This is a genomic window from Streptomyces albofaciens JCM 4342, assembly GCF_008634025.1.
Lineage (GTDB): Bacteria > Actinomycetota > Actinomycetes > Streptomycetales > Streptomycetaceae > Streptomyces > Streptomyces albofaciens.
In genome coordinates, this window is the sequence record NZ_PDCM01000002.1 from 2,505,001 (window position 1) to 2,562,671 (window position 57,671).

The window sequence follows — 57,671 nt, forward strand, 5'->3', positions numbered from 1 at the left end:
TGGTCGCGGTTGGCCATCCGGGACAGCGCCGCCATCGGCTCGCCCTGGGAGCCCGTGCAGACCAGCACGACCTCGTCGTCCGGCAGGTCGTCGAGGGTCTTGACGTCCACGACGAGCCCGGCCGGGACCCTCAGGTAGCCGAGGTCGCGGGCGATGCCCATGTTGCGGACCATCGAGCGGCCGACGAAGGCGACCCGGCGGCCGTACTCGTGGGCCGCGTCCAGGATCTGCTGGATGCGGTGCACGTGGCTGGCGAAGCTGGCCACGATGATGCGCTTCTGCGCGCTCGCGAAGACCGTGCGCAGCACACCGGAGATGTCGCGCTCGGGCGGGACGAACCCGGGGACCTCGGCGTTCGTGGAGTCGGACAGCAGGAGGTCGATGCCCTCCTCGCCCAGCTTCGCGAACGTCGGCAGGTCGGTCAGGCGGCGGTCCAGCGGGAGCTGGTCCATCTTGAAGTCGCCGGTGTGCACGACCATGCCCGCGGGGGTGCGGATCGCGACCGCGAGGGCGTCCGGGATGGAGTGGTTGACCGCGACGAATTCGCAGTCGAACGGGCCGAGGGCCTCCCGGTCGCCTTCCTTGACCTCCAGCGTGTACGGCCGGATGCGGTGCTCCTGGAGCTTCGCCTCGATGAGGGCGAGGGTCAGCTTGGAGCCGATCAGCGGGATGTCCGGCTTCTCGCGGAGCAGGTAGGGGACGCCGCCGATGTGGTCCTCGTGGCCGTGCGTGAGCACGATGCCGTCGATGTCGTCGAGGCGGTCCCGGATGGACGAGAAGTCCGGCAGGATCAGGTCGATTCCGGGCTGCTCCTCCTCCGGGAAAAGCACTCCGCAGTCGACGATCAGCAACCGGCCGCCGTACTCGAAGACCGTCATGTTGCGGCCGATCTCGCCCAGGCCGCCGAGGGGGGTGACGCGCAGGCCGCCCTTGGGAAGCTTCGGCGGCGCGCCGAGCTCAGGATGCGGATGACTCAAAAGACTCTCCTCACCACACGCGCCACGTCGCCCTGGGGCACACGTGGCGCGCATGACATTCGTGCACTTGCGGTTTGGCGGTTGTTTTCCGTGTTCAGTTGTGAAGTCTGTGGCTACAGATGTACCCCGCCGGCGGCGAGATCGCGCTTGAGCTGCTCCGTCTCCTCCGTGGACAGCTCCACGAGCGGCAGGCGCAGCGGACCGGCGGGCAGGCCCTGGAGTCCGAGCGCGGCCTTGGTCGTGATGACGCCCTGGGTGCGGAACATGCCGGTGAAGACCGGCAGCAGCTTCTGGTGGATCTCCGTGGCCTTGGTGACGTCACCGTGCAGGTGAGCGTCGAGGAGCGCGCGCAGCTCCGGGGTGACGACATGGCCCACGACCGAGACGAAGCCGACGGCGCCCACGGACAGCAGCGGGAGGTTGAGCATGTCGTCGCCGCTGTACCAGGCGAGGCCGGAGCGGGCGATGGCCCAGCTGGCGCGGCCGAGGTCGCCCTTGGCGTCCTTGTTGGCGACGATGCGCGGGTGCTCGGCCAGGCGCACCATCGTCTCGGTGTTGATCGGGACACCGCTGCGGCCGGGGATGTCGTACAGCATGACCGGCAGGTCGGTGGCGTCCGCGATGGCGGTGAAGTGCCGGAAGAGACCTTCCTGCGGGGGCTTGCTGTAGTACGGCGTCACGGCGAGCAGGCCGTGCGCGCCGGCGTCGCGCGCGGCGCGGGCCAGCTGCAGGCTGTGGTCGGTGTCGTTGGTGCCGGCTCCGGCAACGACGAAGGCCCGGTCTCCGACCGCGTCCACCACGGCCCGGACCAGCTGGGCTTTCTCCGCATCGCTGGTGGTCGGGGACTCGCCGGTGGTGCCGTTGACGACGAGGCCGTCGTTGCCGGAGTCCACCAGGTGCGCGGCGAGCTGCTGCGCGCCGTCGAGGTCGAGAGCGCCATCCGCCGTGAACGGCGTGACCATGGCGGTCAGCACCCGCCCGAAGGGGGTCTGCGGTGTGGAAGTCGGAGCCATGGGTCCCACGCTACTCGTAGCGCACCTCGGGTCGCGCCCCTGGGGAGCCGGGATGTGGACTCCGGCACTGCTTGCTCGGGGGTTCAAGCAGTGCCGGGTCCGTTTCCTCAGCGTAGATGAACTTCTCAAAATGCCGCAATACGGACACCTGGCACGTCTGTGCGGCCGGTAAGGCTCCGGCGGACGACGGCCGCCCCGCACGGCGGTCCGGCGGGCCATCCCGGGGGCCGGCCGCCTTACGGGGCGATACGGCCGTTGGCGTTGAACGCGGCGTAGGTGAGCGGCATCAGGCGCGCCCAGTGGGCCTCCATCAGCTCGCCGACCATCTCGATCTCGCGCTGCGGGAAGGACGGCACGGCCGCCAGCTCGTGCTGGGTGCGCAGCCCCAGGAAGTGCATGAGCGAACGGGCGTTGCAGGTCGCGTACATGGAGGAGAACAGGCCGACGGGCAGGACCGAGCGGGCGACCTCACGGGCCACACCGGCGGCCAGCATCTCCTGGTACGCGGCGTACGCCTGGCGGTAGGACTCCTCCATGGTCTTGGTGGCCAGCGCGTGCTGCTCGGGGGTGCCGGCGACGAACTCGTACTTGCCGGGGCGGCCCTGCTGGACCAGCTTGCGCGACTCGGAGGGGACGTAGAACGTCGGCTCCAGCTGCCGGTAGCGGCCGGACTCCTCGTTGTACGACCAGCCGACGCGGTGCCGCATGAACTCACGGAAGACGAAGATCGGCGCGCTGATGAAGAAGGTCATCGAGTTGTGCTCGAAGGGGCTGCCGTGCCGGTCCCGCATCAGGAAGTTGATCAGGCCCTTGGAGCGCTCGGGGTCCTTCTGCAGCTCCTCCAGCGACTGCTCGCCGGCGGTGGAGACGCGGGCCGCCCACAGCACGTCGCTGTCCGCGGCGCTGTGCTTGACCAGCTCGACCGTCACCTCGCTCCGGAAGCTCGGGGCCGGGCCTTCGGGGCTTTGGACGCTCTCGTCGGGGGTAGAGGGGGACACCAGCGGTTCCTTCCGTTCATTCCACGTGGCGCGCCCCAGCCTACGGCCCGCCACCGACAGTCCAGGAATTGCGGCAGGATGCCGCGTAACGTACAAAAACGGACACTGTTCCGTCCGGCTCGGACCGCGGTTGATATTTTTCACAGAAGTTGCGGAAAACGGGCACCAAACGGACGCGACAGTCGTCTAACCCTGTGACAGTGCCCACTTCGAGGTTCCAAGGAGAGCCCGCTCATGTTCCGCCGGCGAGAGCCCGTGCCGTTCGCCTTCGTCGCCGAGGCCGACCGGTTCCGCAGCAATGTCGCGCCCCCGCCCCGAGAACGCATCAGCCGTGCCCAGCTCGCGGGCCGCTCACTGATCGGCCTGACGGTCGTCGGCGGTCTCGCCGGCGCCCTGCTGTTCGGCGTCCCGGCGCTCCAGCAGGAGACCGCCGGTGTCGGCACGCACCAGTCCGAGGCGGCGCACGGCCGCTGATCCGGCCGGGCGGTCCGCGCGCGCTCGTCGCGCGTGCCGCCCGGCGCGAAGTGGTTCCGGCACCCGAGTCCCGATAACCTCACCGGTCACAGCCTTTCCGCGTGCCCTGGAGTGAGGACCCGCCGTGCCCCTGACCTTCCTGACGGCCGACCGCGACCTCGACGACCAGGCCGTCGAAGCGGCCCCGCTGCCCCATGCCGGGCCCGATCACTGGCGCCGTCCCTACCGTCCGGGTCCCGGGCGGGTGGGGGCGGCGGCCGTGCTTCTGCTGCTGGCCTCGTTCGTCCTGCTGTCCGCCGTGATCATCGTCGCGGCGGGCGCGCTGCCCGCCGCCGCGGTCTGCACCGGTGTCGCGCTCGTGATCATCGCGCTGGCGGTGCGCTTCCTGCGGGTGGGCATGTGGGTCAGCGCCCACGGCCTGCGGCAGGTGGAGCTGCTGCGGACGACGACACTGCGCTGGGACGAGGTGGCCGCCGTCCGTACCGTCCAGCGGCCGGTGCGCTGGCTGGGGCTGCCGCGGACGGTGCAGGGTCAGGCACTGGTCGTCGAGCGGCGGGCCGGCGGCGCGCTGCGCACGCTCGTCACGGACCGCAACGGGGACTTCATGGGGCGGCCCGAGGCGTTCGACCGGGCCGCGGACGTGCTGGAGGCGTGGGCGGCGGAGTACCGCCGGTAGACAGCGGAGTCCGGCAGACAAGGGCCGGGGCCGGTCCCTGGCCCGGAACCGGCCCCGGTCGGCGGTCACACCCGTACGCCCCAGGTCGCACCCGTACGCCCCAGGTCACATCCGTACGCCCCGAGTCGCGCCCGTACGCCTCAGGCCCGTACCGGCTTGCCGTCGTGCAGCGCGATGGCCCGCTGCATCGCCTTACGGGCCCGCGGTGTGTCCCGCGCGTCGTGGTAGGCGATCGCCAGGCGGAACCAGGAGCGCCAGTCGTCCGGCGCCCGCTCGGTCTCGGCACGCCGCCGGTCGAAGACCTCGTCGGCGGAGTCCCGGTCGATGCGGCCGCCCGGGGTGCGCTTCAGCTCGTCGACCGGCAGTCCGCCCTCGGCCTCCAGTTCGCGCGCCAGGCGGCCGGCCTTGCGCGCGAACTGGGTGGTGTGCCAGAGGAACCACAGGCCGATGAACGGCAGGATCAGGACGGCGACGCCGAACGCCACGGTCAGCGCGGTGCCCTGCTCGATGAGCAGGACGCCGCGGCTGCCGACGAGGACGAAGTAGACGACCAGGACCGCCGCGAGAACGCAGTAGGTGATCTTTGCTCGCACGCTCGGTTCTGCCCGTCAGTCCAGGTCGAGGAAGTTCTCCAGGCCCACGGTCAGGCCGGGAGTGGTCACCACGCGGCGCACGCCGAGCAGGATGCCCGGCATGAAGCTGCTGTGGTGGAGCGAGTCGTGGCGGATGGTGAGGGTCTCCCCCACCCCGCCGAGCAGCACCTCCTGGTGGGCCAGGAGGCCGCGCAGCCGTACGGAGTGGACGGGGATGCCGTCCACGTCCGCGCCGCGGGCACCGTCCAGCGCGCTGCTGGTGGCGTCCGGCTGCGGCGGGCAGTCCGCGGCGGCGCGGGCCTCCGCGATCAGCTTCGCCGTGCGGGCCGCGGTGCCCGAGGGAGCGTCGGCCTTGTTCGGGTGGTGCAGCTCGATGACCTCGGCGGACTCGAAGAACCGGGCCGCCTGCTGGGCGAACCGCATGGTCAGCACCGCGCCGATGGAGAAGTTCGGGGCGATGAGCACACCCGTACGGGGCGACGCGTCGAGCCATCCGCGCAGCCGCGCCAGGCGCTCGTCGGTCCAGCCCGTGGTGCCGACGACGCCGTGGATGCCGTTGCGGACGCAGAACTCCAGGTTGTCCATGACCGCGTCGGGGTGGGTCAGCTCGACCGCCACCTGCGCCCCGGCCCCGGTCAGGGTCTCCAGCGAGTCGCCCCGCCCGAGGGCGGCGACCAGTTCCATGTCCTCGGCGGCCTCGACCGCCCGTACGGCCTCGGAGCCGATGCGCCCCTTGGCCCCGATGACCGCCACGCGCAGCTTGCTCATCGTTTCCCGCTCTCTCTTCCTGTAGCCCTGGTCCGCCTGGTACGCAGGTCAGGCGACCGCGTCGTGCAGCCGCTGCGCCTGCCGGTCCTTCAGCGGGCCGATCACGGACAGCGAGGGACGCTGTCCCAGTACATCGCGCGCCAGCTCCCGGACCTCGTCCGGGGTGACCGCCGCTATCCGCGCCAGCATGTCGTCGACCGACATCTGGGCGCCCCAGCACAGCTCGCTCTTGCCGATGCGGTTCATCAGCGCGCCGGTGTCCTCCAGGCCCAGGACCGTCGAACCGCGCAGCTGGCCTATCGCGCGGCGGATCTCGTCGTCGGTCAGGCCCTCGGACGCCACCTGGTCGAGCTGGTCGCGGCAGATCTTCAGGACGTCGTCGACCTGGCTGGGGCGGCAGCCCGCGTACACGCCGAACAGACCGCAGTCGGCGTAGCCGGAGGTGTACGAATACACGCTGTAGGCCAGGCCGCGCTTCTCCCGCACCTCCTGGAAGAGGCGGGAGCTCATGCCGCCGCCGAGGGCCGTGTTCAGCACGCCCATCGCCCAGCGGCGCTCGTCGGTGCGGGCCAGGCCCGGCACGCCGAGGATCACATGGGCCTGCTCGGACTTGCGGTTGAGCAGTTCCACGCGGCCGGCCGTACGGATCCTGCGGGAGCCGTCGCGGGGCGCCGTCGGGGTGGCGTCCGTACGGTCGAGGGCACCGGCCTTCTCGAAGGCGGCGCGGACCATCCGGACGACCTTGGCGTGGTCGACGTTGCCGGCGGCGGCGACGACCAGCCGGGTCGGGTCGTAGTGCTTCTTGTAGAAGCGGCGGATGCGCTCGGGAGTGAGGGCGTTGACCGTCTCGACGGAGCCGAGGACCGGGCGGCCGAGGGGGGTGTCGCCGAGCATCGTGTGCGCGAACAGGTCGTGCACGCAGTCGCCCGGGTCGTCCTCGGTCATGGCGATCTCTTCGAGGATCACGCCGCGCTCGGCCTCGACGTCGTCCGGCTCGATCAGCGAGCCGGTCAGCATGTCGCAGACCACGTCGATGGCGAGCGGCAGGTCGGTGTCCAGCACCCGCGCGTAGTAGCAGGTGTACTCCTTCGCCGTGAAGGCGTTCATCTCGCCGCCGACCTCGTCGATGGCGGCGGAGATGTCCAGCGCGCTGCGCTTCCCGGTGCCCTTGAAGAGCAGGTGCTCCAGGTAGTGGGTGGCGCCGTTCAGCGAAGGGGTCTCGTCGCGGGAGCCGACGTGCGCCCAGATGCCGAAGGTCACGGAGCGTACGGAGGGCAGGGTCTCGGTGACCACGCGCAGGCCGCCCGGCAGGACCGTCTTGCGGACCGTGCCGGCGCCGGCGGTGCCCTTGAGAAGCGTTTGGGTACGGGCGACGGCCCGCCCCTCCGAAGAGGTGCGGGCCGTCGTCCGTGAGCTACGGGACGTCACTTGGCGGCGTCGTCCTTCGCCTCGTCGTCTTCACCCTCGATGACCGGGGCCAGCGACAGCTTGCCGCGCTGGTCGATCTCGGCGATCTCCACCTGGACCTTGCTGCCCACCGCGAGCACGTCCTCGACGTTCTCCACGCGCTTGCCGCCGGCCAGCTTGCGGATCTGCGAGATGTGCAGCAGACCGTCCTTGCCCGGGAGCAGCGAGACGAACGCACCGAAGGTGGTGGTCTTGACGACCGTGCCCAGGTAGCGCTCGCCGACCTCCGGCATGGTCGGGTTGGCGATGCCGTTGATCGTGGCGCGGGCGGCCTCGGCGGCCGGGCCGTCGGCGGCACCGATGTAGATGGTGCCGTCGTCCTCGATCGTGATGTCGGCGCCGGTGTCCTCCTGGATCTGGTTGATCATCTTGCCCTTGGGGCCGATGACCTCACCGATCTTGTCCACCGGGATCTTGACGGTGATGATGCGCGGCGCGTTCGGGGACATCTCGTCCGGAACGTCGATCGCCTCGTTCATCACGTCCAGGATGTGCAGACGGGCGTCGCGGGCCTGCTTGAGGGCCGCGGCCAGCACGGACGCCGGGATGCCGTCCAGCTTGGTGTCCAGCTGCAGGGCGGTGACGAACTGCTTCGTACCGGCGACCTTGAAGTCCATGTCGCCGAACGCGTCCTCCGCACCGAGGATGTCGGTGAGGGTGACGTAGTGGGTCTTGCCGTCGATCTCCTGGGAGATCAGGCCCATGGCGATACCGGCGACCGGGGCCTTCAGGGGCACACCGGCGTTCAGCAGCGACATGGTCGAGGCGCAGACCGAGCCCATGGAGGTGGAGCCGTTGGAGCCGAGCGCCTCGGAGACCTGGCGGATGGCGTACGGGAACTCCTCGCGGGTCGGCAGCACCGGCACCAGCGCGCGCTCGGCGAGCGCGCCGTGGCCGATCTCGCGGCGCTTGGGCGAGCCCACGCGGCCGGTCTCACCGGTGGAGTACGGCGGGAAGTTGTAGTTGTGCATGTAGCGCTTGCGGGTCACCGGGGAGAGGGTGTCCAGCTGCTGCTCCATGCGCAGCATGTTCAGGGTGGTGACGCCCAGGATCTGGGTCTCGCCACGCTCGAACAGGGCCGAGCCGTGCACCCGCGGGATGGCCTCGACCTCGGCGGCGAGCGTACGGATGTCCGTCACGCCACGGCCGTCGATGCGGACCTTCTCCTTGATGACGCGCTCGCGCACCAGGGTCTTGGTCAGCGCGCGGTAGGCGGCGGAGATCTCCTTCTCGCGGCCCTCGAACTGCGGCAGCAGCTTCTCGGCGGCGAGCGCCTTGACGCGGTCCAGCTCGGCCTCGCGCTCCTGCTTGCCGGCGATGGTCAGCGCCTCGGCCAGCTCGCCGCGGACGGCCTCGGTCAGCGCCTCCAGCACGTCGTCCTGGAAGTCCAGGAAGATCGGGAACTCGCCGACCGGCTTCGCGGCCTTGGCGGCCAGGTCCGACTGGGCCCGGCACAGCACCTTGATGAAGGGCTTGGCGGCCTCCAGACCGGCGGCGACGACCTCCTCGGTGGGGGCCTCGGCGCCGTCCTTGACCAGCTGGATGGTCTTCTCGGTGGCCTCCGCCTCGACCATCATGATCGCGACGTCGCCGTCCGGCAGGACGCGGCCGGCCACGACCATGTCGAAGACGGCGTCCTCCAGCTCGGTGTGGGTCGGGAACGCCACCCACTGGCCGTTGATCAGGGCGACGCGGGTGCCGCCGATCGGGCCGGAGAAGGGCAGGCCGGCCAGCTGCGTGGAGCAGGAGGCGGCGTTGATGGCGACCACGTCGTAGAGGTGGTCGGGGTTGAGGGCCATGATCGTCTCGACGATCTGGATCTCGTTGCGCAGGCCCTTCTTGAAGGAGGGGCGCAGCGGCCGGTCGATCAGGCGGCAGGTGAGGATCGCGTCCTCGGAGGGCCGGCCCTCACGGCGGAAGAAGGAGCCGGGGATCTTCCCGGCGGCGTACATCCGCTCCTCGACGTCCACGGTCAGCGGGAAGAAGTCCAGCTGGTCCTTGGGCTGCTTGGAGGCGGTGGTGGCCGACAGCACCATGGTGTCGTCGTCCAGGTACGCGACGGCGGAGCCGGCGGCCTGCTTGGCCAGGCGGCCCGTCTCGAAGCGGATGGTGCGGGTGCCGAAGGAGCCGTTGTCGATGACGGCCTCGGCGTAGTGGGTCTCGTTCTCCACCAGGGATATCTCCTCGTCTGCGTCCGCTGCCCGTGTGGCTGCGGACCTTCGTCGGTGGAGCGCCGGAATTGCGGGCCGGTCTTCGATCGAAGCACCCGGATACGGGGCCGCGCGGTCGTCCGCGTGCCATCCGGGGGCCACTACCGAGGACCGGCGGCTGAAGGGCGCCCCACCTCGTTCGCTATGGCGTTATGGGACCAGACTACAAAGCCCGGGTCCACCGGGCAGTGGACCGGACGTCCGGTACGTACGGCAAAGGGAGCGGCCCCCGGGTGTGGGAACCGCTCCCTTCACGATGTCTTACTTGGCGCCCGCCGCGCCGCGGCGGATGCCCAGGCGCTCGACCAGCGCGCGGAAGCGCGTGATGTCCTTCTTCGCCAGGTACTGCAGCAGGCGGCGGCGCTGGCCGACGAGCAGCAGCAGACCACGGCGGGAGTGGTGGTCGTGCTTGTGGGTCTTCAGGTGCTCGGTCAGGTCCGAGATGCGGCGGGAGAGCAGCGCGACCTGGACCTCGGGGGAGCCGGTGTCGCCCTCCTTGGTGGCGAACTCGGCCATGATCTGCTTCTTCGTGGCGGCGTCGAGCGACACGCGTACTCCTTGGGGTGTTCCGGGCCCGCGAGCGCCCCTGGATCGTCTTCACAGGGAATCTTCGATTACTCGGTCTAGGCCATCACACAGAGTACCAGCTGCGCAGCGGCCCCCTGACCGTTCGGTCAGGGGGCCGTGCGTACGGGTGACCCCGCGTGCTGCGGGTGTCATCCGTACGAGGAGCCTTTCCGGGCTCCTGCGGGACTGTCGGGCCTGTGGCGCGGGCCTACGAGGAGCTGGTCAGGCCGCGTACGGTGCCGTACACGTCCAGCACCGCCAGGCACAGCGGCACCAGCGACAGCAGGACGACGCCGTCGAAGATGTCGAAGAGGCGGCCCCAGAAGGGGGTGACGCCCTTCTTCGGGACGACCAGGCCCACGCCGACCAGGACGGCGGCGCCGGCCGCGATGCTGGCGGAGAACCAGACCGTACGGATGTTGAGCGGCCCGGAGTCGCCGAAGCGCACCAGGTCGGCGAGGACGTCGACCGGCGGGTGCAGCGAGATGCCCAGGATGAGCAGCACGATCGTCAGGATGCCGGCCACCGTGAGGCAGGCGACCTGCGCGGTGTAGTCGAAGAGCCGGGCGCGCAGCATGATCGTGATGCCCGCGGCCAGCGCCAGCAGCTGCGCCCAGACGTTGTCGGAGAAGCCGAGGACGACACCGGCCGCGCCGACGACCAGGGCGGAGCAGCCCGCGACCAGGCCGAGCAGCAGTTCGTGGCCGCGCTTGGCCTGGTTGCCGATCTTGATGAAGTCGACCGACTCGGTCATGGCGTCCTGGTCGCCGTCGTGCGGGCCCTTGGCGATCTGGTCGGGCGACTTGTAGCCGATGGGCAGCCGGGCGAAGCGCGAGGACAGGCTGGGCAGCCAGGCGACGACGGCGATGGCGACGACGGCGGTGACCGCGGCGACCTCGCGCGGCTCGGCCTCGGTGAGGATGGACGCGAAGACCGCGAGGGTGCCGATGCTGGCCAGGAAGGCGGCGGCCACGAAGGGCGCGTCGCCGCGCGGCAGCAGCACCACCAGGAGGACGGACGCGATCAGTACGGTCACGCAGCCGACCAGGAACTGCAGGCGGCCCGGGCCCTCGCCGTCGGCCACCGGCATGATGCCGGAGCCGGCGAGCAGCAGGTGCGGCAGCGAGGCCAGGCCCAGCGCGATGGAGGAGGCGTGGTCGTCGTAGACCCGGGCCCGTACGCCGGCCAGCGCGACCAGGACGATGCCGGTGACGCCCGCGATGATGCCGGGCAGGCGGTGCATGTCGCGGTCGGCCGGGTTCGAGAACCACAGCGCGAACGCCATCATGACGAGCAGCAGCACGCCGGCGGTGAGGCCGACGATGTTCATCAGGTCGTCGCTCCAGCGGTTGCGGTTGCGCTTGACCGCGGAGGCGACGGCGTCCGAGACGTCGTCGAAGACCGGCAGCGGCAGCGACTCCGCGAACGGCCGCAGCAGGAGCAGGTCGCCGTCGAGGATGCGCTGCTGGGCGAGGGACTGGCCGGCGTCCAGGACCGTGCCGTCCCGGCGCACCAGGTGGTATCCGGTGGGGGCGCCCTCCGCCTGGGACTGGCCGGAGAGCCGCAGGATCTCCGGATAAATATCGACGAGTGCGACATCCTCGGGCAGTGCCACGTCGATCCGTGCGTCCGGCGCGGCGACTGTGACCCGGCAGAAGCCGGTGCCTGTAGTCGTGCTCACCTGGCGGTTCCCCCTATCCGTTGGGCAGTTTGTCGCGTGCGTGCCTTATATATAGGGGCGCCGCCACCGTGCCTTTATATCGGGGCGTCGTTACGGGGCCTTGGGCGCGCTCGCGAGGCGTCAGCGTACCCCCCAATTAGGGCGCCGCCCCACCCGCCCCGGCACTTGACCGTTAACAGTAGGATCAACGCCTGCGTCGGGCCATGGACTTGGTCCGGGGGACCGTCGAACCAACGGGGGCGGTCCGAGACTGCGAGATGCATGAAGGACTGATGCCTCGGTGAGCGTTGTCATCGTCAAGCGCCCGCCCCGCGCGCTTCCGCCCGAAATCCCCAGTGAGGAGTTGACGCTCGAAGCTCCTCCGGAGCTGCCTCGCGAGGGCGAGGACAACATGCTGATGAACCTCATGCCGATGATGGGCATGGCGGGTTCGGCGGGATTCTTGTTCATGGGCACCCAGCCGTTCATGAAGATCATGGGCGGCGTGATGGTGGTTTCCACCCTCGCGATGGCTATTGTCCAGATCGTCAAGGCCCGGCAAGGGCCTTCCGGGCAAATGCTCCAGGAGCGTCAGGATTACCTCAAATACCTGGCACAGAAGCGAAAGGAAGTACGGCGCACCGCACGCAAACAGCGTGACGCACAGCTTTTCGTCCACCCCGACCCGGGCCAATTGTGGTCGATCGTGGCGGAGGGCAAACGCGTTTGGGAACGCCGGGCGACGGACGCCGACTTCGCACAGGTACGGATGGGACTGGGCCCGCAGCAGCTGGCGACGCCCCTGAAGGCTCCGGAGACCGCGCCGGTCGACGAGCTGGAGCCGCTCACCGCGCACGCGATGAAGGAATTCCTCGACAAGCACGGGCATTTGGACTCGCTGCCGCTCGCGGTCTCGCTGCGCGCCTTCTATCACCTGACGATCTCGGGCGACCCGGACACCGTGTACGGGTCCGCGCGCGCCATCATCGCGCAGTTGTGCACGCTGCACTCGCCGGAGGACCTGGTGGTGGCCGTGGTGGCCGCGCCGGGCGCGCAGGCCGAGTGGGAGTGGACCAAGTGGCTGCCGCACGTCCAGGACAAGACCACCGACGGCGCCGGCACCCGGCGGCTGGTGGTCGGTGACCTGGGCGAGATCGAGGAGCTGCTGGCCGACGAGCTGGAGGGCCGCGGCCGGTTCAACCCGCAGGGCACACCGGTGACCGACACCCCGCACGTGGTGGTCGTGCTGGACGCCGGCGACGTGCCGGTGGACTCGGTGATCGCCGGGGCCGAGGGCCTGCAGGGCGTGACGATCCTGGAGATCGTGCCGGGCGAGCTGGACGAGATCCGCGGCGGTCTGGCCGTACAGGTGTGGCCGGGCAAGCTGGTGCTGGAGTCGGCGAGCGGCGCGGTCTACAACGGCACCGTGGACACCCTCTCGGTCGCCGAGGCGGAGTCGCTGGCGCGCCAGCTCGCGCCGCTGCGGGCCGGCTCGGGCGCCGACGGCGAGGAGCCGCTGCTGTCCAACCTGGACTTCACCGACCTGATGAACATCGGTGACGCCGGTTCGGTGGACGTCTCGCGCACCTGGCGCCCGCGCACGCTGCACGAGCGGCTGCGCGTGCCGATCGGTGTCGACAAGGACGGCCAGCCCGTCATGCTCGACATCAAGGAGGCCTCGCAGGAGGGCATGGGCCCGCACGGCCTGTGCGTCGGCGCGACCGGTTCCGGCAAGTCCGAGGTGCTGCGCACCCTGGTGCTCGCGCTGGCGGTCACCCACTCCTCGGAGACGCTCAACTTCATCCTCGCGGACTTCAAGGGTGGCGCCACCTTCACCGGTATGGCCGACATGCCGCACGTCGCCGCGGTCATCACCAACCTGGCCGACGACGTCAGCCTGATCGACCGCATGCGCGACTCGATCACCGGTGAGCTCCAGCGCCGTCAGGAGCTGCTGCGCTCGGCGGGCAACTACGCCAACATCACCGACTACGAGAAGGCCCGCGCGGCCGGCGCCCCGCTGGACCCGCTGCCCTCGCTGGTGATGGTGCTCGACGAGTTCTCCGAGCTGCTGACCGCCAAGCCGGACTTCATCGACATGTTCATCCAGATCGGCCGGATCGGCCGTTCGATGGGTGTGCACATGCTGCTCGCCTCGCAGCGCCTGGAAGAGGGCAAGCTGCGCGGCCTGGACACGTTCCTGTCGTACCGGCTGGGCCTGCGGACGTTCTCCGCGGCCGAGTCCCGTACGGCGATCGGCGTGCCGGACGCCTACCACCTGCCCAACGTCCCGGGTTCCGGCATCCTGAAGTACGACACCGAGACGATGGTGCAGTTCAAGGCCGCGTACGTGTCCGGTCCGTACCGCGGGCCCGGGGCCACCGGAGGCGGCGGGGGCGGCCGTACGAACCGGATGCCGGTGCCGTTCACCGCGTCGCCGGTGCTGGCGCCGATCGTCGAGGAGATCGTCGCCGAGGAGCCGTCGCTCGCCGAGCAGCAGGACGACGCGCTCGCCGACACCGTCCTGGACGTGATCGTCCAGCGGATGCAGGGCCAGGGCCCGCCGGCGCACCAGGTGTGGCTGCCGCCGCTGGACGAGTCCCCCACCGTCAACCAGCTGCTGCCGGCGCTCGCGGTCACGCCCGAGCGGGGCGTGCACGCCCCGGAGTACACGGCGCTCGGCAAGCTGGTCGTGCCGGTCGCGCTCGTGGACAAGCCGTTCGAGCAGCGGCGTGACGTGATGTACCTGGACTTCTCCGCGGGCGCCGGTCACGGCCTGGTCGTCGGTGGTCCGCAGTCCGGCAAGTCGACGCTGATCCGGTCCGCGATGGCGGGCTTCGCGCTCACCCACACCCCGGCCGAGGTGCAGTTCTACTGCCTCGACTTCGGTGGCGGCGGCATGCTGGCCATGGAGGAACTGCCGCACGTCGGCGGGGTGGCCTCCCGGCTGGACGCGGAGAAGGTGCGCCGTACGGTCGCCGAGGTCGTCGGCATCCTCAACGAGCGCGAGGAGTTCTTCCGCGCGAACGGCATCGACTCCATGGGCACGTACCGCCAGCGGCGGGCCGCGGGCGCGTTCCCGGACCAGAAGTGGGGCGACGTCTTCCTCGTCATCGACGGCTGGGGCACGTTCAAGACCGACTACGAGCAGCTCGACCCGGTCATCCTGGACATCGCCGGCCGCGGTCTGGGCTTCGGCATCCACCTGATCCTCGGCGCCTCCCGCTACACCGAGGTGCGGCCGGCCCTGCGCGACCAGCTCCTGAACCGCGTCGAGCTGCGGCTCGGCGACCCGATGGAGTCGGAGTTCGACCGCAAGCGCGCGGAGAACGTGCCGATGGGCCGGCCGGGCCGCGGTCTGTCCCCGGAGAAGCTGGACTACCTGGCCGCGCTGCCGCGTATCGACGGCAACTGCGAGCCGGAGAGCCTCAGCGAGGGCATGGCGCACCTGGTGGCGACGGTCAAGGAGCACTGGCAGGGCGAGCCCGCCCCGAAGGTGCGGATGCTGCCGACGCTGCTCCCGGCGAGCGACCTGCCCAAGGGCGGCGACTACCCGGAGCACGGCATCGCGATCGGTGTCGACGAGACCACGCTGTCGCCGGCGTTCGTCGACTTCGAGACGGACCCGCTGCTGGTCATCTACGGCGAGAGCGAGTCCGGCAAGTCCTCGCTGCTGCGTCTGATCGCCAAGCAGATCTCGGAGCGCTACTCCTCCGACAAGGCGCTCATGGTGGTCTCCGACTACCGGCGCGCGCTGCTCGGCGAGATCCCCGAGAGCCACATGTACAAGTACTGTGCCGCGGGACCGCAGCTCCAGGAGGTCATCACCGGGCTGGCCGGTTCCCTGGGCCGCCGGATGCCGGGGCCGGACGTCACGCCGGAGCAGCTGCGCAACCGCAGCTGGTACGACCTGCCGGACGCGTTCGTGATCGTGGACGACTACGACCTGGTGGCGACCAGCAGCGGCAACCCGCTCCAGCCGCTGCTGGAGTACCTGCCGTTCGCCCGCGACCTGGGCCTGCGCCTGATCCTGGCGCGCAGCTCGTCGGGTGCGGGGCGGTCCTCGTTCGAGCCGGTGATGCAGCGCACGAAGGAGCTGGGCGCCCAGGGTCTGATCCTTTCGGGTGACCCGGGCGAGGGTCCGCTGATGGGCAACATCAAGGCGACCAGCCTGACGCCGGGCCGAGCGCACTTCATCACGCGCAAGCGCGGGGCCCAGCTGGTGCAGACCGGATGGCTGCCCGCGAACAGCGGCTGACGGGCGCCCGGCGGTTTGCGGGCCGCCGGGGCGCGCGAAGGCGGTGGGGCGCCTCTCCTTCGGGAGGGGCGCCCCATTGGTGTTTCGAGGGTTCTTACGGTTACGGGTTTTTACGGTTATGGGTGTCTACGGTTCAGGGCTTCTGCGGTTCAGGGCGTTTACGGTTGAGGACTTCTACGGGCCCGCGTGACGACGGGCCGGGCTCAGCCGAAGGCGCCGTGGCGGCGGACGTCGGGTTCCTTGGCGGTCTTGTTGTCGGCGTTGTCGGCGTTGTCGGCAGCGGGCTGCGTCTTGGAGGCGGACTGTTTGCCGACGTCGCCTTCAGGGGCGGCCGACGGGGCGCCCGTGGCCTTGTCCGCCACTCCGGTCGCGCCGGAAGCCCCGGAGGATTCGGGGGATTCGGCCGTTTGGGGGGTTTCGGAGGCTTTGGCGCCCCGAGCTGCCGGGGCGACCGGCGCCGCGGACCCGGCCGGTCCGGCCGTCGCCCTCGGCGTGGCCCCGGCGGCGCCCCCGTCGGCCGCGGGCTCTCCCGTACGTACGCCCTTGGCCACGCCCGCGCCGCCCCGCGCGCCCTTCGCGTCACCGGCCCGCGGCGGGCCGAACGGGTCGGGCCCGTGAGGCGCGTGGGAGGTCTCCCACTGGGCCGTGACCGCGGGCCGCTGCCCCTGCCCGCCTCCCCTGCCGCCCTTGCCGCGGAAGGCGCCGCCGAGCGACGTGGCCAGCTGGCCCAGGGCCATGAAGCCGTACGCGGTCTGCGTACCGGACGACTGGGCGCCGTCGTCCTGGGCAGAAGCCGGCGCGGAGTCGTGAGCGCCGGAGCCCGCGCCCGCGTGCGCCGCCTTGTCCTGGGAGGCGGCGTTCTCCAGGTCGGCGGCGGCCAGTTCGAAGACCGGCAGCGTCTCGTCGACGGACCGCTTGAGGCGGTGCCACTCCGCCGCGAACGCCTCGCCCGCCGGGCCCTGCCAGTTGGCCGCCGCGGCCTCGCCCACATGCCGGTCCAGGCCCCGTACGAGGCCGTCCAGGTGCTTGCCCATGTCCCGCCAGCCGGCCGCCGCCTCGTGCAGGGCCCGGGGGTTGCGCCGCTCGGTCACCGGACCTCCCGGATCGTCTCGACCAGCTCCGCCTCGGCCGCGTCGGTGGCCACGGCGGTCTCCCTGATGCCGCCGGCCACCTCCGCCAGCCGCTCCCGCAGCTGTTCGAGGGCGCGCTCGGCCTGCTCGTACAGCTCCAGGTACGGTCCGGCCGCCGCGCGCGAGCCGAACCCGTCGCACAGCGCCTCGGCGTCGGAGCGCCGTCTGAAAGCGGTCAGCTGCCGGCCCAGGTCGTCCGCGGATATCTCGAACTGCGTACCGAGCTTGTGCAGCTCCTCGGTAATGATCCGGACCTCGTCTGACATCTTTTCTCCCCGAAATTGTTTGGCGCAGCTCGAATGACGCGGCCCGAATGGCGCGGCGACCTGCCGGACAAGGCCCCAGGTCTAGCACACCCGGGATAGCGGCCGACCGCCGCGACCGAAGCGGTGGACAGCAGCGCCGGGGAAGGAAAAGGGACCAATATCCCGGAATGCCGACAACCCTCCTTGACGAGCCGTTCGGATCCGTCATTAGACTCGTGACGCCGGTGCAGCACACGCGGTTGCTGTACCACCGAGTTCACCGGGGGCAGAAGACATGAGCGGTATCAGCGGCGCGGGCAATGAGCGGCAGATCCAGGAAGAGGATCTGATGGACGTGGCCCAGGATCGCGAGCAGGCGCACCGGCTGCGCAAGGCCCTGCAGACACTGGCCACCAACCCCAATGTCGGCGGAAAGCTCCAGGAGATGGCCCAGGAGGTGCTCTCCGGACGGATCGGCATGAAGGACGCCATCCAGTCCGAGGAGTACATGGGCGCGATCGGCGACCGCATGAACGAAATGCGGCGGGCGGCCGAGAACCAGACCCAGGCCGAGCGGGAGGCGTCCCGCGAGCAGTTCGCGAAGTGGCAGAAGGAGCAGGAGGAGCGGGAAGCCCAGGAGCGCGCCGAGCGCGACGGGCCCTCCGGCGTCATCGTGACCGGGTCGCGGCGGGGCGGCCGGGGCGGCACCAGCCACCGGAACTGACCGGCCGTGCCCGGCCGTCCACGGCCGGGCGCGCACCCTTTCCTCCCGTTCACGGCGGACCGTACGCCGTGAACGGGATTCCTCTCGGGTACGGGCTTGCGGCACCTTCGACGGCTTCGGCCCCGATTCACACCTTGTTCTCCCGCCTGTCCGCTCCCCGGCCGGCGATTGATCGCATTCGCCGGTATCCGATCGGCTCTTAACGGCACTTGCCGGTTCGCGTCGAGATCTCGACCGGCATTGCTATCGTGCGCGGTCGCATGCCGGAGAAGCGCACGCGGGAGAGAGCGGAGCAAAATGCCACAAATTCGGGTGCTCGGTAAGGGCGCGCGGATCACGGCGGGCACCTTGTGCCTGCTTTTCCTTCTGCACACCCTGTACTGGCTGGGACACGATCTCGTATCGGCCGGTCCCGGCCCGCTGTGGGACCTGTGGACCGGCGGCACTCCGGTGGGCGGCGGCCGTTCGCCGGGTTCCGGCGGCTTTCCGGACGGCGCCTATCCGGTCACGACTCCGTACGAGGTGGGTCTCGCCCTGGTGCAGGCAGCCGCCGTGGTCACCGCGTTCGCCGGGAGGCGGGTGGCCGGCGGCCTGCTGGCGGTGGCGACGGTGCTGACGCTCTCCCTGCGCGTACAGGCCATCGTCAGCACCGGCACCCACACCTCGACCAACCGCTGGTTCGTCGGCCTGGACGGCTACAGCAACGACTCGACCCTCGGGGCGGTCTTCCTCTCCTCGGGCGCGCTGGTACCGCTGACGCTCATCGCGGCCGTCGTACTGCTGGCCGGCATGCGCGCCTGGCCGCAGCCCGGCGCGGACGCCGGTCCGCCCCCGACGCGTCCCGCCGCGCCGGCGGGCCCCGTGTCCGCCATCGCGCTGGGTGCCTCCGCGCTGCTCTGGTTGGTCTGGATCTGCTACGTGCTGACGCAGGCCCTCGGCAGCGGGTACGGAATCCCGCTGGACGCGATATTCACCGGCCGTGGCCTGCTCCTCGGCATGCTGGCGCTGGCACCCGGCTGGGCCTGGGCGACCTTCCTGCCGCTGGCCGCGGTCGGCGCTCTGCTGGCCGCCACCCGCCGGGTCTCCGCACGCGGCTTCGCCGTCGGCACGGCGCTGGTGGTGCTGCCGGTCGGCTTCCTGAGCATGTGCGCCTACCTCCGTACGGGAACGCTCTTCGACCTGGGTGACTTCGCACCCTTCGGCGCGCTGCTGGGCCGCGCGCAGATGCTGGTGCACCTGGCCGGTTCGATCGCGGTGCTCGCGCTGATGGGGCGGCGCGGAGAGCCGGTTCAGCCGGGGATGGCGGGGGTGGCGGGGATGCCGGGGATGGCGGGACCGGGCCTGCCGGGGTTTGTGGTTCCCGGGGGGCCGGGGTACGTGGGGGCTCCCGCGTACGGGGGGCCTGGTGGGGCGCCGGTGGCTGGCGGGTCTCCGGTGCCTGGCGGGGCGATACCCGGTGCGCCGATACCCGGTGCGCCGATGCCTGGCGCGCCGGGGCCTGGCGCGCCGGGGGCGGGCGCGTACGGCGGGTACCAGCAGCCTCCGGTCGGTCCCGCGCCGGGCGGCTACCCGGGGCCCGGCGGCCCTCCGCCCGCAGGCCCTCCGGCGCCCGGCGGGTACCCGCCGCCGCAGGGCGGTTTCGGTCCGCCGCCTACGGGCTGACCTGCGGCTCCGTGGGCCACGTCGGCGGTGACGGCGACGGCGACGCTGGCGGTGACGGCGGCGGTGTCAGTGCCGGATCGTAGGATCGGCCCGAGTCGGAGAACCGGGAACGGGAGCGCGGAAGGCACGGAGCGGGAACAGCGGCAGCAGCGGAAACAACAGCAGCACGATCGGCGAAGATCGGCACAGCAGGACGGCCGACAGGCACACGCGACGATCCACGACGGTAAAGGGCGAAGGATTCATGGGGGACGAGGAATTCATGAACGCCTCGGACGACGCCTCGGACGAGGAGCACGGCGGCGCGGTGGGGTATGCGCCCCACCCGCACATCGGCGGCCGTACCGCCGTGCTGCGCGCGCTCGCCGCGTGGCGCATGCAGTGGCCCGGCGCGCCCCGCGTCGTCGTGCTCACCGGGAGCCCCGGCAGCGGCCGTTCGCGCCTGGTGACCGGCTTCCTCATGCTGTGCGACCCGGAGTACCGCAAGCAACTGCCGCTGGACGACCTGGACCCGACCATCGTGCCGCCGGACCTGCCCGCGCCCGCCGTGCCGGATCCCCGGGGGCTCACCGCCGACCAGTTCCTGTGGACGATCGCCGACCACTACGGCCTCGGTGCCGCCCGCACCTCGGACATCGTCCCCGAACTCGCCGCGGCCGCGGACCCGGTGACGATCGTCGTCCCCGACGTCGACCGGGCCGGCCCGGTGCGCGCCACCGAGGAGCCCGCCCGGCTGGTGCGGGACGTGCTGAAGCCGCTCGCGGCGGCCGGGACGGTCCAGCTGCTCGCCGACGTGCCACGGGAGCTGACCGCCGAGGTGATCGAGTCGCTGCCGGCCGGGCAGGGCCAGGTGATCGACCTGGACGAACCGCGCTGGGCCGACCCGGCGGGCCTGGTCCTCCAGGTGGAGACGTCGCTCGACCCGAGGCTCGGCGCCCCCGCGCTGCCGTACACCGAAGATCCCGGCGCACGCCGGGCACTCGCCGAGGCCGTCGCGGAGCGCGCCGACGGCAGCCGGCTGACCGCGCAGCTCGCCGTGCAGTGCATCCTCATGCGGCCCGAGGGCTTCGACCCGGCCGACACCTCCGGGTTGCCGACGAACGTGGGTGAGGTCCTGGACTGGCACGCACAGCGGCTGGGCGCCGACCCTCAGACGCTGCGGCTGATGCTGGCGGCGCCGGCCCTCGCCGAGGGAGAGGGGCTGCCCATCGAGCTGTGGGGCCCCCTGGCGAACGCCGTCGCCGGGCGCGACATGAGCCGTGAGATCGCGGACGGGATGCTGCTGGCGGGGCCGTTCGTGCAGCCGGTGGAGGTGCAGGCGCCGACGCAGGCATCTGTGCAGACGCCCGTGCAGGGCTCTCCCACGGAGCAGGCGGGTGAAGAAGCCACCGGCAGCCGTACGCTGCTTCGCCTCGTCCATCCCGCTGTCGCCGACGCCGTACGGGCCGGTCTGGCCGACGTGCGGGGCGCGCAGACCCGTATCGCCATGGCGCTGCTGGAGGCCGTACCGCAGCAGGACTGGTCCCGGGCCGACCCGTACGTCCGCGACCACCTCGCCGCGCACACCCTGGCGGCCGGCCTGCTGCCGCAACTGCTCACCGACCCGGCCCTGTTCGCCCACGCCGACCCGGTGACCCTGCGGGCGGCGGTCGAAGCCGTGCCGTACGACACCCTGGGCGCCCCGGCCCGCACGTACCTGCGCACGGCCCCGCTGCTCACCCGCTCCCAGGCGCCCGTCGCCATGCGTGCCGCGCTCCTGGAGACGGCCTTCGTCGAGGACGGCCTCGGTCCGTACGCCGACGCGCTGCACGCGCTCGACCTGGATCTGCCGTGGCGCACCCTGTGGAGCATGTCGCTGCCCGGTGTCACCGGCGTCACGGTCGGCAGCCTTCCGCAAGCTCCGGCCGACGGGGCGGCCGCGGCCCCGGGGCGCACGGGCGGCGGACAGGAGAGCGATGCGAGCAGCGGTGCTGCCAGTAACAGCGATGCGGGTAGCAGCGGTGCGAGTGCGGCGGCTTCCGCCGCACTGCCCGTCGCTGTCGTTCTCGTCCCCGAGGGCACCCCGGGCTCGCGCGCGGTCCCGAGCGGTAGCGCGGGGACGGGCGATGGCGCGGGGACGGACAACGGCGCAGAGGCGATCAATGGCGCGAGGGCGGGCGGCACCGCCGTGCTCATCCATCAGTTGCTGGGCCCCGGAACCGTGGACGCCGACCCGGCGCTGATCCTGCGCCCCTCGGAGGACGCACGGGCCGCGGCGCCGCTCGCGCTGAGCCGGGGCGCCGACTACCTCCGCGTATGGGACCGACAGCGTCGGACAGTGGTGGCCGCGCTGATCAGCGACACTCCCTTCACGGGAGCCGACCTGTCCCCCGAAGGCGTGCTCGTCGTCGCCACGGCGCGCGGCGTGAAGGCGTTGCGGATACCGCTGCCGGAGCCGGTACCGCTACCGGAACCGCCAGGGGACACCGCTGCCACGGACGCCTCCGTACCGGCCCCCGCCTCCATACCGGCTCCTGCCTCCGCCCCGGCTCCCGCCGCTCCCTCCGACCCCGACCACCCAGCCGACACCCCCGCCGGCCCGCACGGCCGCGAAGGAGACCGTTCGTGATCACCCAGGCGCAGGCCCAGGCCACCGCCGACCGCTGGCTCAACCCCGAGGGGCACCAGGGCCCGCCGCGCCAGGTCGGCATGCAGGAGTTCGACCTCGGCTGGGTGGTGTGGGCCGTTCCGCCGCCGCCCGAGACCGACCCGGTGACCGGTGGGCGCCGGCCGCCGGCCGAGGTGGGCAACGCCTGCGGTGTCGTCGACCGGGCCAGCGGCGAGCTGACGGTCTGGCCGTCCGTACCGGTCGACGAGGTCGTACGGATGTACCAGCAGAAGCACGGCGCGGGCAGCGGCGCCCCCGCCCCGGCGCCCGCCGTACCCCCGGTCACCGGCCCCGGCAACACCGCCGTCGCGACGTACCGCGACCCGGCGAGCGGCGAGGAGACCAACCTCGTGCGGGTGTCCGGCCCCGGCCTGCCGCCCGCCGAGTACCAACTCGCGGACGAGCTGCGGCGCATCGGCGTACGCGGCGAGGACGTGAGCGCCGTGCACACCGACCTGCGCCCGGCGCTGCTCCCCGGTGGCTATACGGGCGACTTCGTCTTCCGTGCCTTCCCGAACGCCCGCTTCTCCTGCACCGAGGGCTACGGCATGGCGCCCGAGCAGCGCGCCGAGGGCGTCGCCGGGCTGCTCCGGCACGTCGAGATGATGCACCAGCTCGCCGGACAGCAGCCGCCGCCGCGCCCGCATCGCCTGCCGGTCCCGTCGCCCGACAGCGTGCCGCGCGCCGAGCCCGTACGGGACGTGGCGCTCGGCAAGCGGCTCGCCGAGGTCTTCGGCCCGCAGGGCGTACTGCGTCCGGACGCCGACGACATCGCGGGCACCCAGCTGCCCGAGGCCGCCAAGAAGACGCTGACCTGGGCCGGGCTGCCCGTGGAAGTGCCGTACTTCTTCACCGCCGACCAGGCGGACCGGGCGCCCGCCGGCGGCCTGCTCACGGACGCGGCGACGCATCTGCGCGCGATCGGCACCGAGGCCACCGAGGAGACGCTCGGAAACCTGGCGGGCCACGTCCGCATCGGCACCGACGGCGGCTATGTGATCACCGTCCAGTGCACGGCGCCGGAGGAGAGCCAGGCGCTGATCGGCGCCGTGTGGGCGGTCCAGCCGTCCACGGGCGGCGGCCGGTTCGTCAACGCCTCGCTTGCGGCGTTCCTGCGGTCGCTGGCCCTGCTGACGACCACCCGGCAGCAGATGCGGGGCATGGACCCACGCGCAGCGGGGGCGGCGGTCGCCGCCTTCCAGGAGCAGCTGGTCGCGATCGACGCGTGGTCCCTGGACAGCGACAAGAACTGGTGGTCCCTGATCGTCGAGCAGATGTGGCACGGCTTGTTCTGACCGTGCTCGACCGTCTAGGAGCGGGCTCGGCCGGACAGGAGCGGGCCCGGCGTGACAGGAGCGGGCCCGGCGTGACAGGAGCGCACTCGGCCTGCTCTGAGCACGCTCGCTGGGCTTGCTTTGGGCGCGCTCGCTGGGCTTGCTCTGAGCACGCTCATTGGGCTTGCTCTGAGCACGCTCGCCCTGCTCCGAGAACGCTCGGCCTGCCGTCCTGACCGATTGTGGTCATCGCCGACCGGAACGCGCCCCGTGCGTCACGGTCGGCGGCCGTCCGCTCAGGGCAGCAGCAGCCAGTCCGCGGCGAGGGCCGCCGCCAGCCCGACACCCAGCAGCCAGGTGCCCAGCCGCGTACGCCCGTTGCGGCTCAGCTCGATCACGATCCCGCACAGGATCAGCGCGGCCCCGTACACGCCCACGACCAGGACCGACGTGCGGCTCGCGAGACGGACCACGAGCACGGCCGCCATTGCCGCCATCAGCACGGAGGCCAGGACGATGCGTACCCGCCTGGCCTGACGCGGAGTCAGTCTCCCGAGGCGGCCGGGCAGGGGCTGTTCATCGGCGGGTGCGTCCATGAGCGGGAATGCTACGGGACGGTTGTTCGGCTCCGTAGCGCCTCCCGTACGGAACGGCCGCGCGCCCCCGTGACACCCGTACGGAGCGGCCGCGCGGCTCCCTGACGCCCGCCACGGACCACGTCCCGCGATCCGCGACCCGCGCCCGCGACCCGCTACGTGAAGAAGAGCACCGCCCCGGACAGCACCGCGCCGATCAGCCCGGCGGCCATCACCCCCACCATCAGCGTCCGCAGCACCCCGGCGCCGATCGACCGCCACGCGTCGTCGAAGGACGGTGCGCCCCGGAAGCGGTAGCCGGTCACGGTGCAGAGCACGCCGAGGACGAGGACGACCAGGCCGCCGCACAGGCACAGCACCCCGTTGGCGAGCCGGTTCCAGCTGTGCTGCACGTAGCTGGAGCGGCCGACCTGGCGTACCTCGATCAGATCGCCCTCCTTGAACTTGTGCCAGGAGTCGACGCTGGCGTTCAGGTCCTTGGTCCGGCCGTCGTCCGACCGGAACGTGCCGTAGCACTGGATGTCACGCGTGCGGTTCCCGGAGTGCTGCTTGTTCGCGTAGTGGTAGTCGGTGGCACACGCCTCCACCGTGATCTTGCCGGGGCTGCCGTCCACCCACACCGAATACGGGCCCACGTAGACACCGACCGCGATCAGCAGGAGCCCGGCCAGCAGAACACCGACACCGATCAGCCGCCCCAGCCCACGGTTCACCCCGTCCCGCACACCCGGCGCGTTGCTCCCACTGGACGCTTGGGACGCGCCTGACCTGGTGTGTTCCGACTGTGCTGCCATGGTCAGCGATCCTTTCCAGGGGCGTGCGGAGGAGCGGGACGAGCGAGACGCGCACCGGCATGCGGAACATGCCGACGCGGGCCGGGTGTACGAGCTTCTGCGACGTGCCCGAGCCTACGGCCCGTACGCACCCACCCGGTCGGCCAGGCGGCCTGCAGCGTCACCCGTAATGCTGCAAAAAGAGAAAGACGGCTGCACCAAGGATGCCCATCCCGGCGACGGACAGCAGCAGCGGGCGCAGCACGATCCCGCCTGGCAGCCCGTCCCAGTGTCCGCGAACGACCGTCCCCAGCGCGCACCGAAGCCGGTCAACAGGCAGAACACGCCCGCCGCGAGCATCGGCAGCGCGACCGCCACCCCGGCGAGGTTTCCCCAGGCTCGCTTCCACCCGGCGACCACGTACGTTCCGCCGTCCCCGGCCTGGACGGGGACCCGGGTACCCGGCGGGTACACCGTGTCGGGGTGGAAGGTACCGAACGGATTGATACTGCCCGTACTGCCGGTGCTCTCGGTACTGCTGGTACTGCCCGTACTGCCGGTTTTACTACTACTGCTGGCACTTCTGGTACTGCTGTTACTCCCGGTACTGCTGGTACTGCTGGTACTGCTGGCGCCATCGCCGCTACCACCGTTGCCGCCGTCCTGGTCGGGGTGGAAGGCGCCGGTGCAGCTGATCGTCCTGCCCGCATGGCGGCCACTGCCGGCGGACGGATAGCGCTCGTGGCACTCCTCCACCGTGTACGTGCCGCTGGTACCCGTGATCCCGGCGGCAAGAGCCGCCTCCTTGACCGAGATCACACCGACCATCGCCCCCAGCACCAGCAGGACGAGCCCGACGGCGCGCCCCAGTACGTAGCGGGCGGCGTTACGGCGGCTGGTCACCGCCGCGAGCACCCGACGCAGCGCCCCGAGCGAGGCGAGCGGCCCACGGTGATCCGTCACAGACCGCATCAGACGATCCCGTCCACGAGCAACGCGCCCCCGGCACCGAGGGCGGCCAGCCCGCCGACCCCGGCCGGGGCGCAGCGGACCACCATCCCACCCGGCACGCGACGCCAGGCGTCCCGAAATCCCGGACCGCGACGACCACCGAATCCGGTCAGCAGGCAGAAGAGACCCGCCACGACCGCGCACACAGCGACGCAGACGATCGCCAGGCTCTGCCAGATCCACTGCTCATCGATCATGACGAACCTGTAGTCCGTCTTCTGGACCGCCAGTTCCGTATCCGGCTCGAACTTGGCCGGGGTTTCGACCGTCGCGTCCTCGACGGCGGTGTCGTCCCGGTCGGCGCGGAAGGTTCCGGCGCAGAAGTCGACGGGCCGTGCGTGCCGGTGCCGGGACGAACCGACGCGCTCGAACTGCGTACGGCACTCCCGCACGGTCAGCGTGCCGGCGTCACCCTTGTGGCCGTTGGGATAACGCATGTCCGCAGCGGTCATCCCGCCGAAGAACACCCCGGCGAGGACGAGGCCGGCGCCGACGACCCTGCCTGCGGAGGAGCGCAATCGGGCTGAGGAGCGCGTGCGTGTGAAGGACTGCGTTGGCATGGAAGGACCGTGTTGCTGTGGAGGACGGTTCGGCTTTGGTGGGCAGTTCGGCTCTGGTGGACGGTTCGGCTCTGGTGGTCTTCATGTGTGCGGGATGGACGGCGGCTGCTCGGTGCTCATACGGCCGGGAAGCCTCGGGGCCGCACGGCCGGGCACAGCGCACAGCGGCCGCCCGAACACCTGGTACCCCGAGGCACACAACTGCTTGACCGAGCAGGTACCGAAACTTAACCACCTCTTTCCCCGTCGGCACCACTCCCCTCCCACCCGCATTCCGCGGGCCAACCACACCCCACCCCGGTCAATCCACCTATTTTCGACTCTCATTCGAGCCCATTCACCACACCCCGCGTCTCAACCACCCGCCCTCAGCGCCCTGTTACCCCCACTTTCACCACCACTGTCCCCTCCCTGACCTCCGCCGTTACCCCGGTGACCGCCCCCAATGGCCGCCTTGACATGCCTCCGTTAAGAGCACATAAAGTGGTCACGCTGGACGTGTCGAGAGTGAAACGCGCCAAGCGCGAATGACAGGGCAATGACGGGGGCCGTGATGGCGGGCAAGGCATTCGACGTAGATCCCGAGGTACTGCGTACACAGGGTCACGCGTTCGTGAACATCGGTACGGAGTTCAGCAAGGCGGCCAAGAAACTGAAGGACGACCTGGAGGGCCTCGGAAAGCCCTGGGAGGACGCGGACTTCGGCGCCGCCTTCGACACCATCTACACACCGATCCGTGACGGCATGTTCGAATCCATGGATTCGCTGGGCGAACGCCTCGAAGGCATCGGCGACAAACTCCAGGGCATGGCCCGTACATACACGGCCTCCGACGAAGAGGGCGTGCACGTCGTCAGCTCGGTCCAGCGCCCCGCCGTTTGAGGCACCCGGCCGCACCGTATCGGACACCTCGCGGCCCGCGGCACGCACCGCCCGCCCCCACCCCTCACCCTGACCCCACTCCACGCCCTGACCTGCGCCAACGCCAAGAGCAAGAACGACACTCCAGCCACGCACGGCTGCTACCGCACGGGGGACGATCACTGTGTCACTGACACTGCCGAGCGAGGTCGCCTGGGTCCTCGGGCTTCTCGGGTACGACTGGCCGGAGGCCGACGAGGACGCGCTCTTCAAATGCGCCGAGACCTGGCGCACGTTCGCCGCCCAGATCGAGCAGGCCGCTTCACAGGGCGGATCGGCGGCAAATGAGGTGGTCGCGGCCAATACGGGCGAAGCGGTCGAAGGATTCACCAAAGAGTGGGGCGCCTTCTCCGGCAGTTCCGGTTCCGACCATTACCTGCGCGACGCCCAACTCGCCGCCGAAGTCATCGCCCTGGCCTTCGACACGGCGGCCATCGCCGTGCTCACCGGCAAGATCGCGATCATCGCCCAGCTTGTGATCCTCGCCGTGGAACTCATCGCCGCGCAGGCCGCCGCCCCGTTCACGTTCGGCCTTTCCGAAGCCGGCGCGGCGGGCGCCACACAGCTCACCCGCATCGCGGTCCGGGAAATCCTGAACAAGATCAAACAAGAGGTCGTCCAAGCCGCCACCAAGGCCATGGAACACGCCACGATGGACGCCATCAAGAAGATGGCGAAGAAGGCCGTGTCCAAGGAAGCCCGGCAGCTGGCGATGGACTACGCCAAGAAGACGGTCAAGGAAACGGTCAAGGAGACCGTCAAGGACAAGGTCGTCGAAGAGGGCAAGGCGAAGGCCACCGAAGCCGCCACGGAAATGGGACAGAACATCGCCCAGCAGGGCATCGAGCACCATTTCGGCGCCCGCGACGGCATGGACTGGGGTGAAACCGCAGACATCGGTAAGGAAAAGGCCAGCGCATACGTCGACGGCCTCAAGGAAGGCGCCCAGAGCCTGGCCGACCCCCAGACGTACGTCGACCACGCCAGGGAAGACCTCACCAACCGCGGCCTCGACACAGCCCAGAAACACGTCGACAACCGAACCGGCGGCGCCGCCACACGCCACCAGAACGTCACGGACGGCGCGAAGGATTCAGTGCGGGCCGTGTTCGGCTGAGCGGACGCGGCCGGCAGGTTCGGCCGGAGGGCTCGGGCGGGAACGTTCGGCCAGGGGGCTCGGGTGAGGCAAGACAGCCTTCAAGCACCGCCGCCGCGATCCGACTCGTCCGGTACCAGCCGTCATACGGAGCCCATCAGCCGTAGCGGATTGGGAGTGGCAACCGGGCCACGAGGTGCTGCGGCGCACCCGCCACTGCCCCCAACCCTCCACCCTCCGATCCGCCCTCCGCCCAACACGCCTCGCACCACGTCCCTCGCCCCACACTCTTCGCCGTACGCTCCTCACCCGCCGGCCCGCCCGTCCGTGACCGCTCATGCGCCGCCCGAACAACATCCGGATCCGACCCGCACAACAACCGGACCCGAGCAGCCGATCATCAACCGAAGACAGCACGCACGTCCCCGGCAGCACCACCCCCCGAGCCTCCGCCCCCTTGCGTCCTCCCTCCCTCTCCCTCTCCTCCAGCACCTCTCACCCCTTCGACACCTTCCGTTCCCCCATCCCCCTCTCCTCTCCCTCGCCGAAGGACTTCCCTCGCCTTCGTCTCCAAGGCGCTGTTCCCCGCCTCCGTCGCCCCGTCGACAAGCCGGTCCCGATGAGTCGCGGGGTCGAGGAGTCCGGCCAAGCCGCCCTCCCTCCCCCCTGAACCACTCGGCGCTCCGGCGATGTATTCACCGGGCTTGAACACCCCACCCTCGACCGCTCCGAACTGCTTTCCGAATTCCTCCTTGGCGCCACCCAGCGTGTCCCCCAGGTCAACGCCGTCACGAGCACCGAAGTGGCTCTCGGCACCTTGCTGAACGATGTCCTGCCCTGCCCCGGTCACGATGTTTGTGGCCTTTTCCTTGGCGGGATCGACGACGATGTCCCTGACGGCCTTCTTCGCATAGTCCGTCGCGAAGTCCTTGACCTGCTTCTTCATGAAATCCGAAGCGATCTCCTTCGTGCCCTTCTCGGCGGCTTCCGCCATGGTCGTGGTGATCGCCTCGACGACCTCCCGCTTCAGCGTGTCCAGAAGCCGCCGTACCGCAAGGCGGGTGACCTGAGTCACTCCCAACGCGCCCACCTCGGAAAGACCGAGCGTGAACGGTGCGGCGGCCTGCGCCGAAATGAGCTCGACGGCCAGCACAACGAGCTGCACGATCACTTCGGCCTTGGCCGCGAAGACCGCGCCCGCCGCCACCTCAAAGCCAACCCCGATCACATTGGCCGCGACCTGCGCATCGGGCAGGTAAGAACCCGGCCCGTCGGAAAAACGCTCCCAGGTCTCCGAGAAACGGCTCACCGCCTCACCCGAGTTGGCGGACACAACCTCGCGTACGGCCGATCCGCCCCGCCCGTCGGTCCGCCCGACCTGAGCCGCGAACTCCAGCCAGGCCCGCCCGCATTCCATGAGCTTGTCCTCGTCCGCCTCGGGCCAGGAGTACCCGAGCAGATCGAGCACCCACACGACCTCACCGGGCAGCGTCAGCGCCACGGTCACCGCCCCTCGGGAAGCGCCCCGCCATCACTAGCCCCAAGGCGAAGAGTGCGAACGCGAAACCTGCCCGACGAGTTGCACCCCGCCCCGCTCCGCCGCCTCATATCTCCTCGCCATTTCCTGCAAACTCTCCCCCATCCCCTCCATTCGCTTCCCGAGCGAGTCCATGGACTTGAACATGCCGTCCCGGACCGGCTCATAAATCATTGCGAAGGTGTCGGCGAATTCCGCACCACACCATGGCTTCCCCAGCCCCTTCAACGTCGCCTGCAACCTTTTCGAAGCACCCCCGAACTCCGCCCCGATCTCAACGAACTCCCGCCCCTGACGCCGAAGCCCGTCCGTATCGACATCGAACGCGTCACTCATCACAAACCCCATTCGAGACCAGGCACCACGCCTCGACGAACGCCACGCCCGCCGACGACTCAAGACGCCGTGAGCCTTCCACGCCCCCACCCCCGCAGCAATCGCTCACCGCCCCTCCCCCACCACCCCAATCACCCACCCCGAAGAAACCTTTAACGCCCGCCCCCGAGCCGCCGCCAACACGCTCCCTTACCCAACCCCCTCCACCAACCGAACACTCCCATCCCATCCCCACCCATCAATCGATCCACGTCCGTCAATAAGCCGTCACCAACAGAACGAACCCCAGCAAAAACCGCCACCACTCATCCGAGCGAACGACTATCACACCGCTGACGGCACATGCCGCCACGCCACGTCGCCCCCACCCGAACGCGAGAAGGGGCCCGCATCAAACTGCGGGCCCCTTCTTGCCAACTCTCTCCTCAGCTACTGCCCCGGAGGCTGGGCAGGCGGAGCCGACGGGTATGAACCGTAGGGATTCGGCTGCTGCTGGTACGAGCCAGGCTGATGCGGCGGGTAGCTCACGTTGCCACCGGGACCGCCGTAACCACCAGGACCACCGGGCGGCGGTCCACCGTTGTTCTTCTTCCGCCGGACCACAGCAACAACGACCACAAGCAGCACCACGATCAAAACCAGCACAAGACCGATGATCACGATGGGCGGAACCCCAACACCGCTGCTCCCACTCGCCTTCTCCTCATCGGCCTTACCGGGACCGGCCCCGTCATTACCCGCGGACGTCGGGTCCTGCACCTCGGGAGCCTTGAGCGGCCCGTACTTGGACCCGGCCGGAATGTTCTCGGTGAGCGCGCGGTACGGGCGAATGGTGCCGTAGCCGTACTTGGGGCTCGGCGTACTGATGCCGGACTTGCCGTCGGGGGTGATCGCCGTCTTCGTCAGCCGGTTGGCCACCTGGCCGGCAGTGAGGTCCGGAAACTTGGAACGAACGAGCGCGGCAGCAGCAGAGACGTAGGCCGTAGCGTCGGACGTTCCGTCGGCCTGGCGGTATTTGGAGCCGAGGCCGGCGGAGTAGATACCTTCGCCGGGGGCGAGGAGGCGGATGTGCGGTCCGTAGTTCGAGTCTTTCCAGACTTGCCCGTTCTTCGCTACAGCACCGACTGCGAGAACGCCGGGAGCGGCAGCAGGGTATTGAGGCGTCGCGCTGCCGTCATTTCCCATACCGGCAACGATCAGTACGTCCTTAGACAGTGCGTAGCTGATCGCGGCCTTCTCCTCTTCGTCGGCACGCGCTTGCACGAAGGACATGTTGACGACCTTCGCACCATGATCGACTGCGTACCGCAACGGCGCCGCGAAACCATTGCCGTGGAAGGTGTCGTCGTAGTCCTTTGTACGGATCGGGAGGATCTTGGCATCCGGTGCCAAGCCCATGATTCCGTCCGCATTATTGGGGCCATGCCCATGACCAGCGATGAGTGCCGCCATCGCGGTCCCGTGATCATCTTCGGTCTCCTGGTCGGCCGGGCCACCCTTGACGGCGAAGCTCTTGCCCGGAAGGACACTCCCCTTGAGGTCAGGGTGGTTGCCGTTGACTCCGGAATCGATTACCGCCACGGTGATGTTTCTCCCCGTGGATTCCTGACGAACCTTGTCGGAGCCGAAGGCTCCGAGCGCCCACTGCCCGTCTCGGATGTAGTCCGCCGAAGCAGCCGGCGCGGTGCCGATGACCAGCGCTCCCGCCAGGACCGCGCCGCTCACCGCACGCAGCGTCCGCGTGAAGCTCATGCCGTACACCTTTCCTGAAACAGGACGGGGCCCACAGCCCGAGGACTGCGGGCCCCGTCTCGTCTTCGCCGGCTGTCTAGACCGACTGGTCCCTACTCGATGACCTTGGGCGCCACATTACGCTCCGGCGTCCAGGTCTCCTCGTCCTCGACGAGGTAGTCGGGGCGCTGTCCGTTCTCGCCCTTGTCCTTGCCCTTGGCGCCGTGTGCGCCCGGAGCACCGGCCATGCCCATCGGGCGGCGACCGTTCGCTCCGGCACCGGCCTGCGCGCCACCGCGGCTGCGGTGCAGACCGGAGCCGCCCTGTGCGCCGCCACCGGTCTTGCTGCCGCTGGTGCCACCGACCACGCCGCCCTTCTGGCGGGCCAGCGCACCACCACGGCCGCCGCCTGCTCCACCGCGGGCTCCGGCACCAGCGCCTGCCGCGCCACCCATGCCGGGCATGCCGGCGCGGCCGCTCCGAGCACCCGCACCGCCGGGGGCACCAGGGGCGCCGCCCCCGATGCGGCTGGCGGACGTACCACCAGGACGTCCGCTTCCCTTACCGCCTCCAGCGATACCGGGCATTCCCGGCGGGCCGCCGACGTGCCCGCCGCCACCGGGGCCGCCGCTGTTGAGACCGCCACCGGGAGTACCCAGCCCGGGGCCGCCGCCGGAAGGCCCGGTGCTGCTCAACCCGCCGCCGGGGCCCGACGGGCTTGGCGGGTTGAAGCTGTCGAGGCCGGTGCCGATGTTCGACGGCATCATTCCCTTGCCGGGCTGCACAGATCCCATCCCGCCGTGGATTCCGTCCGTCTTCGGAGTCTTGAGCCCGTCGGAGGAGAAGCCAGGACCCTTGCCCAGGGAACCTCCGGGGCCGCCAACGAGGGGTTTGGGCTTCTTGGCCACCGCTGCAGGCAGCGGCAGAACCGGGGGGACGGTAGGGCCGGTCTCCGGGGGCGGGATGTCACTCGGGTCGTCGACGCCCACCCCCCTCGCCCGACCGATCGCGGCGGCGTTGGTCCGATATGCGGCTCCCAGATACTCCATGGTCGCCGCAGCCTTCAGCTGTGTTTCCTTACCGGCGGAAAGCGAATCCTCCTGGTCTTCGACGACCTGGGCCGCGCTCTTGCCGCCCGAGAGGGCAGCGTCCGCCTTGGAGTCATCTCGATTACTGTCGGTCGCCCAGTCCCAGGCCCGGTCGCCCCAAGTCGGCCATTCCATCCCATCGAGGTGCTTCTTGTACTCGCTCAGCGCTTCACTCGAACGCTTCATACCTTCGCCGGCGAGCTTGGCGTACTGAGCACCGTTCTCGATGTTCTTGCTGATCTTGTCGGCACGCTCCCGAAAAGCCTTCGCGGCGTCGCCTTCCCAGTGTTCGAGTACTTCGTTGATGGCCTTGTCGAAGAACGCCTTGATGCCGCCGCCGTTGTCACTGACAAGGCGGTTGTGCACCTGCTCCCAGGCGTGCCCAACGCCAGCCACCACTTCCGGCTTGGCGTCGGCCACCATGGCCTTCAAGGTTTCGAAGTCCATCTTGTGGAACTTCGTGGTGTTTTCGATCGCATAGCACTTGTCCTGCGGCGCGTACTTTTTGTCCGCGTAGCTACCCACGGCTCTTCCCCCTTTTCTGCTCAGCCTTCACAGTATCCACAGTCACAGCTCACTGATACTGGCGGTTGGACGGAGCCGGGCCGTGCTTCATCGCATTGCTCGTGTCCTGCTCGCGGTCCTGGTACGCGCCATGCGTCCGGGAGGTCTTCTTCGTCAGGTCGTCGATCAAGTCCTCAAGCTTCTTGAGGACTTTGGTTTCGATGTGGTTCTTCAGTTCGGTGTGCGCATTACGAAGCTCCCCCTCCTCAGAGAACCCCTTCCCCAACGCTCCCTCCGGCAAGTGCGTCCCGCTCTTCGCCTTGCCCGAAGCCCCCTGCATGTCCTTGAGGACCGCGTTGAGCTTCTTCACCACTTCATCCAACCGATCAAGATCGACGCGGTAGGAATCGTTAGCCATGGTTGGCCTCCCCGTTCGAGTTGTAGCCGGTCTTGCGGCGCCAGTCGCGCAGGGCGATCGAGGTGCCGACGACCGTGGCGACGGCCAGTGCGCCGCCGCCGATGATGTAGATGGCGATGCGGGCCTGTCGTTCCTCGGTGGATTCGCCGATGGTGAGGACGGCCGGCTGGATGTTGGCGCCGGTGGCGGCGGAGTCGGAGTTGCTGTCCGGTTTCGGCTCGCCGGTCGGCTTGGTCTTGTCGTTGAGGGCCGCTACGGGGTCGACGACACCCCAGCCGATGTTGTGGTCCCGGTTTTTGCGGACACGTTCGGCGGTCTTCTCCAGGTGCCAGATGATCTCGCGCGGCTTCCACTCCTGGTGTTCGGCCTTGTTACGGCCGATGAGGAGGGCCGCGGCGCCGGCCGCGTAGGGGGCGGCGAAGCTGGTGCCCTGATCGACGCAGTTGCCGCCCTTGGGGACGGTGGAGACCATGTCCACGCCGGGAGCGGCGATGTCGACGAAGGCGCCGGCCTGGGAGAACGGGGCCCGCTCGTTGTTGCGGTCGGAGGCGGCGACGGCCAGGACGTTGGAGTTCTCGAAGGCGGCGGGGTACATGCTCTGCTCGGCGCCGCTCGCGCCGCCGTTGCCTGCCGAGGCGACGATGAGGACGTTCTTGGCCTCGGCGTTGGTGACCGCGGCGCGCAGCGGGCCCAGGAGCGCGGGGTTGGCGTTGGTCCCCTGCGAGATGTTGATGATGTCGACGCCCGCGGCGACCGCGTCATCGATGGCTTTGGCCAGGCTTTCGGCCGTCCCGCCCTTTTCCTTGTCCGTCTGCTGGAAGGGAACGATCGTCGCTCCTGGAGCGATGCCGTAGAAGCCGGAGCCGCTCTTCGAGCGGGCGGCGATGATGCCCGCGACCTTGGTGCCGTGACCGACCTGGTCCTCGGTGGGCTTGCCTTTGGGAACGTAGCTCTTGCCGCCGCTGATAGCGTCGCGCAATTGCGCGTTGCCGGAGTCGACGCCGGTGTCGATGACCGCGACCTTGACGCCCTCACCCTTGCCGCTGGCCCACAGCTGCCGCGTTATCAGGCGTTGCAGCGACCACGGGGTCTCTTTGATGTCGTCGGTGCCGAACGTGCACTGACCACTGTTCAGCGGCACGTTCGGGTCCGCGATCGCCGGGGCTGCCGTCACACAGGACAGCCCGACGACGCAGGCCGTTCCGGCCAGTGCTGCCGCCGCACGTCGGCGGTGGCCGGCTCGGTGACCAATGGCGCGAGATCCCACGAGGTGTCTGCTCTCCGTGTGTGGCGGATTCGGGAAGGTGAAGGGGCGGAACCGGTGACGTGGAGGAAGGGGGTGGACTGCGTGAGGGCGAGCGCACTGTTGCAGCGCGCCCGCCCTCATTCACCACTGTGCGAGCCTTCGTGGCTGCTCAGCCGTTGTGCCGTGGCTGTCTGTCGACAGCCACGGGTCAGCTCCAGATCTGCGCGTTCTTGGACTCGGTGCTCTGGTAGTTCTGAGCGGCCTGGTCCAGGGCCTTGGCGATGGCTTCCAACGTCGAGTGCAGGGAAGCGGCGCGCTGGTCCCACTCGCGCTGACGGGCCTGGTAGCCCTCCTGCGCGGAACCTTCCCAGCTGGCGGCGATCTTCTTGACGCCCGACTCGAGGTCGTCGAGCTGGGTACGGATGTTGTTGGCCGTTCCGCGCACGTCGGAGGCGGCCTGGGAGATCGTCGCGAAATTGACGAGGATCTGGCCGGACATATGGTCTCCTCAGGGAGTTGATCTGGTCGATTCACACGCCGCGGCAGAACGGCCGGCCCGGAGCCGCCGAGGCGGTGGGCCGGTGTGCGCTACGGCGAAGTGGGCGCGCCGCGGTGGGCGGCGCGGTCCCGTCATCCGAAGGGCGAGGCCTGCGCGGAGACGTGGGACATCGACTGGGCCTGCTCCTCTTCCGAGGCCACGTAGTTCTTCGTGGTGGCGTCGATCGCTTCCTTGATCTCGTTCAGCAGCTGGTTCAGGCGGTTGGCGTCGTCATTGACCTGAGACTGCAGCTGGTGGTACGAGGAGGCCGCAGCACCCTTCCACCCAGACGTGATGCCCTCGACGACCCCGTTCAGACGAGAGATCTCGCCCTGGATCGACTGGTTGACGGAGGCGATACGGCCGCTGAATGCGACCATCTCCTCCTCAGTGGTTGTGAACTGCTGACCTGCCATAAGTCAACGTCCCCCATGAGACTCGTACGTCGTACCGGGGGCGCGCGTGAAGTCAGCCCCCGGTCGGCATCTTCTGTCGACGCCTCCCGCCACTTTAACCACTCCATACGCCCGCCCCCAACAGCGGGTGGGCGGTTGTGACGGGATCACAACAAAGCCAACTGTCCGACCGGGAATGCCGATTTGATGGAAACGGACAGATGCATTTCTTTCGGTCAGCGCTGCCGGTGCAGCGGCACCCACGGATGTGAAGAAGAAGTGAGAGTGTCGGGGTCAGGAGCTCTGTGGCTTCTTGGCGCTGTCGACGTCCAGCGAAGGCCCTTCGGACAGCAGCTGTGACCACGCCTTGTCGACCGTCGGCGGGTGCACGCTCTCGTATCCGAGGTGGATCTGCGCCTGGTCGCGCTCCTTCTCGGCATTGCCCGCCTTGGTGGCGCTGTCGTTGCTGCGCGGCACCGAATAACGCAGCCCGGTGTCGGTCACCAGGAAGAGCGGGCCTTCCTTGGCATTGCCCGTCACCTGCTGGTACAGCAGGCCGCTGCCAGGCGTTACGTACGAAGCCGAACCGGAGGCGATGGCGGCCGGGTAGTCCTTGCCGACCCAGGTGGTCATCTTCGGTACGGCGCCGTCGAAACCGAGCGCCTTGCTCGCGCCGTTCGCGTACTCCGTGCTGGTGCCGTGGTAGACGCTGCAGGCGACGTCCGCGCCCTTGCCCGAGTCGCCGATGCCGGGGCTGCGCCGCGTCGCCGCGGCGTTGGCCATGGTGACAGCCTCGGAGGGCCACAGCGCCGTGCCCGGAACCTCTGACATGAACTGGACGACCTGGTCCTTGTCGTCACGCTTCGGGGTGATGCTGTCGGTGGAGACCGAGATCGCCTCCATCTTGTCGCCGCCCTTGTTGACGGCGGTCGCGTTCGGCCCCTCCAGCAGGAGCTTGGCCATGAAGTTCGAAACCTTCTCCAGGCCGTCGGCGGTCACCACGTACTTCTGGTTGTCACCGGCCTTCAGGACGTTGCCGATGACGCTGTACTTGGCCGGCACGCCCTCGACGGGCGTGCGCGTGCCGGCCTTGTCCACCCGCGGCATGATGAGCGGCGTCTGGCTCTTGATGAGGGTGTTCATCCATTCGGAGGTCACCTGCTGCGGCTGTGCGTCCCCGAAGATGACCTGGCGCAGCTTGTCGTCCTGCTGCTCCTTGACCGCAGGCGAGGGGGCCTTGCCGCCGAGCGCGTCGAACTTGAAGGCCACGCCGTTCTCGTCGACCAGGTACTTCTCTCCCTGCGGGTCCTGGACGTACAGCGCCTGATGCAGATCCAGCTTCCCCTGGTTCTCCACCCGTGCCTTGTCCTTGCCGCCCAGGACGAACACCGCCTGCTGCGACTTGCTGTTCTCGCCGCTGCCCGGGCGGTCGCAGACCGCCCAGACCTTCGGGGTGCCGGCCTCCTTGGCGGTGGGGAGGCGGTCGGGGGCGTACGGGATTCCGATTGCGGGGCCGTGCGGGATTTTTCCGTCGAGTTCCTCTTCCTTCACCTTTACGACCTGAAACTTCTTCGGGTTCAGCAGGAGTTTCGCGGAGGCCAGGTTGAGGATCGGGTGCAGGAGTTTCTGGGTGCTGCCGTTTTCGCCCTTGCTGTTCAGGACGACATACCGGGTGGTGGACTTGTCGCCGACGATGACGTTTTGGGCGGGGGTGTCCCAGCCCTTCGGGGCGACCGGCTTGAGGATGCCGCAGGCGCCGAAGCCCACGGTCACGACCAGGCCGAGCAGGATGCTCGGGAGCACGGCCTTGAGAGGTCGCGGCGCACTCTCGATCGAGCCGTTCGGCAGCGGCTTCAGAAATGCCGCAGTCGTCCGCTTTCGAGCGAACGAATACGCATTCAGCTCGTCCCGACGTGATGCCATTGTTGCTTTCTCTCCCCGCCTGTCGGATCCACCGTGGACCGCCCCCGGCACTCAGGCCGCAGCGCCCTCTACTATGCCGTGTGTCGATCGACCCGTACGGTACGGGTGCCACCTTCCGGCGCACCAGTCTCGACGACGGTACTGAGGCCGGGAAGACATACCGCTCAGAGGCACAATGCTCGGAGCCACATCATCAGTAGAGGAGCAGGCCGGGGGATGTCCAGCGCCACCAGGGCTCGACGCCGCAATGGACGGCAACAGCAGCAACAGCCTTCCGCCGCGCCGCAATACGCGGGAAATGCGGGCCAAAACGGTATAGCTCCGGGCAATGGAGGAAATGGGAGCCGGGGTGGTGGTGCGGACCGGCCGGCCGGTCCGGTGGCGCCCCGGCTGCGCGCGCAGGCGGGCAGCATCGGCGGCGTCCGCGTGCAGCAGCTCGCGCTCATCGAGATCGCCGCGGCGCTGGTGCTGGTGGGCTGGACGATCCACCCCGTCGCCCTGACCGTCGCCGCGGTGGTGGCGGCCGTCCTCGTCGTCTTCGCCCTCGGCCGGCGCCGGCGCGTCCCGCTGCCGGAGTGGATCACGACGGTACGGGCGATGAAGCGCCGGGCCAAGCAGAGCGGTCCGGCCGGCGCCGCCGGCGGCGTGGACCCGGCCTTCGCGCCGCTGGTGGAGTGCGACCCGGCGCTGCGTACGTACGAGTACACCGACGCGGAGCAGCGGGCGATCGGCTTTGTCGGGGACGGTACGTTCCTGACCGCGATCGTCCAGGTGGAGGGCCGCGACGAGCCGCTGCGCCCGCAGAGCGGCAGCCGCCCGCTGCCGATGGATGTGCTGCACACCGCGCTGGACGTGGAGGACATCCACCTCGAATCGGTGCAGTTCGTGCAGTACACCCAGCCCGCGCCCGCCCCGCACCTGCCCGAACAGGCCGTCGCCGCCCGCTCCTACGCGCCGCTCCAGGCGCAGACCAAGACGCCGGCCCTGCAGCTGACCTGGATCGCGCTCAAGCTGGACCCGGAGCTGTGCGCCGAGGCCATCGAGGCGCGCGGCGGCGGCATCGACGGCGCCCAGCGGTCGCTGCTGCGCGCCGCCGACCAGCTCGTCAGCCGGCTCTCCGCGCACGGGGTACGGGCCCGGGTGCTCGCCGAGCGCGAGGTGGTGGCCGCGGTCGGCACCGCGGTGTGCGTCAGCCCGCGGGCCGCGAACGGCGCGATGGGCCGCGACGGCCGCGCCGCGCGCCGCACCCAGGAGACGGTGCGCGCGATGCGCTGCGACGACCGCTGGCACACCACGTACTGGATCGGCCGCTGGCCCCAGCTCGGCCGGGGCGGCACGCCGCTGGCGGGCATCGTCCAGCTGCTGACCAGCACCCCGGCGATGGCGAGCACCTTCGCGCTGACCGCCTCGCACGGCAGCGGCCGGGCGCCCGCCATCTCGGGCTACGTCCGCCTCTCGACCCGCAGCGAGAACGAACTGACCGCCGCGCAGAGCGAGTTGGAGCGCCGTTCCGGCTCGGTGAAGGTCGGGCTCGTACGGCTGGACCGCGAGCAGCTCCCCGGCCTCCTGGCCACGCTCCCCCTCGGAGGTACCCGCTGATGGCGACGCCCACCTACCAGCCCCGCGCCACCCCGAGCAGCGACGGCTGGCGCAATCCCCCCATCGGCGGCGCGCCCTCGGGCGGCGGGCCGCGGCTCTCGCACGAGCCCCGTCCCGACGAGCGGCAGGCGGCGCCCACCGGGCCGCGCCCGCAGCCGGGCTTCGGCCTGCGCGGCCCGCGGCGCAGTCCGCACGTGCTCACCGCCGAGTCGCTCGCGTCGTTGACGCTGCCGGTCGCCGAGGACGGCGTCATCGTCGGCATCGACCCGCAGAACCGCCCCGCGGTGCTGAGCCTGCTGCGTCCCGGCCCGCTCGAAGTGGTGCTGGTGGGCAGCATGTGGCTGGCGCAGGTGCTGGCGCTGCGTACGGTCGCCACCGGCGCGCGGGTCGCCGTCGAGACCGCGCGGCCGCCGGCCTGGGCGCAGATGGCGCAGGCCGCGGGCGGCGGGCAGCAGTGCGTCTCGGTGCACGACGTACGGCAGATCGCGCCGCAGGGGCCGTCGGTGTCCAGCCCGGTCCTGGTCGTACGGGACATGGGCGCGCGCCCGCCGCGCAACCAGCTGGCGCCGAGCCCCTGGCAGACCACGCTGACCGTACTGCCCTTCCTGGGGCCGCGGTCGCCGCAGATGATGTCCCGCGCCGACCTGGTGTGCCTCCAGCGGCTGTCGCCGGAGGAGGCCGAGGTGGTGACGCGCACCATGCGGCTGCCCGCGCAGATAGGACAGGTGCTGCCGACGCTCAGCGACAACGCGATGCTCTGGTGCACGCGCGACAGCCACGAGTTCGTGATGACGCAGCCCACCGACGCGGAGACGCAGCTGCTCGGCCAGCCGCGCCGGATGGACTGACGCCCCGGCGGGGGCACTCACACGTACGGCGCGGGCGTCCGCGGGCCCCTCATGGGGTGGCCGCGGGCCCGCGCCCTCGTGTTGGCGTACCTGCCCACGCCCCCGTGACCGAGCCGGCCGGACCTGCGGCGGACGGCGCGCCGACGGGTGTGACCGGTGGTGCGCCGGGGGTTGCCAAGACGAGATGACATCGACTGCCGTTCGAGGCCGACTGTTGATTAGGCTGTATTGGAGAGCCGCAGGGGCACACCGACGGCTGCCGATACGGGGATGGAGACAGTTAGTGTTGGCGCTACCCGGGGTGGTGTGGTCCGACGTCCGCTACATCCGATTGATCCGCCTGTATCCGGTCCTGCCGTTCAGGTGCGTTTCAGTACACCAGGAGGCACAGTGAGGGAGCAGGAGGCTTTCCGTCCGGACGGGAACGATCCTGACGACGACCAGTCCGAGTTCGATCTGACGGGTGAATTCAAGATCGATTTTGCGGCTCCGGCCTGGTACGCCAGCAATGACACCAGCGGCGGCGCCTCCACGGCGCCCGCCGCTTCGACACCTCCCGCCGCCACGCCTTCCACGCCGCCCACCGGCGCGCCGCTGACCGGGCCGTCGCAGGCGGGGCCCGCCCAGAGCGCCCCGCAGCAGCCCCAGCAGGGCGCGTCGATGCTGCCTGCCGCGCCGCCCGGGTTCCCGACGCTGCGGCCCGACGCCGACGCCGCCCCGGCGCCCGCGCCCACCACGCCGCCGGTCGCACCCGCGCCCGTCGCGCCCGCGCCCGCGCCCGCGCCGACGGCTCCCGTGACTCCCCCGGCGCCGCCAGCGCCCGTGGCCGAAGCGGCGCCGGAGGCACCCGCCGAGTCCCCGGAGCCCGCGGAGGCGCCGTCGTCCGAGGCGCCCTCCTCCGGGAACGTACGGTCCGGCAGCGGCATCGACCCGTCGGCGTCGCTGTGGGACGACGACCCGGAACCCGAGCCGGAGCCCGAACCGGCCCCCGCGCCCGCTCCGGTGGAGACCGCCCCGGCCGAGGAAGCACCGGCCGCCGACGAGCCGCAGGCGGACGCCGCGGCGCAGTCGGGCGTCCCCGCCGAAGCCGAAGCGCCCGCTCCGGAGTTCACGCCTCAGCCGGCTCCGGAGGCCGAGGCACCGGTCGCCGCGCAGCAGGCACCCGTACAGCAGGTGCCCGCACAGCAGCCCCCTGTACAGCAGCAGCCCGCACCTGACGCGCAGCAGCCGGAGCCCCAGTCCCAGCCTCAGCAGGCCCCGCAGCCGCAGCAGGTTCCCCAGCAGCAGGCGCCCCAGCAGGGTGCGCCTTGGGGTGCTGCCGCCGGGCAGCAGGCAGGTGCGCCTGCGAATCTGCCGCCGCTGCCTCCGGAGTACCAGCCTGCGGACCCGCATGCGGCTCAGGCTCAGCAGCAGCCGTACCAGCAGCAGGCTCCGCAGACCCAGCAGCAGGGGTATGCGCAAGCACAGCCCCAGCAGCAACAACAGCAGTACCCCGGCTACCCCCAGCAGCAGGCACAGCAGCCGCAGGCCCAACAGCCCCAGCCGCCACAGCAGCAGACACCGGTACAGGCCCAGCAGCAGCCCGCGTACGGCTACCCGCAGCCCGCGTACGGGTATCCGCAGCCCCAGCAGGCCGCCCCGGCGCCGCAGCAGACCGACCTCAACTCCGCTGCCGCGCAAGGCGGTTATGGCTACCCGCAACAGGCCCAGCCTCAGCAGCAGACGCCGCAGCAGGCACCCCCGCAGGCCCAGCAGCAGCCCGCGTACGGCTATCCGCAGCAGCAGGGTGGATACGGCTACCCGCAGGCCGCCCAGGGCTACCCGCAACAGGGCGCGCCCGCTCAGCAGCAGTACCCCGGCTACCCGCAGCAGCAGGCACAGCAGCCGCAGGCCCAACAGCCCCAGCCGCCGCAGCAGCAGACACCGCATCAGGCCCAGCCCCAGCAGGCCCAAGCCCAGGTCCCACAACAACAGCAACCGCAGCAGCCGCAGCCTCAGCAGCAGCCGCAAACCCCCACCCCCGTCCAGGGAACCGACCCCAACGCCGCTGCCAACTACGCCCAGTACTCACCGCCGGGCCAGCAGCAGCCGCAGCAGCGGGCCGCCCCCGGCGCGCCCCTGGGCTACAGCGCCGCCGTCGAGCTGACCTCGGACCGGCTGCTGCGCAACCAGCCCAAGAAGAAGTCGAGCGCCAAGGCGCAGCCCTCGCGCTTCAAGCTGGGTGCGAAGAAGGAGGAGCAGGAGCGCCAGCGCAAGCTGGAGCTGATCCGTACGCCGGTGCTCTCCTGCTACCGGATCGCGGTCATCAGCCTCAAGGGCGGCGTCGGCAAGACCACGACGACGACCTCGCTGGGCGCCACGCTCGCCGCCGAGCGCCAGGACAAGATCCTGGCCATCGACGCGAACCCGGACGCCGGCACGCTCGGCCGCCGGGTCCGCCGGGAGACCGGCGCGACCATCCGTGACCTGGTGCAGGCGATCCCGCAGCTGCACAGCTACATGGACATCCGCCGGTTCACCTCGCAGGCGCCGTCCGGCCTGGAGATCCTGGCCAACGACGTGGACCCGGCCGTCTCGACGACGTTCAACGACGACGACTACCGGCGGGCGATCGACGTCCTCGGCAAGCAGTACCCGATCATCCTCACCGACTCGGGCACGGGCCTGCTCTACAGCGCGATGCGCGGGGTGCTGGACCTCGCCGACCAGCTGATCATCATCTCCACGCCGTCGGTGGACGGCGCGAGCAGCGCCAGCACCACGCTGGACTGGCTGTCCGCGCACGGCTACGCCGACCTGGTCCAGCGCGGCATCACGGTGATCTCCGGGGTCCGCGAGACCGGCAAGATGATCAAGATCGACGACATCGTGTCGCACTTCGAGACCCGGTGCCGCGGTGTGGTCGTGGTCCCCTTCGACGAGCACCTGGCCGCCGGTGCCGAGGTCGATCTGGACATGATGCGCCCGAAGACCCGCGAGGCGTACTTCAACCTGGCCGCGCTGGTCGCCGAGGACTTCTCCCGGGCCCAGCAGGCGCAGGGCGTATGGAACGACCCCGCTGCCCAGCAGCAGATGCCGGGCGACCCGAACGCCCAGCAGTACGGGCAGCAGTACGGCCAGCAGGGTTACGCGCAGCCGGGCCAGGAGGCGCAGGGCCAGCCGCCCGCCGGGTACCCGCCGCAGCAGGGCGGGTGGACACAGCAGCCCCAGCACCCCCAGCAGCCGCAGGCCCAGCAGCCGCCGGCCGGCTGGCAGCAGCCGCCCCCGGACGCGCCGCAGATGCCCGGCCAGCCCGGTCTCCAGCCGGGCTGGACGCAGCAGCCTCCGCCGCAGTAGCAGCGGCTGCCGCCGGGCTCCGGACGTCCGGGGCCCGGCGGCGCACACGACGAGGCCCGGCACTCCCCCGAGTGCCGGGCCTCTTCCCGTATGTCGTGGCGCCCGCTGACGGACGCCACCGCCTGCCGTCCGTCAGCCCCCGGCCGAGGCGATCAGCTCGCGCGCTTCCTTCACGTCCACCGCCATCCGCTCCAGCAGCCCGTCGAGCGTCTCGAACTTCTCCTGGCCGCGGATGTACGCGGTGAAGTCGACCGCGACGTGCAGGCCGTACAGGTCCAGCCCGACGCGGTCGATGGCGTACGCCTCGACGGTCCGGGCGGTGCCGTCGAACTGCGGGTTGGTGCCCACCGAGATGGCGGCGGGCATCTTCTCGCCGGCCGCGTGCAGATAGCCCGCGTACACGCCGTCCGCGGGGATCGCGGTGTGCGGCAGGGTCTCCACGTTCGCCGTCGGGTAGCCCAGCTCCCGGCCGCGCTGGGCGCCGCGTACCACCACGCCCTCGACGCGGTGCGGCCGTCCCAGGACCTCCGCCGCGCCCGCGACGTCGCCCTCGGCGACCAGCCGGCGGGTCAGGGTCGAGGAGAACGGCTCGCCGCCGCCCGCCGTGCCCCGCTCGAACAGGTCCACCACCTCGACCTCGTAGTCATAGGTGCCGCCCAGCTCGGCGAGGGTGTCCACGGTGCCCGCGGCCTTGTGCCCGAAGCGGAAGTTCGGCCCCTCGACGACCAGCTTCGCGTGCAGCTTGTCGACCAGGACCTTGACCACGAAGTCGGCCGGGGCCAGCTTCGAGAACTCCTTGGTGAACGGCAGGATCAGCACGGCGTCCACACCGAGGCCCGCCATCAGCTCCGCGCGCCGCTCGTGCGGGGCCAGCAGCGGCGGGTGGGTGCCCGGCCGCACCACCTCGCTGGGGTGCGGGTCGAAGGTGACCACCACGGCCGGCACGCCCAGTTCCCGGGCGCGCGCCACCGTCTTGCCGATGATCAGCTGGTGCCCGCGGTGCACTCCGTCGTAGGAGCCGATGGTGACGACGCTGCGTCCCCAGCCCTCGGGGATGTCCTCCAAGCCACGCCAGCGCTGCACTGTGCCCGCTCCTCGCCAGAACTCTCGTCCGTCACTGCGCCGGAAGAACCCGGTCGGATCCGGGCACCCTCGGCCTTACGCAGGTCTAAGACTGCCATGCCGCGTGCACCGGTTCGCGGGAAGGGTCGCCTCGCTTCTGTGGAGTGCGGCACCCGGCGGCGCCCGGCCGGCCGCCGCGGCCCGCGTTTCACCCGTGCGCCGGAGCGCGGGGCCACCGCCCGCGCCCTGGCGGGTCCCCGCCCGGGGTGGTACGGCGACGGGCGGCGCCATGTGCACGGCACCGCCCGTCGTACTGCCCCGGGCCCGTAACGGCCCGTCCCGGGTCCCCCTTACGGCGCGAAGACCGCCAGGCTCTTCGCCCGGCCGCCCTGGTTCTCCAGCAGCGCCAGGAACGTCCCGTCCGGCGCGAACGCCGCGGCGGGCCGGCCGGCCGCCCCGTCGAACCGCGGCATCGGGATGCGCACCCCGTTGGTCAGCAGCCGTGCCTGGTCCACCGTGACGTCCCAGCGCGGGAAGGCCGCGGCCGCCGCCTCGCCGATCGGCATGACCGGCAGCCCGCCGCCCGTCTCGTCGTCCACGGACTCCTGGAGCTGCTCCAGGGTGCGGGCCCGGTCGAGCTTGTACGGGCCGACCCGGGTGCGCCGCAGCGCGGTCAGGTGGCCGCCGACGCCGAGCGCCTCCCCCAGGTCGCGGGCGAGCGCCCGGATGTACGTACCGGAGGAGCACTCCACCGAGACCAGCAGGTCGGTGACGGGGGTGCCGTCCTCGGCCTCGGTCTCCTCGGCGGAGTAGACGACGAACGAGGAGACCGTCACCGGCCGGGCCGGTATCTCCACGTCCTCGCCCTTGCGGACCCGCGCGTAGGACCGCTTCCCGTCGATCTTGATGGCGCTGACCTTGGACGGGACCTGCATGATCTCGCCGGTCAGCGTGGCCACGCCCGCGTCGATCGCCGCCCGGTCCAGACCGTGCGCGGCCGTGGACGCGGTGATCTCGCCCTCGGCGTCGTCGGTGACCGAGGTCTGGCCCAGGCGGACGGTGCCGACGTACTCCTTCTCGGTCAGCGCGAGGTGTCCGAGCAGCTTCGTGGCGCGCTCGATGCCCAGGACGAGCACGCCGGTCGCCATCGGGTCGAGCGTGCCGGCGTGCCCGACGCGGCGGGTGCGGGCCATGCCCCGCATCTTGGCCACCACGTCGTGCGAGGTGAAGCCGGCCGGCTTGTCGACGATGACCAGGCCGTCCGGCGCCCCCTGCTTGGCGCGGGTGCGCTCCACGCGCCGCGCGCCGGTGTTCTCCCGCTTCATTACGCCGTGGTGTCCTCGTCCTCGTCGCCCGGCTTGCGGTACGGGTCCGCCTCGCCCGCGTACGTGGCGCCCGAGGACGCCTCGCGCACCTTGGCGTCCGAGGCCCGTGCCTTGTCGAGCAGGTCCTCGATCGTCTTGGCGTTCTCCGGCAGCGCGTCCGCGACGAACGTGAGGGTCGGCGTGAACTTCACGCCCGCCGCCCGGCCGACCTCGGAGCGCAGGATGCCCTTGGCGCTCTCCAGCCCGGCCGCCGCGCTGGCCCGGTCCTCGTCGTCGCCGTAGACCGTGTAGAAGACCGTCGCCTCCCGCAGGTCGCCGGTGACCCGGGTGTCCGTGATGGTCACGTGCGAGCCCAGCCGCGGGTCCTTGATGCCGCGCTGCAGCTTCTGGGCGACCACCTCCCGGATGAGGTCCGCCAGCTTCTTCGCCCGCGCATTGTCGGCCACTGGTCCGTCTCCTTCTGTGTCTTTCACCATGGTGCTCGTGGCGCCGACGACCCGCTCAGTCGTCATCGTCGCCGTGGAGCCGCCGGCGTACCGACAGCAGCTCCACTTCGGGCCGTGCGGCGACCATGCGCTCGCAGCGGTCCAGTACGTCTGTGAGGTGCCCCGGGTCCCCGGACACCACCGCCAGCCCGATCCGGGCCCGGCGGTAGAGGTCCTGTTCCCCGACCTCCGCCACGCTGACCGCGTACTTGCGGTGCAGTTCGGCGACGATCGGGCGGACGACGGAGCGCTTCTCCTTCAGCGACCGTACGTCGCCGAGGAGGAGGTCGAAGGACAGCGTCCCTACGTACATGCGGTGCGGGTAAGGCCACCCGTGGGGCACTAGATGCCAGATGTACGAGCCATCCGAACCGTACACGCAACGGCCGGGGCCGATCGACGGAAATATCCGCCGACCGGCCCCGGATCCGCCCGCCACCCGGCCCACCCGTGGGGCGGACCGGGTTACGCGGGCGGTACTGCCTGCGATCAGCCGCGCGGCTTCTCGCGCATCTCGTACGTCGCGATGACGTCGTCGACCTTGATGTCGTTGAAGTTGCCGAGGTTGATACCGCCCTCGAAGCCTTCGCGGATCTCGGTGACGTCGTCCTTGAAGCGGCGCAGACCCTCGATGTTGAGGTTCTCCGCGATGACCTTGCCGTCGCGGACCAGGCGGGCCTTGGTGTTCCGCTTGACCTCGCCGGAGCGGATGATGACACCCGCGATGTTGCCCAGCTTGGACGACTTGAAGACCTCGCGGATCTCCGCCGTACCGAGCTCGACCTCTTCGTACTCCGGCTTGAGCATGCCCTTGAGGGCCGCCTCGATCTCCTCGATCGCCTGGTAGATGACCGAGTAGTAGCGCACGTCCACGCCCTCGCGCTCGGCCATCTGCGTCGCGCGGCCTTCGGCGCGGACGTTGAAGCCGATCACGATCGCGTCGGAGCCGGACGCCAGGTTGATGTCGGACTCCGTGACCGCACCGACGCCGCGGTGCAGGACCCGGATGTCGACCTCCTCGCCGACGTCGAGCTGGAGCAGCGAGGACTCCAGGGCCTCGACCGAACCGGACGCGTCGCCCTTGATGATGAGGTTGAGCTGCTGGACCTCGCCGGCCTTGAGCACCTTGTCCAGGTCCTCCAGCGACACCCGGCGGGTGCGCTTGGCGAACGCGGCGTTGCGCTCACGGGCGGCGCGCTTCTCGGCGATCTGGCGGGCCGTGCGGTCCTCGTCGACGACCAGGAAGTTGTCGCCGGCGCCCGGGACGTTGGTCAGACCCAGGACCAGGACGGGGGTCGACGGACCCGCTTCCTCGACGTTGTTGCCCTTGTCGTCGAGCATCGCCCGGACGCGGCCGTACGCGTCGCCGGCCACCATCGTGTCACCGACGCGCAGCGTGCCGCGCTGGACCAGGACGGTCGCCACGGCGCCGCGGCCGCGGTCGAGGTGGGCCTCGATCGCGATGCCCTGGGCGTCCTGCTCCGGGTTGGCGCGCAGGTCGAGCGCCGCGTCCGCGGTCAGGACCACGGCCTCCAGCAGCTGGTCGATGTTCTGGCCCTGGCGGGCGGAGATGTCGACGAACATCGTGTCGCCGCCGTACTCCTCGGCCACCAGGCCGTACTCGGTCAGCTGGCCGCGCACCTTGGTCGGGTCCGCGCCCTCGACGTCGATCTTGTTGACCGCGACCACGATCGGCACGTCGGCCGCCTTGGCGTGGTTCAGGGCCTCGATCGTCTGCGGCATCACACCGTCGTTGGCCGCCACCACGAGGATCGCGATGTCGGTCGACTTGGCACCGCGGGCACGCATGGCGGTGAACGCCTCGTGACCCGGGGTGTCGATGAAGGTGATGCGCCGCTCTTCGTCGTTGACCTCGGTCGCGACCTGGTAGGCACCGATGTGCTGGGTGATGCCGCCGGCCTCGCCCGCGATGACGTTCGTCTTGCGGATCGCGTCGAGCAGCCGGGTCTTGCCGTGGTCGACGTGACCCATGACGGTCACCACCGGCGGACGGGAGACGAGCATCTCCTCGCCGCCCTCGTTCTCGCCGAACTCGATGTCGAAGGACTCCAGCAGCTCGCGGTCCTCCTCCTCCGGGCTGACGATCTCGACGACGTAGTTCATCTCCTCGCCGAGGAGCGTGAGCGTCTCGTCGGAGACGGACTGCGTCGCGGTGACCATCTCACCCAGGTTCAGCATGACCTGGACGAGCGACGCCGGGTTGGCGTTGATCTTCTCGGCGAAGTCGGTCAGCGAGGCACCGCGCGACAGGCGGACCGTCGCACCGTTGCCGCGGGGCAGCATGACGCCGCCCACCGACGGGGCCTGCATGGCCTCGTACTCCTGACGGCGCTGCCGCTTCGACTTGCGGCCGCGGCGCGCGGGACCGCCGGGACGGCCGAAGGCACCCTGCGTGCCGCCACGGCCACCGGGACCACCCGGACGGCCGCCGAAGCCGGGACGACCGCCGAAGCCGCCGCCACCGCCACCGGGACCGCCGCCACCGGGACGGCCGCCGAAGCCGCCGCCACCGCCCGGTCGGCCACCGCCGCCGGGACGGCCGGCGAAGCCGCCGCCACCCGGGCGACCGCCGCCGCCGGGACGGCCGGCACCGCCGGGACGACCGCCGCCGGGGCCCGGACGCGGGCCGGCGGCCGGGCTCTTCGGCATCATGCCCGGGTTGGGCCGGTTACCGCCGCCGGGACGCGGGCCGCCCTGGCCGGCGCCCTGCGGACGGGGCATGCCGCCCGGGGTCGGACGGGCGCCGCCGGGAGCCTGCGGACGGGGACCGCCCTGGCCACCCTGGCCGCCCTGCGGACGGGGGCCGCCGGGGGCACCCTGGCCGCCGGGGCGCGGCGCGCCGCCGGGACGGGGGGCCTGCGGGCGGGCCATGCCGGTCGAGCCGCCGGAGGTGAAGGGGTTGTTGCCCGGACGCGGGCCGGACGGACGGTTGCCGCCGGGACGCGGGCCGGGACGCTCGGCGCCGGGGCGCGGCGCGTTGCCACGGCCCTGGCCGCCCTGGCCGCCCTGCGGACGGGCCGGACGCGGGCCGGGGGTGCCGGGCTTCGGGGCCGGCGCCGACGGCGGGGCCTGGAACTCGGGCTGCGCGGGCGCGGCCGGCGCAGGCTTGGGCGCCGGGGCCTTGGGGCCCGGCGTGGGACGCGGACCCGGGGTCGGGGCCGGCTTCGAGGACTCGGCGGGAGCCGCCGGGGCCTGGGACTTGGGCGCCTCGGGGGCGGCCGGCGCCGGGGCCGCGGGGCCCGGCTTGGGGGCGCCACCCGGCTTCGGGGCGGCGGGACGTGCGGCCTGCGCCGGGGACGGCGCGGGCTTTGCGGGCGCGCTCTTGCGCGGCGCCGCGGGCTTGCCGGCGGCACGGCCGTTGCCGTTGCCCGCCTGGAAAGCGTCGGTCAGCTTACGAACAACCGGCGCCTCGATCGTCGAGGACGCCGAACGGACGAATTCACCAAGTTCTTGGAGCTTGGCCATGACGACCTTGCTCTCCACTCCGAACTCCTTGGCGAGTTCGTATACCCGGACCTTAGCCACTTCGCTCCTTCTAGGTCCGGGTGTCCACCGGACCGTCGCTACTTCATGGGCGTACTCATCGCGTACTCATCGAGTGCTCATCGCAATCTCGACCTACTTCCGACTCGCGAGGTACCTGACCGCACGGTTTTCCGTGCGCTGTGCTTTCTTACGGTGTTGCCTGATCAACCGGTGCGGCTTGATCAACATGCGCCCGTTCGACGAAGCGGCGCAAGGCCGTCGCATCGAACGGTCCCCGGCCCCGGAAGGCCCGGGGGAAGACCCGGCGGCGGACCGCCAGGTCGAGACAGACCCGTGTCGGGTGCACATAAGCACCCCGGCCGGGCAGCGTACCGCGAGGATCGGGGACGCACTCGCCCTCGATCGCCACGATGCGCAGCAGATCGCCCTTGGCCGCTCGCTCCCGGCACCCCACACAGGTGCGCTCAGGGCATGCGCGGGCATGCGTCCGGCCAGACACTGCTTAAGTCTACCTCCCCGTGACGGACTCACCCCTACGGGGTAATGCCCGAACGGTCGCTCAAAATTCCGGTGGGCCGCCACCGATTTTCGGCTGCGGCCGCACCCTGACGTGCTCCGGACCGCCGGCGGGCGCGGGTGGTGCCCCGCGCCCGCCGGCAGTTCGGGATCAGCCCTGGTCGCCACCCTGGTCGGTGTCCGGGCGGATGTCGATCCGCCAGCCGGTGAGCCGCGCGGCGAGGCGGGCGTTCTGCCCTTCCTTGCCGATGGCCAGCGACAGCTGGTAATCGGGGACGGTCACCCGGGCGGAGCGCGCCGCCAGGTCGACCACCTCGACCTTGCTGACCCGGGCGGGCGACAGGGCGTGCGCCACCAGCTCGGCCGGGTCGTCCGACCAGTCGACGATGTCGATCTTCTCGCCGTGCAGCTCGGCCATGACCGCGCGCACCCGGCCGCCCATCGGGCCGATGCAGGCGCCCTTGGCGTTCAGCCCGGAGCGGGTGGACCGTACGGCGATCTTGGTGCGGTGACCCGCCTCACGGGCGATGGCCGCGATCTCCACCGAACCGTCGGCGATCTCCGGCACCTCCATGGCGAAGAGCTTCTTCACCAGATTGGGGTGGGTGCGCGAGAGCGTCACGGACGGGCCGCGCACGCCCTTGACGACCCGGACCACGTACGAGCGCAGCCGCGTGCCGTGCGCGTACTCCTCGCCGGGGACCTGCTCCTGCACCGGCAGGATGGCCTCCAGCTTGCCGATGTCGACCAGGACGTTCTTGGGGTCCCGGCCCTGCTGGACGACGCCCATGACGACGTCGCCCTCCCGTCCGGCGTACTCGCCGAAGGTGATCTCCTCCTCGGCGTCCCGCAGCCGCTGCAGGATGACCTGCTTGGCGGTGGTCGCCGCGATCCGGCCGAAACCCGACGGGGTGTCGTCGAACTCGCGGGGCTCGGCGCCCTCTTCGAGGTCGGCCGGGTCCTCCTTGGCCCACACCGTCACATGGCCGGTGTCGCGGTTCAGCTCCACCCGTGCGTGGCGGCGGCTTCCCTCGGTGCGGTGGTACGCGATGAGGAGGGCCGACTCGATCGCGGCGACCAGCAGGTCGAACGAGATCTCCTTCTCCCGTACCAGACCCCGCAGGGCACTCATGTCGATGTCCACGGCTACGCCTCCTCCTGGCTCTCGTCGTGCTGCTCGGCGCGGTCGTCGCGCCCCTTGTCCTGCTTGCGGTTGAACTCGATCTCCACGCGCGCCTTGGCGATCTCGGCGAAGGCGACCCGGCGGGCGGTGGGCTTGCGGCCCTTGACGCCCGGGACCTCCAGGTCCAGGCCCTCGTCGTCCACGGCGATGATGCGTGCCACCAGCTCGCCGCCCTCGTGGAGTTGAGCCTTGACGAGGCGGCCGACGGCGCGGCGGTAGTGCCGCGGCTCGGTCAGCGGGCGGTCGGCTCCGGGGGAGGTGACCTCCAGCGTGTACGGGGCGCCGCCCATGGCGTCGGTGTCGTCCAGGACCTGCGACGCCTCGCGGCTGAGCTCGGCGCACTCGTCGAGCTGCACGCCGTCGTCGGAGTCGACCACGATCCTCAGCACACGCCGCTTTCCGGCCGGGGTCACCTCGATCTCTTCCAGATCCAGGTCTCGCGCGGCGACCAGCGGTTCAAGCAGTCCGCGCAGCCTCTCGCTCTGGGTGGTGCTCATCCGGGTGACTCCTCGGCCGCGTGTGCTGTTGTGGGAAGGTCGCGTGTCGGGTCAAAGCCTAGCTGTTCCGGCGGGGTACTGACGATTCGGTGGCGGAGCACGGATACCCTCGCCTGCGGTGATCACTACGGCCGCGCCCACCGAAGACCCCGGGAAGTCACACGTGCACAACGTCGCGCTCACGCGCAGGAGGACCTTGCTGGCCGGCTCCGTGCTCGGCGGCGCCGCACTGCTGCTCACCGGCTGCTCGGAGGATTCCGGGCCCGGCGGGGGCGGGCAGGACGCGGACGCGGCGGCCGCCGCCCGGCTGCGCGGGCAGGCCGCGCGGGACAGCGCCGCGCTGCTCGCGCACTACGACGCGACGCTCGCCGCACACCCCGGGCTGGGCGAGCGGCTGCGGCCGCTGCGCGCCGAAGTGGCCCGCCACGCCGCGGCGTTCGGCGGGGCTGCCCCCGCGCCGTCCGCGTCGGCCACCGCGTCCACGGCGCCCCGTACGGGCGCGTCCGGCACGCCGTCCGCCCCGGCCTCGGCCTCCGCGCCCGCCGTGCCGCCGGACGGGAAGCAGGCGCGCGCGGACCTCGCCGCGGCGGAGCGGCGTACCGCCGACGCCCGGGCCGCGGCCCTGGTGAGCGCGCCGCCGGAGCTGGCCAGGCTGCTGGCGTCGGTGGCGGCGGCGGGCGCGGCGCACGCGTACCTGCTCACGGAGGACGGCGCGTGAGGCGCGCCACGGCGGCGGTGGCACTCATCACGGGCGACAGGCCGGGCCCGGGCCCGGCCGCGGAAGGGGTACGGCGATGCTGACATCCAGGGCGGCGGGCGCGGCGGCGACGGCCGACGGCGCGCGCGGTGCCGAGCTGAAGGCGCTCCAGGCGGCGCTGGCGGCCGAGCACGCCGCCGTCTACGGCTACGGCGTGGTCGGCGGCCGGATCGGCGCCGACCGGCGCGAGGAAGCGCGGGAGGGGTACGACGCGCACCGCGCGCGCCGGGACGCGCTCCGGCGCGGCGTACGTGACCTGGGCGGCACGCCGCAGGCCGCCGCGGCCGCGTACGAGCTGCCCTTCCCGGTGCCGGACGCGGCGGCCGCCGTGCGGCTGGCGGCGGAGTTGGAGGACCGGGTGGCGGCCGTGTACGCCGATCTCGTACGGGCCGGCGGCGCGTCGCGGCGCCGCGACGCGGCCGGGGCGCTGCGGGAGGCCGCGGTGCGGGCGGTGCGCTGGCGCGGCAGCGGCGTAGCCTTCCCTGGGCTCGCCGAGCGGGCCCAGGGCACCGGCGCCCCGTCCGGCGCCGCCGCGGCCGGGCACTGACGCACCGCCCGCGCCCGGGACCCGCCGTCGGATTCCCGCCGTTCGGGCGAACGGACGGCAGACCCCGGGCCCACCGCGTCCAGCACTCCACCGAAAGGGACAGCACAGGCATGGCTACGGCACCCATCGAACCGCCGCAACGGCTGGTGAGCGCGCTCGGCGGCGATCCGGACGGCCCGGCCGGTGCCTGGCTCGACGCGCTGCCCGGCCTCGTACAGCAGCGGCTGGACGCCTGGGAGCTGACGCTGGAGCGGGTGCACGAGCCGGGCGGGCGCAGCAGCCTGCTCGCGTACGTACGGCAGGCCGACGGCACCCCTGCCGCGCTGAAACTCCCCGCGCCCGGCCACGCGCCGGCGCACGAGGGCGCGGCGCTGGAGCAGTGGGACGGCTGGGGCGCGGCCCGGCTGCTGCGCGCCGACGCGGACAGCGGTGCGCTGCTCCTGGAGCGGCTGCGGGGCACGGTGACCCTGCGCTCGCTCCCGGAGGCGAAGGCGCTGCTGGAGGCGGCGGGCACGGTACGGCGGCTGTGGGTGGCGCCGGCCGGGGACCGTCCCTTCGCGACGCTGGCGGGCCGTACGGAGGAGGCCGTCGAGGAGCTGCGGGCTCGCGCGGCGACGACGCCGGCCGCGGGGCCGCTGCTGGACGAGTGCCTGGAGCTGCGCCGGGCGCTGCCCGCCGACGCGCCCGAGGAGGTGCTGCTGCACGGCGCGTTCCGGCAGGGCAAGGTGCTGGCCGGGGGGCGGGCGCCGTGGCTGGCGGTGGGCCCGTCGCCGGTGGTCGGCGAGCGGGCGTACGACCTGGCCTGGCTGGTGCTGGACCGCTTCGAGGACCTGGCGGCCGGTTCGGGGGCCGCGTCGGCGGCCCGCCGCCGGGTGGCCAAGCTGGCGGACTCCCTGGACGTGGACCGGGACCGGCTGCGCAGTTGGACGCTGTACCGCGCGGTGGACGCGGGGGTGCGCGAGCTGACGACGCCGGGCGGGGACGAGCAGCGCGGTGAGCTGCTGCTGGAGTTCGCCACCTGGCTTTAGAGGCGGCGGCTCCAGAGGCGGACGGCTTCGGGTGGACGGCTCCAGGCGGACGGCTTCGGAAGCGGGCAGACGGCCGGGGGGCCGGGCAGGACCGGTTTCCCGGCCTGCCCGGCCCCCGGCCGCTTCGTGTCCGTCAGGCGCTGAGCCGGGCCACGGCCTCCTCGACCGTCAGCTCCTCGCGCTCGCCCGTACGGCGGTCCTTCAGCTCGACGACGCCCTCGGCCGCGCGGCGGCCCGCGACCAGGATCGTCGGGACGCCCAGCAGCTCGGCGTCGGTGAACTTCACGCCCGGCGAGACACCGGCCCGGTCGTCCACCAGGACGCGCAGCCCCGCGGCGCCCAGCTTGTCGCCGACCTCCAGGGCCAGCTCGGTCTGCTTGGCCTTGCCCGCGGCGACCACGTGCACGTCGGCCGGGGCCACCTCGCGCGGCCAGCACAGGCCGGACTCGTCGCAGGTCTGCTCGGCGAGGGCGGCGACGGCGCGGGAGACGCCGATGCCGTACGAGCCCATCGTGACCCGCACCGGCTTGCCGTTCTGGCCGAGCACGTCCAGCTCGAAGGCGTCCGCGTACTTGCGGCCCAGCTGGAAGATGTGGCCGATTTCGATCGCCCGGTCGATGCGCAGGCCGGCGCCGCACTCGGGGCAGGGGTCGCCCGGCTCGACCACCACGACGTCCAGGTACTCGTCGACCTCGAAGTCGCGGCCCGCGACGACGTTGCGGGTGTGCTTGCCGTCCTTGTTGGCGCCGGTCACCCAGGCGGTGCCGGGGGCGACCCGCGGGTCGGCGAGGTACTTGAAGGACTTGCCGGCCAGGCCCTGCGGGCCGACGTAGCCGCGGACCAGGTCCGGGCGGTCGGTGAAGTCCTCGGCGGTGACCAGCTCGACCGTGGCCGGGGCCAGGTGCTCGCCCAGCTTGCCGAGGTCCACCTCGCGGTCGCCCGGGACGCCCACCGCGACGATCTCGCCGTCCACCTTGACGAGGAGGTTCTTGAGAGTGGCGGAGGCCGGGATGCCCAGGTGCTCGGCGAGCGTCTCGATGGTCGGGGTGTCGGGGGTGTCCAGCTCCTCCATCGGGCCGACGCCGGCGGCGTCCGAGGGCTCGACCTTGACCGTGACGGCCTCCGTGTTGGCCGCGTAGTCGCAGGCCGGGCAGTCCACGAAGGTGTCCTCGCCGGCCGCGGCGGGGGCCAGGAACTCCTCGGAGGCCGAGCCGCCCATGGCGCCGGAGACGGCGGAGACGATGCGGTAGTCCAGGCCGAGGCGCCGGAAGATCTTCTGGTACGCCTCGCGGTGCAGGCGGTACGACTCCGCCAGGCCCTCGTCGCTGGTGTCGAAGCTGTACGAGTCCTTCATCTGGAACTCGCGGCCGCGCAGCACGCCGGAGCGGGGGCGCGCCTCGTCCCGGTACTTGGTCTGGATCTGGTACAGCATCACCGGCAGGTCCTTGTAGGACGTGCACTGGTCCTTCACGGTGAGGGTGAAGATCTCCTCGTGGGTGGGCCCGAGCAGGTACTCGGCGCCCTTGCGGTCCTTGAGGCGGAACAGCAGGTCGCCGTACTCCTCCCAGCGCTGGGAGGTCTCGTAGGGCTCCTTGGGCAGCAGCGCCGGGAGCAGGACCTCCTGGGCGCCGATGGCGTCCATCTCCTCGCGCACGATCCGCGAGACGTTCTCCAGCACCTTCTTGCCCAGCGGCAGCCAGGTCCAGATGCCGGCGGCGGTGCGGCGGACGTAGCCGGCGCGCACGAGCAGCTTGTGGCTGGCGGTCTCGGCGTCGGCCGGGTCGTCGCGCAGCGTCTTGATCATCAATCGGGACATGCGCTGGACCTGGGCCATGGTGATTCTCCTGCGTAAGAAAGGTGACTGCCGCGAGGTTATCCGGAGGGGCACGCCCCACGGAAATGGGATGGGCGCCCGCGCCCGGCCGCGGCGCCGCGCGGCGCGCTCCTCAGCGCTTGAGCGGCAGCGGCGCGCCCATGACCGCGTACGGGAGCGGGGCGCTCGGGAACAGGACGCGGCGGGCCAGGTCCTGGTAGCCGAGGGCGCGGTAGAGGCCGCGGGCCGGGCTGTCGGTGTCGATGGCGGACAGGATGCTGCGCGGTTCGACGGCCTCGTCCGTGATGCGGGTGATCAGTTGGCGGCCGATGCGCCGGTTCTGGAAGGCGGGCAGCACATGCAGCTCGGTGATCACGAAGGAGTCGTCGAGCCAGTGGTCCAGGCCGCGGGCGCGCAGATACGGCTCGACGACCGTGGACCACCAGTGCGTGCGGCTGTTGGGCATGCCGTAGACGAAGCCGACCAGCCGTCCGCCGGGCGTGGTGGCGCCGAGGGCGCGGGCGCCGGGGCTGGTCAGATGGCGCAGGACGATGTGGCGGCGGACGCCGATCTCGTCGTCGGTGAGCCCGAAGGCGAGCGCCTGCACGGCGAGGGCGTCGTCCACGCGGACAGCGAGATCCAGGGGGCCGACCGCGACGTCATCCATGGTCGGGAGCGTACAAGGCGCCGGGGCGTAAGACGATCGGCGGGACGGCCCGAGTGGGGCGGCATCCGGCCGCCGAAGGCGCGGACGGCTCGCAGGAGCCCGTTCGCGCGGGTCAGAAGAGCACGCTCATGAAGGCGCCGGTCTCCCGGAAGCCGACCCGCCGGTACGCGGCCCGCGCCGCCGTGTTGAAGTCGTTCACGTACAGCGAGGCGACCGGCGCGACCTCGGTGAGGGCGTGGCGCAGCACCGCGGCCATGCCCGTCTCGGAGAGGCCCTTGCCGCGGTACTCGGGCGCGACCCAGACGCCCTGGATCTGGCAGGCCCGGGGCGTGGCGGCGCCGATCTCGGCCTTGAAGACGACCTTGCCGTCGTCGACCCGGGCGAACGACCGCCCGGCGCCGACCAGCTCGGCGACGCGCGCCTGGTAGAGCAGTCCGCCGTCGCCGGCCAGCGGCGAGATGCCGACCTCCTCGGTGAACATCGC

General features: G+C 71.1%; 50 protein-coding genes (2 of these 50 only partly in view). 15 read left to right on the forward strand and 35 right to left on the reverse strand.

Annotated features, from left to right (window positions below; all coding sequences use genetic code 11):
* The 3 genes from CP973_RS30810 to thyX form a co-directional block, all read right to left on the reverse strand.
* Positions 1-977, reverse strand: the 5' portion of a protein-coding gene (locus CP973_RS30810) for a ribonuclease J (RefSeq protein WP_150247132.1). 709 nt of this gene lie to the left of the window's left edge; the window shows 977 of its 1,686 coding nt (coding positions 1-977); its start codon is at positions 975-977; its stop codon lies beyond the left edge, outside the window.
* A gap of 113 nt (positions 978-1,090) precedes the next feature.
* On the reverse strand, positions 1,091-1,990 hold the full coding sequence (gene dapA, locus CP973_RS30815; RefSeq protein ID WP_150247133.1) for a 4-hydroxy-tetrahydrodipicolinate synthase: 900 nt from the start codon (positions 1,988-1,990) through the stop codon (positions 1,091-1,093).
* 236 nt (positions 1,991-2,226) lie between these two features.
* On the reverse strand, positions 2,227-2,988 hold the full coding sequence (gene thyX, locus CP973_RS30820; RefSeq protein WP_150247134.1) for an FAD-dependent thymidylate synthase: 762 nt from the start codon (positions 2,986-2,988) through the stop codon (positions 2,227-2,229).
* Between the two features lie 234 nt (positions 2,989-3,222).
* Here thyX and CP973_RS30825 point away from each other — a divergent pair, with 234 nt between their 5' ends.
* Together CP973_RS30825 and CP973_RS30830 are read left to right on the forward strand one after the other, a co-directional pair.
* On the forward strand, positions 3,223-3,462 hold the full coding sequence (locus tag CP973_RS30825) for a hypothetical protein (RefSeq protein WP_150247135.1): 240 nt from the start codon (positions 3,223-3,225) through the stop codon (positions 3,460-3,462).
* A 124-nt stretch (positions 3,463-3,586) separates the two neighbouring features.
* A complete protein-coding gene (locus tag CP973_RS30830; RefSeq protein WP_150247136.1) occupies positions 3,587-4,138 on the forward strand; it encodes a PH domain-containing protein in 552 nt (183 codons plus the stop codon).
* Between the two features lie 140 nt (positions 4,139-4,278).
* Here CP973_RS30830 and CP973_RS30835 read toward each other — a convergent pair whose 3' ends face one another.
* The 6 genes from CP973_RS30835 to eccD form a co-directional block, all read right to left on the reverse strand.
* Positions 4,279-4,731 (reverse strand): tetratricopeptide repeat protein, encoded by a 453-nt coding sequence (locus tag CP973_RS30835; protein WP_150247137.1) that lies wholly within the window; start codon positions 4,729-4,731, stop codon positions 4,279-4,281.
* A gap of 15 nt (positions 4,732-4,746) precedes the next feature.
* Positions 4,747-5,499, reverse strand: a complete 753-nt coding sequence (gene dapB, locus CP973_RS30840; RefSeq protein ID WP_150247138.1) for a 4-hydroxy-tetrahydrodipicolinate reductase — start codon at positions 5,497-5,499, stop codon at positions 4,747-4,749.
* 48 nt (positions 5,500-5,547) lie between these two features.
* Entirely contained in the window at positions 5,548-6,927 is a 1,380-nt protein-coding gene (locus CP973_RS30845) for a M16 family metallopeptidase (RefSeq protein ID WP_150247139.1), read from the reverse strand.
* Positions 6,924-9,137, reverse strand: coding sequence for a polyribonucleotide nucleotidyltransferase (locus CP973_RS30850; RefSeq protein ID WP_150247140.1), 2,214 nt, complete (start codon positions 9,135-9,137; stop codon positions 6,924-6,926). Before CP973_RS30850 ends, CP973_RS30845 begins: the two co-directional genes overlap by 4 nt.
* 300 nt (positions 9,138-9,437) lie before the next feature.
* The gene (rpsO, locus tag CP973_RS30855) at positions 9,438-9,725 is read right to left on the reverse strand and encodes a 30S ribosomal protein S15 (protein ID WP_030414166.1); all 288 of its coding nucleotides are present in this window, start codon (positions 9,723-9,725) and stop codon (positions 9,438-9,440) included.
* 226 nt (positions 9,726-9,951) lie between these two features.
* The gene (gene eccD / locus CP973_RS30860) at positions 9,952-11,424 is read right to left on the reverse strand and encodes a type VII secretion integral membrane protein EccD (RefSeq protein WP_150247141.1); all 1,473 of its coding nucleotides are present in this window, start codon (positions 11,422-11,424) and stop codon (positions 9,952-9,954) included.
* A gap of 280 nt (positions 11,425-11,704) precedes the next feature.
* On the opposite strand from eccD, the gene eccCa reads away from it, so the two are divergent.
* Positions 11,705-15,661 carry a type VII secretion protein EccCa gene (eccCa, locus tag CP973_RS30865; protein WP_150247142.1) on the forward strand — a complete coding sequence of 1,319 codons (3,957 nt, stop codon included), beginning with the start codon at positions 11,705-11,707 and terminating at the stop codon, positions 15,659-15,661.
* A 203-nt stretch (positions 15,662-15,864) separates the two neighbouring features.
* On the opposite strand, the gene CP973_RS30870 is transcribed toward eccCa, so the two are convergent.
* Positions 15,865-16,752: a WXG100 family type VII secretion target gene (locus CP973_RS30870; RefSeq protein WP_150247143.1), complete on the reverse strand. Its 888-nt coding sequence runs from the start codon at positions 16,750-16,752 to the stop codon at positions 15,865-15,867.
* Positions 16,749-17,057, reverse strand: a complete 309-nt coding sequence (locus CP973_RS30875; RefSeq protein WP_150247144.1) for a hypothetical protein — start codon at positions 17,055-17,057, stop codon at positions 16,749-16,751. Before CP973_RS30875 ends, CP973_RS30870 begins: the two co-directional genes overlap by 4 nt.
* A gap of 274 nt (positions 17,058-17,331) precedes the next feature.
* Here CP973_RS30875 and CP973_RS30880 point away from each other — a divergent pair, with 274 nt between their 5' ends.
* The 4 genes from CP973_RS30880 (at position 17,332) to CP973_RS30895 (ending at position 23,364) form a co-directional block, all read left to right on the forward strand.
* Positions 17,332-17,760, forward strand: coding sequence for a hypothetical protein (locus tag CP973_RS30880; protein ID WP_150247145.1), 429 nt, complete (start codon positions 17,332-17,334; stop codon positions 17,758-17,760).
* Positions 17,761-18,057: 297 nt separating this feature from the next.
* A complete protein-coding gene (locus CP973_RS30885) occupies positions 18,058-19,422 on the forward strand; it encodes a hypothetical protein (RefSeq protein WP_150247146.1) in 1,365 nt (454 codons plus the stop codon).
* A 244-nt stretch (positions 19,423-19,666) separates the two neighbouring features.
* Entirely contained in the window at positions 19,667-22,030 is a 2,364-nt protein-coding gene (locus tag CP973_RS30890; protein WP_150247147.1) for an ATP-binding protein, read from the forward strand.
* Entirely contained in the window at positions 22,027-23,364 is a 1,338-nt protein-coding gene (locus CP973_RS30895) for an SUKH-4 family immunity protein (RefSeq protein WP_150247148.1), read from the forward strand. Before CP973_RS30890 ends, CP973_RS30895 begins: the two co-directional genes overlap by 4 nt.
* Positions 23,365-23,639: 275 nt before the next feature.
* Here CP973_RS30895 and CP973_RS30900 read toward each other — a convergent pair whose 3' ends face one another.
* The 4 genes from CP973_RS30900 to CP973_RS30915 form a co-directional block, all read right to left on the reverse strand.
* Complete coding sequence (locus CP973_RS30900; RefSeq protein ID WP_150247149.1) at positions 23,640-23,939, reverse strand: hypothetical protein; 300 nt, start codon at positions 23,937-23,939, stop codon at positions 23,640-23,642.
* A gap of 155 nt (positions 23,940-24,094) precedes the next feature.
* Complete coding sequence (locus tag CP973_RS30905) at positions 24,095-24,652, reverse strand: hypothetical protein (protein WP_150247150.1); 558 nt, start codon at positions 24,650-24,652, stop codon at positions 24,095-24,097.
* Positions 24,653-24,847: 195 nt separating this feature from the next.
* Complete coding sequence (locus CP973_RS40235) at positions 24,848-25,675, reverse strand: hypothetical protein (protein ID WP_167538546.1); 828 nt, start codon at positions 25,673-25,675, stop codon at positions 24,848-24,850.
* 8 nt (positions 25,676-25,683) lie between these two features.
* On the reverse strand, positions 25,684-26,160 hold the full coding sequence (locus CP973_RS30915; RefSeq protein WP_150247151.1) for a hypothetical protein: 477 nt from the start codon (positions 26,158-26,160) through the stop codon (positions 25,684-25,686).
* A gap of 676 nt (positions 26,161-26,836) precedes the next feature.
* Between CP973_RS30915 and CP973_RS30920 the strand changes: the two genes are divergently transcribed.
* Both CP973_RS30920 and CP973_RS30925 read left to right on the forward strand, forming a co-directional pair.
* Positions 26,837-27,166 (forward strand): WXG100 family type VII secretion target, encoded by a 330-nt coding sequence (locus tag CP973_RS30920; RefSeq protein WP_150250527.1) that lies wholly within the window; start codon positions 26,837-26,839, stop codon positions 27,164-27,166.
* 163 nt (positions 27,167-27,329) lie between these two features.
* Positions 27,330-28,322 (forward strand): WXG100-like domain-containing protein, encoded by a 993-nt coding sequence (locus tag CP973_RS30925; protein ID WP_150247152.1) that lies wholly within the window; start codon positions 27,330-27,332, stop codon positions 28,320-28,322.
* 379 nt (positions 28,323-28,701) lie between these two features.
* Here the strand turns inward: CP973_RS30925 and CP973_RS30930 are convergent, their stop codons facing one another.
* From CP973_RS30930 to CP973_RS30970, 9 genes are all read right to left on the reverse strand, one after another.
* Complete coding sequence (locus tag CP973_RS30930; protein WP_150247153.1) at positions 28,702-29,802, reverse strand: WXG100-like domain-containing protein; 1,101 nt, start codon at positions 29,800-29,802, stop codon at positions 28,702-28,704.
* 33 nt (positions 29,803-29,835) lie between these two features.
* Positions 29,836-30,174, reverse strand: coding sequence for a WXG100 family type VII secretion target (locus tag CP973_RS30935; RefSeq protein ID WP_244410128.1), 339 nt, complete (start codon positions 30,172-30,174; stop codon positions 29,836-29,838).
* Between the two features lie 429 nt (positions 30,175-30,603).
* Entirely contained in the window at positions 30,604-31,926 is a 1,323-nt protein-coding gene (gene mycP / locus CP973_RS30940) for a type VII secretion-associated serine protease mycosin (RefSeq protein WP_150247155.1), read from the reverse strand.
* 92 nt (positions 31,927-32,018) lie between these two features.
* Complete coding sequence (locus CP973_RS30945) at positions 32,019-33,518, reverse strand: hypothetical protein (RefSeq protein WP_150247156.1); 1,500 nt, start codon at positions 33,516-33,518, stop codon at positions 32,019-32,021.
* 49 nt (positions 33,519-33,567) lie between these two features.
* Positions 33,568-33,915, reverse strand: coding sequence for a hypothetical protein (locus CP973_RS30950; protein ID WP_150247157.1), 348 nt, complete (start codon positions 33,913-33,915; stop codon positions 33,568-33,570).
* A complete protein-coding gene (gene mycP / locus CP973_RS30955) occupies positions 33,908-35,182 on the reverse strand; it encodes a type VII secretion-associated serine protease mycosin (protein WP_150247158.1) in 1,275 nt (424 codons plus the stop codon). The genes CP973_RS30950 and mycP (CP973_RS30955) overlap by 8 nt, the downstream gene beginning before the upstream one ends.
* Positions 35,183-35,369: 187 nt before the next feature.
* Entirely contained in the window at positions 35,370-35,660 is a 291-nt protein-coding gene (locus tag CP973_RS30960; RefSeq protein ID WP_003982686.1) for a WXG100 family type VII secretion target, read from the reverse strand.
* 131 nt (positions 35,661-35,791) lie between these two features.
* Entirely contained in the window at positions 35,792-36,115 is a 324-nt protein-coding gene (locus CP973_RS30965) for a WXG100 family type VII secretion target (protein ID WP_150247159.1), read from the reverse strand.
* Between the two features lie 273 nt (positions 36,116-36,388).
* Positions 36,389-38,017 (reverse strand): type VII secretion protein EccB, encoded by a 1,629-nt coding sequence (locus CP973_RS30970; protein WP_150247160.1) that lies wholly within the window; start codon positions 38,015-38,017, stop codon positions 36,389-36,391.
* A gap of 378 nt (positions 38,018-38,395) precedes the next feature.
* Here CP973_RS30970 and eccE point away from each other — a divergent pair, with 378 nt between their 5' ends.
* The 3 genes from eccE (at position 38,396) to CP973_RS30985 (ending at position 43,800) form a co-directional block, all read left to right on the forward strand.
* Positions 38,396-39,616: a type VII secretion protein EccE gene (gene eccE / locus CP973_RS30975; protein WP_150247161.1), complete on the forward strand. Its 1,221-nt coding sequence runs from the start codon at positions 38,396-38,398 to the stop codon at positions 39,614-39,616.
* Positions 39,616-40,464, forward strand: coding sequence for a hypothetical protein (locus CP973_RS30980; RefSeq protein ID WP_150247162.1), 849 nt, complete (start codon positions 39,616-39,618; stop codon positions 40,462-40,464). Before eccE ends, CP973_RS30980 begins: the two co-directional genes overlap by 1 nt.
* Positions 40,465-40,854: 390 nt before the next feature.
* On the forward strand, positions 40,855-43,800 hold the full coding sequence (locus CP973_RS30985) for an SCO5717 family growth-regulating ATPase (RefSeq protein ID WP_244410131.1): 2,946 nt from the start codon (positions 40,855-40,857) through the stop codon (positions 43,798-43,800).
* Between the two features lie 132 nt (positions 43,801-43,932).
* Here the strand turns inward: CP973_RS30985 and CP973_RS30990 are convergent, their stop codons facing one another.
* The 8 genes from CP973_RS30990 to rimP form a co-directional block, all read right to left on the reverse strand.
* Positions 43,933-44,883 (reverse strand): bifunctional riboflavin kinase/FAD synthetase, encoded by a 951-nt coding sequence (locus tag CP973_RS30990; RefSeq protein ID WP_150247164.1) that lies wholly within the window; start codon positions 44,881-44,883, stop codon positions 43,933-43,935.
* A gap of 329 nt (positions 44,884-45,212) precedes the next feature.
* The gene (gene truB, locus CP973_RS30995) at positions 45,213-46,187 is read right to left on the reverse strand and encodes a tRNA pseudouridine(55) synthase TruB (RefSeq protein ID WP_150247165.1); all 975 of its coding nucleotides are present in this window, start codon (positions 46,185-46,187) and stop codon (positions 45,213-45,215) included.
* A complete protein-coding gene (gene rbfA, locus CP973_RS31000; protein ID WP_030373876.1) occupies positions 46,187-46,633 on the reverse strand; it encodes a 30S ribosome-binding factor RbfA in 447 nt (148 codons plus the stop codon). The genes truB and rbfA overlap by 1 nt, the downstream gene beginning before the upstream one ends.
* 55 nt (positions 46,634-46,688) lie before the next feature.
* Positions 46,689-46,985, reverse strand: coding sequence for a DUF503 domain-containing protein (locus CP973_RS31005; RefSeq protein WP_150247166.1), 297 nt, complete (start codon positions 46,983-46,985; stop codon positions 46,689-46,691).
* A 176-nt stretch (positions 46,986-47,161) separates the two neighbouring features.
* Positions 47,162-50,218 (reverse strand): translation initiation factor IF-2, encoded by a 3,057-nt coding sequence (gene infB / locus CP973_RS31010; protein ID WP_150247167.1) that lies wholly within the window; start codon positions 50,216-50,218, stop codon positions 47,162-47,164.
* Positions 50,219-50,366: 148 nt separating this feature from the next.
* Positions 50,367-50,678: a YlxR family protein gene (locus tag CP973_RS31015; RefSeq protein WP_003987416.1), complete on the reverse strand. Its 312-nt coding sequence runs from the start codon at positions 50,676-50,678 to the stop codon at positions 50,367-50,369.
* Between the two features lie 168 nt (positions 50,679-50,846).
* Positions 50,847-51,839, reverse strand: a complete 993-nt coding sequence (gene nusA / locus CP973_RS31020; RefSeq protein ID WP_150247168.1) for a transcription termination factor NusA — start codon at positions 51,837-51,839, stop codon at positions 50,847-50,849.
* Positions 51,840-51,841: 2 nt separating this feature from the next.
* Positions 51,842-52,375: a ribosome maturation factor RimP gene (gene rimP, locus CP973_RS31025; protein ID WP_150247169.1), complete on the reverse strand. Its 534-nt coding sequence runs from the start codon at positions 52,373-52,375 to the stop codon at positions 51,842-51,844.
* Positions 52,376-52,493: 118 nt separating this feature from the next.
* On the opposite strand from rimP, the gene CP973_RS31030 reads away from it, so the two are divergent.
* The 3 genes from CP973_RS31030 (at position 52,494) to CP973_RS31040 (ending at position 54,707) form a co-directional block, all read left to right on the forward strand.
* Entirely contained in the window at positions 52,494-53,093 is a 600-nt protein-coding gene (locus tag CP973_RS31030) for a hypothetical protein (RefSeq protein ID WP_425282037.1), read from the forward strand.
* Positions 53,094-53,169: 76 nt separating this feature from the next.
* Positions 53,170-53,679 carry a ferritin-like domain-containing protein gene (locus CP973_RS31035; protein ID WP_150247170.1) on the forward strand — a complete coding sequence of 170 codons (510 nt, stop codon included), beginning with the start codon at positions 53,170-53,172 and terminating at the stop codon, positions 53,677-53,679.
* Between the two features lie 110 nt (positions 53,680-53,789).
* On the forward strand, positions 53,790-54,707 hold the full coding sequence (locus tag CP973_RS31040; protein ID WP_150247171.1) for an aminoglycoside phosphotransferase family protein: 918 nt from the start codon (positions 53,790-53,792) through the stop codon (positions 54,705-54,707).
* Between the two features lie 133 nt (positions 54,708-54,840).
* On the opposite strand, the gene CP973_RS31045 is transcribed toward CP973_RS31040, so the two are convergent.
* The 3 genes from CP973_RS31045 to CP973_RS31055 all read right to left on the reverse strand — a co-directional run.
* The gene (locus tag CP973_RS31045; RefSeq protein ID WP_150247172.1) at positions 54,841-56,541 is read right to left on the reverse strand and encodes a proline--tRNA ligase; all 1,701 of its coding nucleotides are present in this window, start codon (positions 56,539-56,541) and stop codon (positions 54,841-54,843) included.
* Between the two features lie 112 nt (positions 56,542-56,653).
* Positions 56,654-57,187 carry a GNAT family N-acetyltransferase gene (locus CP973_RS31050; protein WP_150247173.1) on the reverse strand — a complete coding sequence of 178 codons (534 nt, stop codon included), beginning with the start codon at positions 57,185-57,187 and terminating at the stop codon, positions 56,654-56,656.
* A 112-nt stretch (positions 57,188-57,299) separates the two neighbouring features.
* Positions 57,300-57,671: the 3' portion of a GNAT family N-acetyltransferase gene (locus CP973_RS31055; protein ID WP_150247174.1), read on the reverse strand. It continues 474 nt past the right edge of the window; only the last 372 of its 846 coding nucleotides appear in the window; its start codon lies beyond the right edge, outside the window — the gene reads right to left on this strand; its stop codon occupies positions 57,300-57,302.

Bases quoted from the DNA above. Each gene is read 5' to 3' on its own strand.
- dapA (WP_150247133.1), bottom strand. From the start codon at position 1,990: ATGGCTCCGACTTCCACACCGCAGACCCCCTTCGGGCGGGTGCTGACC.
- CP973_RS30825 (WP_150247135.1), top strand. From the start codon at position 3,223: ATGTTCCGCCGGCGAGAGCCCGTGCCGTTCGCCTTCGTCGCCGAGGCC.
- dapB (WP_150247138.1), bottom strand. From the start codon at position 5,499: ATGAGCAAGCTGCGCGTGGCGGTCATCGGGGCCAAGGGGCGCATCGGC.
- CP973_RS30875 (WP_150247144.1), bottom strand. From the start codon at position 17,057: ATGTCAGACGAGGTCCGGATCATTACCGAGGAGCTGCACAAGCTCGGT.
- CP973_RS30880 (WP_150247145.1), top strand. From the start codon at position 17,332: ATGAGCGGTATCAGCGGCGCGGGCAATGAGCGGCAGATCCAGGAAGAG.
- CP973_RS30885 (WP_150247146.1), top strand. From the start codon at position 18,058: ATGCCACAAATTCGGGTGCTCGGTAAGGGCGCGCGGATCACGGCGGGC.
- CP973_RS30890 (WP_150247147.1), top strand. From the start codon at position 19,667: ATGGGGGACGAGGAATTCATGAACGCCTCGGACGACGCCTCGGACGAG.
- CP973_RS30900 (WP_150247149.1), bottom strand. From the start codon at position 23,939: ATGGACGCACCCGCCGATGAACAGCCCCTGCCCGGCCGCCTCGGGAGA.
- CP973_RS30915 (WP_150247151.1), bottom strand. From the start codon at position 26,160: ATGCGTTATCCCAACGGCCACAAGGGTGACGCCGGCACGCTGACCGTG.
- CP973_RS30920 (WP_150250527.1), top strand. From the start codon at position 26,837: ATGGCGGGCAAGGCATTCGACGTAGATCCCGAGGTACTGCGTACACAG.
- CP973_RS30935 (WP_244410128.1), bottom strand. From the start codon at position 30,174: ATGAGTGACGCGTTCGATGTCGATACGGACGGGCTTCGGCGTCAGGGG.
- mycP (WP_150247155.1), bottom strand. From the start codon at position 31,926: ATGAGCTTCACGCGGACGCTGCGTGCGGTGAGCGGCGCGGTCCTGGCG.
- CP973_RS30950 (WP_150247157.1), bottom strand. From the start codon at position 33,915: ATGGCTAACGATTCCTACCGCGTCGATCTTGATCGGTTGGATGAAGTG.
- CP973_RS30960 (WP_003982686.1), bottom strand. From the start codon at position 35,660: ATGTCCGGCCAGATCCTCGTCAATTTCGCGACGATCTCCCAGGCCGCC.
- CP973_RS30965 (WP_150247159.1), bottom strand. From the start codon at position 36,115: ATGGCAGGTCAGCAGTTCACAACCACTGAGGAGGAGATGGTCGCATTC.
- CP973_RS30970 (WP_150247160.1), bottom strand. From the start codon at position 38,017: ATGGCATCACGTCGGGACGAGCTGAATGCGTATTCGTTCGCTCGAAAG.
- CP973_RS30980 (WP_150247162.1), top strand. From the start codon at position 39,616: ATGGCGACGCCCACCTACCAGCCCCGCGCCACCCCGAGCAGCGACGGC.
- truB (WP_150247165.1), bottom strand. From the start codon at position 46,187: ATGAAGCGGGAGAACACCGGCGCGCGGCGCGTGGAGCGCACCCGCGCC.
- CP973_RS31005 (WP_150247166.1), bottom strand. From the start codon at position 46,985: ATGTACGTAGGGACGCTGTCCTTCGACCTCCTCCTCGGCGACGTACGG.
- rimP (WP_150247169.1), bottom strand. From the start codon at position 52,375: ATGAGCACCACCCAGAGCGAGAGGCTGCGCGGACTGCTTGAACCGCTG.
- CP973_RS31035 (WP_150247170.1), top strand. From the start codon at position 53,170: ATGCTGACATCCAGGGCGGCGGGCGCGGCGGCGACGGCCGACGGCGCG.
- CP973_RS31040 (WP_150247171.1), top strand. From the start codon at position 53,790: ATGGCTACGGCACCCATCGAACCGCCGCAACGGCTGGTGAGCGCGCTC.
- CP973_RS31045 (WP_150247172.1), bottom strand. From the start codon at position 56,541: ATGGCCCAGGTCCAGCGCATGTCCCGATTGATGATCAAGACGCTGCGC.
- CP973_RS31050 (WP_150247173.1), bottom strand. From the start codon at position 57,187: ATGGATGACGTCGCGGTCGGCCCCCTGGATCTCGCTGTCCGCGTGGAC.